This window comes from Pedobacter nototheniae (assembly GCF_032678625.1).
GTDB lineage: Bacteria > Bacteroidota > Bacteroidia > Sphingobacteriales > Sphingobacteriaceae > Pedobacter > Pedobacter nototheniae_A.
In genome coordinates, this window is record NZ_JAVTSO010000002.1 from 922,744 (window position 1) to 980,414 (window position 57,671).

The window sequence follows — 57,671 nt, forward strand, 5'->3', positions numbered from 1 at the left end:
CCCCGAAAGCTATGAAAAATTAATGCTATGGCAGGTCTTCTGACTTACTCCCGGGTTTCCGGCCTTCCCATTCCTATAATTGGAACAGTGGCAGATTGATTGGAAATTCCGTTAAGGAGCTTACAGCTGCGGGACAGTTACAGATTTACACTGTATTCCCTTTTAATTCTGCGGTTAAGCAAAAACCAAAAGCGCCGCAAATGTAACAAAAAAAGGACTGCTTGTATATTAAGCAGTCCTTTTAACCTTTAATACTTTTATTTACTGATGAAATACTGGGATGGCAGGGAAATGATAACCATCATAAGCTACTGTATTTTTTAAGGCTGCATTTGCCGGATCATAAAAATATAAATGGTTAATGGCATAATTTGCGCCATAGCCAGATTGTACAGTTGTTATAACCAGCTGATTTAATTTTGAATCGAAGCCTAAACCTTTACCATAAAAAACCTGTTTATCGGGCATAGTAACAAAAGGTGCATCCAAAGAAGATTTGTTTCCTTCAACGTATTTATACACATCGCTGCCGTTACTTCCCCAGGTTAAGTTTTTAAGAACGTATACCGCATTTTCTTTAGTAGATGCTGCCATTGAACCTGAATGCCATGCACCCCAGGTTGAATAAGGTGTAAAATTAAGTGCAACACTATCTTTAGCCAGTGTTTGAGGGTCAGTATTATACAGATATTTACCTGCTGTATACCAAACTTTACCATTCGGTGTTTGAGCAAAGCCAACTGTCATTCCTTTAATTTTTTTATTTAAGCTAAAATCAGAAAGGTTATAAATCAATAAACCATCGGTAGCACTATGCATAAAAATATAGTTTCCGGCTTTTAGCATATCCCCGATTTGTCCGTCGGCTCCAACCAGTTTTGCATAAGCCGTTAAATTTTTAAGGTTAACTAAGTAAACGCCACTGCCACTGCTTAAAAGCCCGGTATTTTCGTCAATTCCTAAAAAAGCTCTCCAGTCGTTACCGCCTTTAGCTGCAATACGCCCTTTTTCTTTTAAGGTATACGCATCAGCAACCACCACCGGGCCACCTACTTTACTCACCAGGTAAAGATTGCCTTTAAAAATGGTTCCAAATTGTAATGTAGAGGTTGCCGGGTTTAAGTTTTTATCCGGATTTTCTCTTTTAAAGGTACTGTCTGTTAATTTTCCGGTACCGTAATCAAAAAAGTTTACTTCTCCGGTTCCATGTCCAAACCAACCTTCGTTAACGATAAAAAATCCATTCTCAAATTTACCTTTTGCTACCGGCTGTATTTCTGGTTTAATTTCAACATCATCCTTTTTACATGATGCTGCAAATAATACAATCAGAATTGCAGGTAATAATTGTTTAATGCGTACTTGTTTCATTATATATGTGTGTTTATTTAATTCCTAAATCGGCTGCACCTTTAACTTCAGTTGATATTTCGCCCAGAAGTGTATTGCCTTTTTCTCTTTGCCCGGTGTAAACTTTTACAAAATCAATGGTTTTTAAGTTTACTTTTTTGCCTGCGCCATCAACAGCCCAATCAATATCAAAACTGTTGTAACGTTTGGTTGCATAGTCGTCATCAATAGACCAGCTATCTGTATAACCCCATGCAAAAGCGCTATTAATAAAGATGCTTCCATTTTTGCCCCAGGTTGATGGAAGAAGTGTTCCCTTAAAAGTTATTTTTTCCTGGTTAGCCGCAAATTCCGGGTAATAATTATGTTTGTGAAAATTATTTACATCATACGTTCCGTTGCCTCCCTGGTTATCGGTCCAGTTTACATTAGCAAAGGCTTTTGGATTGCTGTAGGTGATTTCATAATTTTTAATGGTTAATGGATTGTTGTATTCGCTACCGGCAAGTTCATACCATTCATCATCGGGTTTACCGTTTCCGTTTACATCCTGGCTTACCATTACGATTCCCGGCTCGGCCCAAGGTGTTGTACCCCCGATTGGATTACCGTAAATGGCTAAGTCGGCCCCGGTATTATTGCTTACAGAATGGTCGAAACCAAAAATAATGTAACCACCAAAACCACCTAAGCTAATTAAACTTGTGCTGTTTACATCACCAATAATCTTCTGTGCACCAGCAAGGCTGCCTAAACTTTCATTTATAAATTGCCCGGGAGCTGGTAAATATTCAAACACTTTTGTAATGTACTTACTGCTGCCGGCAGTTGTTTCAACAACCGGAACGGGTACCGTAACGGTGTATTTGTGCATAAATGCCCCAGTGTTGTTGCTTGCTGTATATTCAATAATATATGTACCAGCTTTTAACGGTATAAAATCGTAATTGTAAACCTGGCTTACTACAACACCATCCAGTTTCCATTGATGGCTAAAGTTTTTTCCATTATTTGTACCAGCCGTAAAGGCGCTTTTTACATTAACTTTTGCGGTAACAGCGTCGCCTTTTACAAGCAGGTTTACATCAGGTACTGATTCTGTTTCTTTATCTTTTTTACAGCCGTAAACGAGTATAAATGCAGAGAGCATTAAAATTAGGTAAGTCTTTTTCATCTATGTGATATGTTAAATTATTTTTTTTGCTTGTATAACCTGATGTCGATGGCACCCGCTATTTCAGTAGAAATTTCGCCTAAAAATCTTGATCTCGAATTTGAGGTATCCGGATCGTATGGATTGCCGTTGCTATTTTGTGCAGTGTATACTTTTACAAAATCAATTTTAGACAGGCTTACCTTATTTCCATTTTTATCTACCGCCCAATCGATATCGAAAGTGTTGTAACCCCTGCCTTTTTCGTCTTGTATACTGATGTACTCTGCCGAACCATTGTCACTATAACCAAAAGTAAAAGGCTTATTACTGATTATGCCACCATCTGTTAAGGTGCTTTTTAATAAAGTACCTTCAAAAGAAACACTGGCTCCAGTAACATTTGCCGGAAAGTAATTTTGAGCATGGAAACTATTTTTTAAAACAAAGCCGCTTTTGCCTTGATTATCGGTCCATTTGATGTCTTCACTTATGGCAGAAGGCTTATAATAAGTAATTTTGTAGTTCTTAATTGTTTCCGGTTTGCTGTATTCACTTCCGGCAAGTTCGTACCATTCTCCATCATCCGGCAGGCCATTTCCATTTTTATCCTGCATTACACTAACAATTCCTGGCTCAGACCATTCCATTCCTACACCGGTTAATGGATTTCCGAAAAACCCAAGGTCATGGCCATTTTCGTTGGTTATAGCATGGTCGAAACCAAAAATGATATAACCACCATAACCACCTAAAGAAAGTAAACCGTTATCGGTTGTGCCAATTAAATCATTTGCCTTTTCTGTAGTGCCGTAACTTGCATCGTTAATAAATTGCCCCGGCGCAGGTGCATATTCAAATATCTTTTTGATATATGGACTATAATTTGTTGTGGCAGGTACTTCTTCTTGCGCGGATTCCTTTTTGCAGGACGAAAAAGATCCGGCAAAAAAAACAACAAGGGAAAAAGCTATAAGTTGTATTTTTGGTTGATTATTCATATTTATAATTATATACAAACACGGCATGCTGTGGCAGCCCTGCGGTTTTAAAACTGTGTTTTTTCTTTCCATCCGTACCAAAAATATAAGCCATACCCTGAGATGGGCTATAATTTTCGGCATCGGCAACCACTACAGTTCCATCAAAAGGATTTGCAGTTAAGCCATAAATGGTATTTATTTGTGTATCGTCGGTTATTAAATTATTTCCAACTTTACCGGTAGAAAGGTCTAAGGCTTTAATTGCAGGATCAGAATAAATATCTTTTGATACCCAACCCACATTTTTACCAATGCTAATGGCACCTAAATCATATTTTTCAGTTTGCACAACGGCATCTGTTGTACTGCTAATTCTCACTAATGTAGCCTCATTGCCTACATTATAATCCATCCAGGTAATCGTGTATAAATCACCGTTTGGTGCCGCTGCAATCCTAACTGGGTTGTGTCCAACTTCAATATCTTTGGTTTTGGTAAAAGTAGCAAGATCAATTACGGTTACCTTGCTTAACAAACCATTGGGATAATAAGGATGGCTGGAGTTGGTTACATAAAGTTTACCATTGGCAACCGCCAGGCCTTCTAAACCCTCCGCTTTTTTTGTTCCGTTCATTAATTGCAATTCAGCATCAACTGCTAAAGTTGTGGTATCAATCCGGCTAATTTTACCATCATAACGCGATACATAAGCCTTGTTTTTATAAAAGGTTACATATCTTGGCATAAAACCATCATTATTAGAATTAAGCGGGATACTTTTTAACGATTTACCCGTTGCGATGTCAATAATTTCTATAAAGGATTGTGGCTTGCCCTGAACACCGCTAACCACACAATACATTTTGCTTCCGTATGCTTCAAGGTCGTTTGCGGTTTCGCCCAATGTTCTTCCATTAACCTTTTGAAAATAATCCTGTACCGTTGTTTTGGTTTCTATATCGTAATAGCTAATGGCGCTGTTATTTCCGTTCATTAAACCTTCGCAAAGCACGTAAACACCTTTTGTTGCAGTAATTACCTGTTTTTTCTCCGCTGTTACAACTATAACACCTCTATCTTTTCTACAGGATGAAATAAATATTGTGCCAAGCAACAGGATTAATAAACCTGTTGTACTGAAATTTTTGTAGTTTTTCCTCATCGTATATTTTATTTAGTTACAAAAGCAATGTGAGCCGGAATGTCTCCGGTCGTTACAGTCCATTTTAGTCGGCCAGCGGCATTATAGCAATGCAACCTTCCGGGAGTTACATAATCCTTAGCATCGGTTATGTACACATCTTTATTTTGTGGATTTACGGCAATCCCGTATGGAATTTTAATGTTCTTTTCGGTACCGTCGGTAATAAATTTTGTGCTTAAAAGTGTTTCATCCTTAATATTAATCATATTATAACCTATAGTATTCATCCCTTGTATATAACTCCATTCTGTACTATAGATGTAGGCGATGTCTTCATCAATGGTTAAATTGCTGGCCGCTATATCGAATACTTTTTTAATTCGATCGGTATGGGTATCTATTACAAAGAGTTTAGATGGAATGGTATAATAATCCCCTCTTGAGGTTACATAAAGGTCGCCATACCGATCTGCTTTAACCCGGTCGAGATTGATGGCCACTTCTATTCGCTTTACTTCCTTGAAAGTGGGTAAATCAATAACAGATAGTGTGCTTTCATAATTTGGCGGACTGTATCCTCCTGAATTGGCAATGTATAATTTTGAGCCAATTATGGCCATTTCTTCAGGCTGACGGCCAACTTCAACAGTTCTGTTTATTTTTAATGTTGTGGTATCTATTTCGGCAATTATACCATTAGGTGCTTTTGGATCGCCCACTTTCCCTAAATATGCACTTACATAAGCTTTACCTTCATTAAAGGTTACATACCGGCAGTTTGTAATGTTAATCTGTCCAAGTTTTCTCGCTGTTTTTACATCTAAAACTTCAACCTTGTTCGATATATTAACAACCACATAAACTTTGGATCCATAAATGGCAATGTCATTTCCTACATCTCCAAGTCCTTTAGTTACTTCGGGGTTTACCTGATTATATAAATTACGTGTGTATAGTCCATTTACGAGGTCCATGTAATCCAAAGAGGCCTTATTCATATTCATGTTGCCTTCATTAACCAGATAAAAACCTTTAATTGCGGATAGCGGATCGGGTTCTATTTTGCTAATTTCAGACGGTAGCGGTTGCGGATCTTTTCGGCAGGAGAAAAATATAAAAGTGATGCAAAAACCATAAATCAGGTGCTTTATTGTTTTCATATGCTATAAGATAAGGTGAAACGATAGTTACGCACCGGCAATGGAAAATTCGGGATCAACTCATAATACTGGTTAAGCAGGTTATTTACCTCCGCGTTGGCATTTAATATTCCTTTTTTTAATTTAAACGCATATCCGGCAGCAACATCATGGGTATACCAGGGTTGCATATAGTTATAAATAATATTGGCTTTTTGGTTATATCTAAACCCTGTATAAATAAAACTGTAGTTAAAATGCCAGTCTTTATAATCCAGCTTAGCCAAAAAAGAACCACTGTTTTTTGGAATATATGGGATTTGGTTTTTGTAGCTGTCGTCTTTAGGATCGGTTACATCTACTGCTTTTTGAAAGGTATAATTTAAACCCGTATTTAAAGTAAGGGCGGGCGCAAGTTGAAATGCAGCCTTTGCATTAAATTCCAGTCCCCGGATATCAACCCTGCCAATGTTATACATAATCCAGCGGATAAGGTTAGCACCAGGTTGGGCTATAATTTTATCCTTTACGTTGTTGTAGTAAGCATCGGCCTGAATATCGATAAATAATGTCCGGGCATTTTTAAAAGATTTAAAATAGGTTAGTCCAAGGTCGTATTGTTTGGTATACTCTGGTTTAAGTAACGTATTTCCAATAAAAGTATAATATAAATCGTTAAAGGTTGGCATCCTAAAAATGTCTTTATAAAAACCCCGAACCCTCAGCTGCTCATTGTTAAATAATTGCCATGAAAACAAAACAGTAGGACTAAATACCTGTTTATTTCCACCTGAGCTATATTCTTTTACTAAATCTGATACACTTGTACTTAAAATATTGGCTTGCAGATTAAAACGTTCGAGGTTTAATGATGAACTTAATACATTTAAAAAGGTATTTCTTGTGGGGTAAGCGAACCGGTAAATATTGGCATCAAGCGTTTGATATTGATAATCTGAAGCCAGGGCAACGTCTAAAATTTTGCTGAGTTTATATTTTGCTGAAACTGACATATAGGCTTCTTGCTCCTCAAATCTATTTTGAAGAAAACCATCCAGTGTAACGTATTCCGGATCAACAAAACGCATATAATCATAGGCATATTTACCGCTTACCAGGATGGATAACCTGTTGTTTAAATGCTGCTCCAAACTGCCCTGAACAAAAGTGTTTCGGTCCCACATGCGTTGGGGATAATCAAACCTGTTGGATAAAGTAGCGCCTGGCAAGCCCTGCTCCGAAATAAAAGTATAGGCCTGTGCCCGCCATGCTCCATTTTTAAGTTTACCAAACAAAGCCGCCTGAAACCTGAAACGTTCTACATCGCCATTGCTCCTCACTGCGGTGGTATCATAAACGCCGTTAGTGGATCTGAATTTATATTTTCCGTTGGCGTTTAAAAATTCGGTATTAAAGCTGGCACTTAAATTTTTATTTATCCTATACTGATATTGAACCACGGGATTAATCAATCCAAAAGAGCCCCCTTTTAAGCTGAAGGTAGCTGCCTGGTTCTGCCCTTCTGAAAAGCTTGGCACCTTTGTTTTTAAATAAACGGAGCTGGCTGATGCATAACTCCTGGCGGGCAGAAGCAATTCGGGTTTTTGGCCGCTGTATAAAGAAATTTCTTCTAAATTATCCAGTGAGAATTTTCCAAGGTCTACTTGTCCGTTTTGTGCATTACTAAACTGAATGCCATCATAGAAAACAGCTGTATGGTTACTGCCCATACTTCGAACATTAATGGTTTTTAATCCACCAATACCTCCGTAATCTTTTAATTGCACACCAGAGAAATAACGAATTGCATCGGCCACGGATAAACTGTTCATCCTTTTCAAATCATTACCAGAAAGGGTTTGGACAGGTGTTGGCGATTTGCTTTGTTCAGTTAAACGATATTCGCGAACCTGAACCTCTTTGAGTTGATTTATTTTCTGGGTGCTATCTGTTTGTGCTTTGGAAATAAAAGGCAATGAAATGCCTGTCCATAAAATGGCTAACCAAATAAAAAACCGCATGTTGCCAGAAGCGGCAAAATGTTTTCTAATCATTTTTTTTTGTTGTGAGTTAAATTACCCACAGCAAACAGATTATGAAGGAAATGAAAATACGAAATATAAAAAGTACCTCACTCCTAAGCTTCAATCCCCGAAAGCTATGAAATATGTGCTAAGGCAGGTCTTCTGACTTACTCCCGGGTTTCCGGCCTTCCCATTCCTATAATTGGAACAGTGGCAGATTGATTGGAAATCCGTTAAGGAGCTTACAGCTGCGGGACAGTTACAGATTTACACTGTATTCCCTTTTAATTCCGGGTGTAACACCGAAAACCAAAAGCGATGCAAAGGTATGTAAATAATGTGTAATGTAAAATGGTAGATGGGCATCCAAATTTTAGGTTGTAAAACGTTAACTTTAAACATCAAACCTACATCATGAAATTTATACTCTTTTCTTTGTTTTCTATATTGAGTGTATCCGCTTCGGCACAAAAAGTTGATACTGTTTTTCTCCAGAAATTAATGCAGGCAAAACCTGGGTTATTTGGAGATATATTAAGCAAAACAGATAAAAACCAGGTACAAATAGTATATACACAGATTAACCGCGATGCCTCAAATAAACCTCATTTTAAAACTTTTAGCTATAATTTAGATTCGCATCACTATTTCTATCCCGCCAGTACGGTTAAATTAGCGGCCGTTATTTTTGCACTGGAAAAGGTAAACCGTTTAAAAAACACCGGACTTGATGCGCAAAGTACCATGATAACCGACAGTGCTTACACCGGACAAACTAAAGTTTTTAAGGATGAAAGTGCCGAAAATGCTTTACCTTCTATTGAGCATTATATTAAAAAAATCTTATTAACGAGTGATAATGATGCTTTTAACAGACTTTTTGAGTTTATTGGTCGTGCAGAAATTAACCAGAAGCTTAAAAAAAATGGTTTAACAAACAGCCGGATTTTAAATCGGTTAGCCATTGGAGATTCAGGAGAACCCGCAAAACATACCAACCCCATTCGCTTCTATAATGGTGATCAATTGGTTTATGTTCAACCGGCACAATACGACCCAAAAGAATATGAACTTAAATTAACGCATACTTCAATGGGAAAAGGTTACCTGGATAGTACAGACCAACTGGTTAATAAACCTTTTAATTTAGTCAATAAAAATGCCTTTCCAATTAGTGACCAGCAAAAGTTAATGCAAAAACTCATCTTCCCGGAAGCTTTCTCTAAAAGTGAGCGGTATAATTTAACCCCGCAAGACTATAAATTAATTTATACTTACATGAGTAAATACCCTACTGAAAGTAATTATCCTAAGTACGATTCAAAAGAGTTTTGGCCAACCTATGCTAAAATGCTTTATTATGGCAGGGAAAAAGATATAACCCTTGATCCAGCAATTAGGATATTTAATAAATACGGTGATAGTTATGGTTTTATAATCGATAATGCTTATTTCGTAGATTTTAAAAATGGAATTGAATACTTTTTAACTGCCGTGGTACAAAGCAATGAAGATGGTATTTACAACGATAATAAATACGAATATGAAACTGTTTGTTACCCGTTTATGAAAAACATAGGGCAAACCATTTACGAATTTGAAAAGAGCAGGCAGAAAAAAGTAAAGCCTGTTTTAGATAAATTTAAAATGAACTATAAATAACATCATAATACATAAATAATTCGGCATCAGGTAATAATTACTTAATATTTTGATTATTGCACTAAATTTTCTCCATTGATTTATATGGTTATTTGTATAGCGAGCTAAAAGTTTACTTAGTTAAACAATTAATAAACAGACCGCTTATTATAACAACCAAATATTATGAGAAAAAAGATCTGCTTATTGTTTTGTTGCATACTGGTTGCAGCTTCATCGGTTTTTGCACAAAAAAGAATCGGAAATGAAACACCCGAGGCAAAAAAGAAACGCATGGAATGGTGGACAGATAGTCGTTTTGGAATGTTTATTCACTGGGGACTTTACGCCTTGCCCGCCCGGCATGAGTGGGTAAAGAACATGGAAAGAATGACTAATGAGGACTATGAAAAATACTTTAAAAACTTTAACCCAGACTTGTTTCAACCTAAATTATGGGCTAAAGAAGCCAAGGCAGCAGGAATGAAGTATGCTGTAATGACTTCTAAACACCATGAGGGATTTACTTTATTTGATAGCCAGTTTACCGATTATAAAGCCACTAACACACCTGCCAAAAGAGATTTGGTGAAAGAATATATTGATGCATTTAGAGCTGAAGGCTTAAAGGTTGGTCTTTACTATTCGTTAATCGACTGGCATCACCCTGATTTTACCATTGACGACATGCATCCGCAAAGGGCCTTAAAAAAGGATGATGCAGCTTATTATGAGAAGGTAAATAAGGGAAAAGATATGGCTAAATATAGAACCTACCTATACAATCAGGTAAAAGAAATTTTAACTAAATATGGTAAAATAGATATTTTATGGCTCGATTTCTCTTACCCTGGTAAATTTGGAAAGGGTAAAGATGACTGGGGTTCAGTAGAATTACTTAAAATGATACGCAAACTTCAACCTGGCATCATTGTAAACAATCGATTGGATTTAAATGATTACGAAGATGGTGTCGACTTTGAAACACCTGAGCAGGTAAGTACGAAAGAACTTGAAAAATATAAAGGCAAAGTTTGGGAAACTTGTCAGACTTTTTCGGGTTCATGGGGTTATTACCGCGATGAAGATACCTGGAAAACGAACAGAAAGCTATTGGATTTACTAATTACATCTGTAGCAAATGGTGGTAATATTTTGTTAAACGTTGGCCCTACAGCCCGGGGAGAATTTGATGATCGGGCAAATTTAGCTTTAGATAGTCTTGGTAAATGGATGAGCCACAACAGTAAATCTATTTACAATTGCAGCTACGCTCCTGCCGATTTTAAAGTTATAGACGGCACAAAACTTACTTATAACGCAAATGCTAAAAGATTGTATGTACATTTATTTGATTATCCTTCCAATGGCAGCATCACTTTAAAAGGCTACAGAAGTAAAGTAGATTATGCCCAGTTTTTACACGACAATTCTGAGCTTGTAATTGATAAAGAAAAATCCAATACAGATGATTTAGTCTTAAAATTACCTAAGAAAAAACCAAATTTTGAAATTCCGGTGATTGAGTTGATTTTAAAATAACAGATTTAAAAGTTCTAGTGATTATTTACCTCATCCTGTCCATATTAATTTTGTTCTTCTTTTAGAAGTGAGGAAGTTTTATACAAACAGGATGAGGTATTTTTATACTTAAAGAAGTAATCTTGTTCGATTAATAACTGCTAACATAACATTAATCGAACTGGCTATATTACTGAATACCCAAAATCGTTTTTGCCAGATCAATGGTTAATTGGTCTCCGGTATGTTTGCCCTCTTCGTCAGATAACTTAACAACCTCTATCCATTCGTCGTCTTTAGGAAGGGCCTGTGTCATTTTGATCACAATATTCATGGGTTCAGAACCTACATCGTTGGTTAAATTGGTACCAATGCCAAACGACATGCCTATTTTTCCTTTACAATAATTTACAATGTGTTCTACTTTATTATAATTAAGCGCATCAGAAAAAATGATGGTTTTACTCAGCGGATCAATGCCCATGCTTTTATAATGCTCGATTACTTTATCTGCAAAAATCAGGGGATCTCCGCTGTCGTGCCTAACACCATCAAATAGTTTAGAAAACATTTTATCAAACTGCCTGAAAAATACATCTGTGGTGTAAGTATCAGATAAGGCAATGCCTAAATCTCCGCGATAAACCTCCACCCAGTGTTGAAGGCCTGTAGCATTGGCCATTTTAAATCCATAACGCGCCGCGTGAAACATAAACCATTCGTGTGCATGTGTTCCAATGGGTTTTGTTTTATGCAACATCGCCAGATGCACATTGCTGGTACCAATAAAAGAGCCTGTACCGTATTTCATTAACGATTCCATTACCAAACGATGTACCTGGTAAGAATATCTTCTCCGGGTTCCGAATTCTGCTACCGTTACGCCGAGCTTGCGGTAATTTTCAATTTTATTACGCGTTTTTTCGATAATTTCATCATCGCTAACCCGATTTAAACCTTTTAGAACATAATACAATTCACTAATCAACGCCATTAAAGGCACTTCCCATAAAATCGTTCTGTACCATGATCCTTCTATCTTAACCTCAATTTGATCGCCGTTTTGGCTAATCAGCACTTCTTCTGGATTGTAAGTATAACCTTCCAAAAAATCGAGATAAACAGGATCTAAATAAGGACAGGTTAGCTGTAAAAATTTCTTTTCGGCTTTGGTTAATTTTAAATGGGCCATTTGATTTACAGCTGCGCGTAAGGCTTGATCAAAACCTTCAGGAAAAGAATGGTTGCCTCTGTTTATAAACTTATACTTCGCCTTTGCCCACGGAAATAACCTAACCACGCCCTGTTGCATGGTAAACTTGTAAAAATCATTGTCTAATATAGAAACTAATGAAGTTTCGGCTTTTAATGTCATTCGTACTTTGCTCTATAAAGATTAAACTTTAAGAATTGTTTTAATGGATGCAAATGTTAAAAAAAATAGGTCTGTTTCAGAAACGCAAAATCACAGAAATTAGTGAATATACAGCAAGTGATTAAACTACTCACTAATTAAGCTCTCTTTGCTTAATTGTAATTTTGCCGCTTCCTCCTCTGCCAGTACAGGAAATTTTAAATTCAGACTTTTTAATTTATCTGCAATAATTTCACTGATTGCCAAACGGGCAAACCACTTTTTATCTGCTGGTATTACATGCCAGGGATTTTTTTCAGTACTGGTTTCGTTTATGGCCTCTTCATAGGCTTTCATATAATCATCCCACATGGCGCGTTCTTTAATGTCGCCTGATGAAAATTTCCAATTTTTGGTAGGATCATCTATCCGATCTAAAAACCGTATTTTCTGTTCAGCCTTACTTACATTCAAAAAGAATTTTAAAATAACTGTTCCATTAGAACTTAAATGCTCTTCAAAGTTGCGAATGCTTTCATAACGCTGTTTCCAAAATGCTTTATCGATTTTTTTCACATTGCTGTAATCCGGAATACTTTCACTTAAAATATATTCTGGATGTACTTTGCAAACCAATACATTTTCATAGTGCGATCGGTTGTGAATGCCAATCCTACCTCTTTCTGGTAAAGCCTTGTAATGTCTCCATAAAAAATCGTGTTCATATTCTTCAGAAGTTGGAACTTTAAAACTAAATACCTGGCAGCCTTGCGGGTTTAAACCGCTCATTACGTGCTCAATTGCACTGTCTTTTCCTGCTGCATCCATCGCCTGGAAAATAATTAAAAGCGAATGTGAATTGGCTGCATATAGTTTTTCCTGCAAGTGGTTAATTTCAATTTTAGCATTTACAAGTGCATCTTTTGCTTTTTCCTTATTATACCCGCCGGTGTAATCTGTTTTAGCATTTTTTATAGAAAATTTCTTATCGCCCTGTACAATAAGTCCCTTAAATTCGTTCTTCATACTTTATAAATTCATGTAATTAATTCCGTAGATCAATAATTTAAATATAGAATTAAAAAATAAGTAAACTAAATAAGTTAATTTACCTATAGAGTTTTTTATATTTAACGCCAAAGCATTAACCAACAGATCATCACAACCCATATGTTTAAAGAGATAAAAAACAAGTACTTACGTTATCCTGTAATTGGTATTTTTTTTATAATAATTTTCTTCTGTGCCCTTCAACTTAACTTTTTATGGCTATTTGGCTATTCTCCAAGTTATCACGATATAAAAGCACCCAGTCAGCGAGTGGGTTCTGAATTATACACTGCCGACGGAAAACTGATTGGCAGATACTTTAAGGAAAACAGAACACCGGTAAGTTATAATGAAATTGCACCCAGCGTTATACATGCCTTGGTTGCAACAGAAGATGTTCGTTTTTACAAACACTGGGGCGTTGATATGCAGGCTGTTGCGCGTGCTGTAGTGGGTATGGGTAAAGATGGTGGCGCAAGTACGATTACCCAGCAGCTGGCTAAAAACTTATACCGGACAAGGTATAATAAATCATCTGGTGTTTTATCCAAATTACCTGTATTAAGAACCTTAATCCCTAAATTAAAAGAGTGGATGACGGCAGTAAAGCTTGAGTCTAACTATTCCAAGCAGGATATTATTACCATGTACCTCAATACCGTATCATTTGGCAACAATACTTATGGAATAAAAACAGCAAGCCGTATTTATTTTGATAAAGATGCAAAAGAACTGGCCACTAACGATGCCGCTTTATTGGTTGGTATGTTAAAAGGAACAACGCTTTATAATCCGACAAAAAACCCAGAGAAGGCTTTAGAACGTAGAAATACGGTTTTAAATCAAATGAACAAATACAAATTTTTAAGTAAAGACAGCTTAACTGAACTGCTTAAACTGCCCATTAAACTTAAAGAAGGTAAAATGGAAGATGGTAGCGATGGTGATTCCTATTTAAGAGCAGCTGTTTCTAAATACCTTGAAAAATGGGCAAACGACAATGGTTATGATTTATATGAAGATGGTTTAAAAATTTATACGACTATTGACTCCAAGTTACAGAAATATGCTGAAGAAGCCGTTCAGGAGCAAATGAAAACGCTGCAAAGAAGGTTTTATAGTGTTTGGGGTAACGAAGATCCATGGTACGATTCGGAAAAGCAAAAAGTGGATTATCCTGCACGTGCAATGAAAAATTTACCGATTTACAGCTTACTGCAAAAGAAATTTCCAAACCAGCCAGATTCTGTAACTGCCTATTTTAATAAAAAGAAAAGGATGCAGATTTTTACTTATAAAGGCGATAGGGATACTTTATTTTCGACAATGGATTCAATCCGTTACTATGGTAAAATATTAAATACGGGAATGATGACCATGGAGCCAGCCAGCGGAAAAATTAAAGTTTGGGTTGGTGGTATAGACCATAAATTCTTTAAATACGACCATGTGAACCAATCAAAACGCCAGGCAGGGTCTACTTTTAAACCATTTGCATATTTAACAGCATTAGAGCAAGGGATGAGTCCTTGCGATAAATTTACAGATAAACCGGTAAAAATAGCTTATCAGGATAAAGGCGAAACCAAATATTGGGAGCCTAAAAATGCCGATTACAGTGTGAGCTATCGTGAAATGAGTTTACGTTGGGCAATGGCAAAATCAGTAAATACCATTACAGCGCAGGTAACTGAAAAAGTGGGCTGGGATAATGTGGTTAAATGGGCGCACGAATGCGGAATTGACAGTCACCTGGAATCTGTACCTTCAGTGAGTTTGGGTTCTAACGATGTAACCGTTTACGAAATGGTTAAGGCTTATAGCACTTTCTTAAACAAAGGTGTTAAAACCGACCCTATCCTGGTTGAAAAAATTACAGATTTAGACGACAACCTAATTGAAGATTTTAAACCTAAAACAAAAAGGGTTTTAACAGAGGAAATTGCCTGGTTAATGACTTATATGTTTAGAGGAGGAATGGAAGAACCAGGTGGTACGTCTCAGGCATTGTGGGAATGGCCAAATCTGTTTAAGAAAAACAATCAGATAGGTGGCAAAACCGGTACTTCATCTGATTATGTAGATGCCTGGTACATGGGAATGACCAAAGATTTGGTGACCGGTGTTTGGGTAGGTTGCGATGAGCGAACTGCTCACTTTAAAAATGGAGAACAAGGCGAAGGATCAAGAACCGCCCTTCCAATTTTTGCCAAGTTTATGGAAAAAGTATATTTAGATCCTTCAAGTGGTTATACTTACGGTGCTTTTCCTAAAGCAACTGTTCCGATTACCAGGACCATAAATTGCCCGAGCCCAAGAATTGTAGCAGATACCGCCACTACAGATAGTGTACTGGTTGATTCTACAGCTACCGACGTTCCTGTGGTGATAGAAGAACCTGTTACACCAGTAACAGGTAAAGAACCCGAAATTAAAAAGGAAGAAAAGAAAACCGAACCGGTTCAAAACCAGCCCGAAGCTACAGTTCCTTTAACCAGGAAAGAAGAACGTGAGCTAAAAAGAAAAAAACGCCAGGAAGAAAGAGAAAAAAAGGCAAAAGAAAACAACTAAATCTTTTACTTACTCTTCCTTTGTCATTCTGAATTTATTTAAGATCCTATTTAAAATAAATCCAGAATGACATTTTTTCAGGTCAAATATTTTTTCTTAATTGTTAAAATCCGCTGTAACATTTAAACAATTATTACTTTTATCTTAATTTTTCTCAAAATACCATTATAAAATCTTTAACAAACCATTTTCTATGAAGATAAGCTCTACTTTTATCAGGCAATATGTTCCGGTTTTGCTTCTGCTTATTGTTTCTTTCTCTGCTCAGGCTCAATATTTTGGACAAAACAAAGTCAGATATAAGAAACTTGATTTCAAAGTTTTACAAACGCCGCATTTTGAAATTTACTATTACATTAAAAATGAAAATCTATTAAAAAGATTCTCGCAAGATGCAGAAACCTGGTATAAAATGCACCAGGAAGTATTTCGTGATACCTTTTTAAAAAAGAACCCGATCATACTTTACAACAATCATCCTGATTTTCAACAAACTACCGCTCTCCAAGGTGAGATTGGCATCGGAACCGGTGGCGTTACTGAAGCCCTTAAAAACAGGGTGATTATGCCTGTTATGGAGTTAAACAGCCAAACCAGGCACGTTTTGGGCCATGAGTTGGTGCACGCTTTCCAGTATCATGTGTTACTGGAGAAAGATTCAATCAGTTTAGAAAATATCGGCCAAACCCCTTTATGGATGGTAGAAGGTATGGCCGAATACCTTTCTATTGGAAAACGGGATGCATTTACCTCCATGTGGATGCGCGATGCGATGTTGAACCGGGATATTCCATCACTAAAAGACCTGACCAATTCCAATAAATACTTCCCTTATCGTTATGGGCAGGCATTTTGGACTTACATTGGTTCGCAATATGGTGATACCACAATCGTTCCTTTATTTAAGAATACAGCCAAATATGGATACGAAAATGCCATAAAATATACTTTTGGCTATGACGATAAAACATTATCCGGCTTATGGAAAAATGCCATCGACGCGCATTATAAGCCCATGTTAAAGGCTGATAGCTCGCAAATTAAAATTACAGGAACTAAAATTATTGACAATAAAAATGCAGGCAATATGAACGTTGCGCCGGCCCTTAGTCCCGATGGAAAATACTTGGCTTTCATGTCTGAGAAAGATCTTTTTGGAATCGATTTGTTTCTTGCTGATGCCAAAACCGGGCAGATTATCCGAAAGTTAAGTAGCCAGATTTCCAATGAGCATATCGATGATTTTAACTTTATTGAGTCTGCCGGGGCATGGTCCCCTGATAGCAAGCAGTTTGCATTCAGTATTTTTAGTAAAGGCAGAAATCAAATGATGATTATTAATGTTGCCAACGGAAATACCATTTCTCAAACCGCAATGGATCAGGTTCAGCAATTTGGCAACCTAACCTGGTCGCCTAACGGAAAAGATATTGCTTTTTCAGGTATGGTAGAAGGCCAGAGCGATATATTCTCTTATAACCTTGATACCAAACAGGTAACACAAATTACCAGCGACGTGTATTCTGATTATGCTCCAAGTTATTCTCCTGATGGAAAAAAATTGGTTTTCTCATCAGACCGTGCGGCCATTCAAAATAAAAATATTCAGGCCGTTAACCCAATAAATTTAGCCGTTTATGATATTACCGCTAAAACAGTAAGCAATCTTGATGTTTTTCCAGGCGCCAATAACCTCAATGCACAATTTTCGGCAAATAGTCAAAACATCTATTTTCTTTCAAACAGAGACGGTTTTAGAAACTTGTACAAATATAATTTTGCAGATAACACGGTTGATCAGTTAACCGATTATTTTACCGGCATTAGCGGAATAACGGAATTCTCCCCTGCTATTTCTGTTTCGCAAACCGATGAGCTGGTTTACAGCTATTACCGTTACCAGCGCTACACTTTATACAATGCGAAATTAAGCAGCTTTAAGACGAAAAGAATTGGTAATCAGGAAGAAAATTTTGATGCAGCTGTTCTTCCGCCTATGGAAAATATTGGGGTAAACATTATCAATTCAAACCTTTCTAATTTCGACCGGTTTGAAAAATTAACAGCAGACTCGATGAAAACAGTGCCATACAGGCCTAAATTCAGACTTGATTACCTAGCAAACAGTGGCGGTATAGGTGTATCCACAAGTCGTTTCGGAACCGGTGTTCAAGGTGGAATTATGGGCATGTTTAGTGATATCCTGGGTACCAATCAAATTATAGCCAACCTATCTATTAACGGAGAAATTTATGATTTTGGTGGTTTGGTAGGTTATGTAAACCAAAAAAGCAGAATTAACTGGGGGGCAGCCGTCTCACACATTCCTTATATATCTGGTTTAAGTTCGTATAAGATAGAAAATGTGCCCCTAAATGATGGTACAACAACACAGGCAGAAAACTACAGAACAGATATTATCAGAACATTTGAAGATCAGTTCCAGTTATTTGGGGCCTACCCTTTTAATAAAAAGCACAGGTTTGAACTTGGTGGTGCATTTTCACACTACAGTTACAGAATTGATCGTTACAATAAGTACTACAGCACCACAACCGGTAATTACATTGGGTCAGAAAAAGTAAGAGTTTCTAACGATGTGGCCAGTGATGAACTGGGTATTCCATTTAATTCTTTTACCCTTTATCAATTAAATGCAACCTTTGTCGGAGACAATTCGATTTTCGGACTTGCAGCTCCACTTGATGGCTTTAGATACCGCATTGGTGGCGAAAAATATTTTGGAACCTATAATTTCTCCGGTGTTAATGTTGATGTAAGAAAATACTGGAGAATTAAGCCGATCACGATTGCCGCAAGAAGTTATAACAGTCTTCGTATCGGTAAAGACGCTGACCGTTTATATCCAATGTATGTAGGTTATCCATATTTAATCAGGGGTTATGAAGCCAACTCCATTTATAAAAACACAACAGAAAGTTCTTCAAGCACATTTGATATTAACCAGTTAACAGGAAGTAAAATAGCTGTGTTTAATTTTGAAGTTAGATTACCTTTTACCGGACCTAAAAAATTAGCGGCTATTCCTTCTAAATTATTATTTACAGATTTGAACTTATTCTTTGATGCAGGTTTAGCCTGGACAAATGATACCAAGGTTGTATTTAAAAGTTCGCCAACTTATGTAGACAATATATCTTTAGACAAAAACGGCAATCCGGTTTTAAAAGACGGAAAACCTGTAACGTACCAAACCACCACAGAGCGTGTACCTCAAATGAGTGTTGGATTATCGTTAAGGGTTAATGTTTTTGGATACTTTGTTTTAGAACCTTATTATGCAATTCCTTTTCAACGTAAAGATGTTAAAGGCGGTATATTTGGTTTAACCTTTGCACCAGGCTGGTAATTACGAATTTGAATATAAATATGAAAAAAATTATTGTACTGGTTTTATTGTCTTTCAGGATGTTGGTTTTTGCTCAAACAGTGAAAGAACCTGTTAACAATCCAAAAGAATGGACTCAAACAACTGAACCTTTTAGAATTGCAGGTAATCTTTATTATGTGGGTACTTATGACTTAGCATCTTATTTAATTGTAACGGACAAAGGACATATTTTAATAAACACAGGTTTAGCCAATTCACTTCCTATAATAAAAGAAAATATAAAAACTTTAGGTTTTGATTATAAATCAATCAAAATCCTGCTCTTAACACAAGCACATTTCGATCATACGGGCGCACTGGCAGATCTTAAAAAAGAAACTGGTGCGAAATTGTATGTTGATGAAAAAGATGCAGATGTGCTTAAAACCGGAGGTAAATCTGATTATGAACTTGGAAAATATGGGGTAACGTTTAAACCTGTAAACCCTGATTTTCTTTTAAGAAATAATGATAAAATCAATTTGGGCAGCACTACTTTAACGATGCTTCATCACCCTGGCCATACCAAAGGATCATGTAGTTTTATATTTAATACAAAAGATAAAAATTCAACTTACAAAGTTTTGATTGCCAATATGCCTTCTATAATTGTTGACAAGAAATTTTCAGAAGTAACCTCTTATCAAAATATTCAAAAGGATTATGCAGAAACTTTTAAATCAATGAAAAAACTTGATTTTGACATTTGGGTTTCTTCGCATGCAAGTCAATTTGATCTCCATAAAAAACATAAACCAGGAGATGCTTATAATCCAAAAGTGTTTATGGACAAAAATAAATTTTTCGAAGACCTTCAAGAATTGGAAAATATTTTCCTGAAGAAAATAAAAAATTGATTGAATTTTATTCTTTAAAAACAATTGAAGCATACCCTATTGCTTTATTTTATAGTTTATCTTAACCCTCATGCTTTAAAAAAGCAGGGATTAAGATAAACTGGTAAATGCAAGTTTAACCTGGTTTACGGGCCTGTGCAAAAGAATATTTTCGAAATCCAATCCAATAGTTAAATCTATCCAATCGGGATTACAAGATCTTACCAGGCGTTCTTTCTGCATGCGGGTAAAACGGCTGATTAATTTAAACCGTGATAAAGCCTGTGCTTCGGTTTTAAACTCCTCAAAGTAAACTAAACGGGTTAATTGTTGTGCATTATCAAAAAACAGGTTTGGCATTTTCTTGTAGAAATCTAATGTTTTAATTAAATCAGAACTCATGCCTACGTGCATGCTGGTACGGTTTCGGTCGGTAACGATGTAAACAAACTTTTTCATAACTTCTCTGTAATTTCTAATTGTTACTGAATTTTGCATTTATATCATGCAGTTTCGGATAACGGTGTTAAATTTTCCAACTAAACTAATTAGTATATACTCTTGCAATTCAAAATAATATTACTAACTTTATTGGCATAAAATTACTAACTATTTTAGTAATTCCAAATTTATTTTAAAATTTATTTTTATGTCGAATATTTCAAATAATTTAAAGTACCTCAGAAAGAAAAAGAGCCATACACAGCAGCAATTTGCTGATATTATGGAAATTAAAAGATCCCTGATCGGAGCGTACGAAGAAGACCGTGCAGAGCCAAAATATGATTTGCTAAAAAAAATAGCAGAATATTTCGACCTCACTATCGACGAATTTATTAACGAAAAGATATCTGACGCATGGAAACCGAAGCCAAAAAGTTCGGGCTCCAACTTAAGGGTACTAAGTATTTCTGTAGATCAGAACGACAATGAAAATATAGAATTGGTTCCGGTTAAAGCCAGTGCGGGTTATTTAAACGGTTTTTCAGATCCTCAATACATTAGTGATCTACCTAAATTTCAATTACCCATCCCTGCATTACGCCAGGGTACTTTCCGTGCATTTGAAATTATGGGCGATAGCATGTTGCCTGTGCAGCCTGGTAGTTTAATTATTGGCGAATACCTGGATAACTGGAACGAAGTTAAAACTGGTGAAACTTATATTGTGATTAGTAAAAACGAAGGTGTTGTTTATAAAAGAGCAGGCAACCGTTTTAAAGAAAATAAGGATTTAAAATTAATTTCAGACAATAAGGTTTACGATCCTTACACCATTGCTGCCGATGATATATTGGAGATATGGAGAGCAAAGGCATACATTTCGACCTCTTTGCCTGAGCCTACCCCTGATCCAACAATAGAAACATTAACACAAATGATGTCGCAAATGCAGAAGTCAATTTCTCAGCTAAACAGAAATTAACAAAATTTAACATTTGCCAATTAAACCGTCTTGCTTTTTTTTGCTCTATCAGTGTAAACAAAAACACATAGGAAAATGAAAAAAACAATTTTAACAATAGCAATAGCAGTGATGGGATTTACTGCTGCTTTTGCGCAAGACACCACAAGAAGGCACCATATGCCAATGTCTAAAATGTCTAAATTAACTGCTGAACAACGTGCAGATAAAGCAACTGCGGCAATGGATAAAAAATTAAGCCTTACCGCTGATCAGAAAACGAAGGTTTATGCAGTAGAGTTGGATAGAGCTAAAAAAATGGATACATGGCGCAATGCCGACAAAGATGCGATGAAAGGTAAAATGAAAGACCGCAAAGCAGATATGGATGCATCAAAAGCACAATTAGATCAGATTTTAACTGCCGACCAGAAAACAAAACTGGATGCTTTTAGAGCAGAGGCAAAAGAAAAGATGAAAAACATGAAACCAAGAGATGGTAAAGGTAGAAAACCAAAACCACCTGTAGTTTCTGCTCCACCAGCACAAGGTTAATTAATTCATATACTTAAAAAGCGATTCCCTAAAAGAATCGCTTTTTTTATACAATAGTTTTCTGCTGCTTTCTTTATTTTTGGGCGATGAATAAAATCGAGCAGTTTTTAAATTTTAAGCTTCAGCAAAGAATTGAAGATCATTCCATCAGATGCCTAAAAACATCTTTCCCACCAGTAGATTTTTGTTCTAATGACTACATTGGTTTTGCACAATCCGCCCTGTTAAAGGAGTATATAAATAAAGAACTTTTAAAGTTAACTACTTATCCTAATGGTTCGGGCGGCTCTCGCCTGCTCAGTGGCAACACGCTTTATATTGAAGAAACTGAACAACATATCGCTGATTTTCATCAGGCTGAAAGTGGCTTAATCTTTAATTCCGGTTATGATGCCAATGTAGGGCTTTTATCAAGTGTACCACAACGTGGTGATACCATTATTACAGATGAACTCATTCACGCCAGTATTATTGATGGTTGCCGATTAACACATGCCACCCGTTATAAATTTACCCACAACGATTTAAATGACCTTGAAGATAAAATAAGATTATCTAAAGGAAACATTTTTGTGGTTGTAGAAAGTGTTTATTCTATGGATGGTGATGTTCCGCCTTTAGCAGAAATTGCTGCGCTTTGCAATAAATATGAAGCCAATTTAATTGTTGACGAGGCTCATGCCACTGGCATTTTTGGCCCGCAAGGAAAAGGCTTAATAAATGAACTTAACCTTACCGAACAAGTTTTTGCCAGGATTGTAACTTTCGGAAAAGCCATGGGCACGCACGGAGCCATTGTTTTAGGAAGCCAAAATTTAAGAAATTACCTCATTAACTTTGCGCGTTCTTTTATTTACACTACGGCTGCCCCCATCCATTCGGCTGTGGCTATAAAATGTGCTTATCAATTGTTAAAACAAAACGACCAGCAGCTAATACACCGTAAAATTAATTTCTTTAGAGCCCAGCTGGCGCAAAAAAATATTGTTTCAATGAACAGCATCAGTCCTATTCAAGGGGTGATTTTTTCATCAAATGAAGAAACTAAGGTAGCCGCCTTAAAATTACAACAACATCATTTTGATGTGCGCGCAATTCTTAGTCCAACCGTACCAAAAGGTAAAGAACGATTGAGGATCTGCTTACATACTTTTAACAGCGACCAGGAAATTATCGACTTAACAGATTATTTAAAAAGCATTAATGACTAAATATTTTATTACCGGAATTGGAACCGGAATTGGCAAAACTTTAATCAGTGCCATTTTAACAGAGAAATTAAAAGCAGATTACTGGAAACCTATACAATCAGGCGATTTGGAAAGCAGCGACAGCTTAACCGTGAAAAGTTTAATCAGCAACACCAAAACGATAATTCATCCGGAAAGCTATCAGTTAACCCAGCCTTTGTCGCCGCATCTATCTGCAGCACTTGATGATGTAAAAATAGACCTGGAAAATATAACCGCCCCACACACAGAAAATAATTTAATTATTGAAGGTGCCGGAGGTTTAATGGTTCCTTTAAATGAAGATAAGCTGATCGTAGATTTAATTAAGCACTTGAATGTGGAAGTTATCCTGGTTTCTCAAAATTACCTGGGAAGCATCAATCATACATTATTATCTATAAACTTGCTTAACCAGTATGGAATTAAAATTAGGGGTATTATTTTCAATGGAGATGAAAACCCTGAAAACCAAAGATATATCCTTCAGTATTCTAAATTAAAAAGCCTTGGCTATGTACCGAGGCTTGATGTGATTAACCAGAATAATGTAGCAAACGCAGGCGCTTATATCGAACTTTAAGCTTGCTCATATGGTTGGCGTTATCTCCATACTACCCTGTATACGTAGCTAATCCACATTATACAGGATTGGTGATAATACCAACCTTAAGCTTAAATCCACATTATTCAGGATTGGTGATAACACCAGCCTTAAGCTTAATAATTGCTCATGTGGTTGGTGTTATCACCATACCACCTCGTACGCGTAGCTAATCCACATTATACAGGATTGGAGATAATACCAACCTTAAGCTTAATAATTAAAGTAAAGTGTTATTTTTTATTTTAAATAGCCTCCATCTTGTAAAATCTTAGCCCAAACTTCGTATCCGGCCGGAATGAGGTGCAAACCATCTTTTGTAAGTTCAGCTTTAAGGTGTTTATCCTGGTCTAAAAAGTGAGGATAAAGATCTATAATGATTACATTTTTGGCTTCTAATTTTCTAATTTCACTGTTGAGCCATAAAATATGTTCATCTTTTCCATAATGATTTTTGAATTTATCAAAAGAAGCATTTACAGGTAAAAGGGTGTTAAAATAAATCCTTGTCTTTTTTGATCCTGCCCTGATTCTGGCAATCATGGTTTTATAATTCCGCAAAATAACGCTATCCGGTATATTCCTTGAAACATCATTAATACCGATCAGAATAAAGATTTTAGAAGGTTTACCGTCGATTACATTTTGCAGACGTTCTAAAACGCCAAAAGTAATATCACCAGAAATGCCCCTGTTTTTAGCCAGTGGTAAGTTTAAAAGTTTCGCCCAATCTGTGCCGGCCGTAATGCTGTTGCCTAAAAAAATAATGTCTTTTTTTGATTTTACTTCTGCCTGGAATTTGGCAACCAGTTCGGCATATTTATTCGGACGATACGTACTATCCCATTGAACAGTTTGTGCATTTGAATAACCGGAAGCTAAATAAAAAACTAAACTAAAAACAAGTGCAATTTTTATTACAAAAGATTTCATTACAAAGAATTTGATTTATTGCAAGTTCATAAATTATTTGGATTGAACCAAAAGATCAGGATAATCAGAAATGATTCCGTCTACCTTTAAGCTTCTTAAGTTTTTCATGTCTTCAATCGTGTTTGGTGTCCATGGAAGAACTTTTACACCATCGGCATGTGCCTTTTCTATAAGTTCTGCATTAACCATATGCCACTCCGGACTTAAAATAAACGGTTTATAACCTAAATCGGCAATATTTTCTTCATAAGTTTTTTTATTGGCAACTAAAAATGAGGTTCTAACATTCGGATATTTTTCGTGGATTAACTGAATGGTGCGTTTATCAAAAGATTGAATAATCACGTAAGGTAAAATCTTCTTTTTTTCCAAAACCGCCATTAGTAATTTAACAAAAACTGCAGGTTCAGGATTCGTAATCCCATCCCCCTGTGGTGCACATTTAGTTTCGATGTTATAAAAGAATTGTTTCCTTTTATTTACCTTAATATCTTGCTGAACAGCATCAATTAAATCAGCCAAAAGCGGAATATTGCTTTTTGTCTTCTGCTGCTTTGGAAAGCCGGCAAGTGGCTTTGTTCCTAAATCAAATTGTTTAAGGTTAGCATAATCCATCTGAAAAACAGGATATTTCTTCGCATCACTTACGGGAATTTCTTTTCCATCTGGCGTAAGCATAAATCCCGGACTTAAATAATCATCATGGGTAACCACTACTTTACCATCTTTGGTAATGTGGGTATCCATCTCTAAAGTGGTAATTCCTTCAATCTTCATGGCATTTTGCATGGCCTGAATTGTGTTTTCGGGCATTAAACCCCTGCCGCCACGATGTGCCTCAGCACTAAAAGCCGGAAATTGTGCCTGACTAAATGTTTGCATAGAACATAAAGATGCAGAAATGAATAATAAAACGGATACACTTAACTTCATAATTGTATTTTTTAATTGTTTTTTATCAAGATTTAATTACTGTTTACTTCTGATTCAAATTTTTCTCCAAAACGGTCTGTGGCTACAACCTTCACTTTTTTAACCGAAGGCTCAAAATGTGCTATAAACAAATGGTCGGTTGATCTTGGCTCTACAAACGCGCGTGGTTGGGGCAATTTATCTCCCTTATAAAGCTTTACTGCCAAAGGATCGAAACCTTCTTGCTGCAACATCGCTCCCATCGGCTTTCCATCTAAAAAATATTCAACCTTCCATTCGGGATCATAATTCCAAACATTTGCTATTAAACGCTTTTGATTAGTCAAGGTATCCACATAAATGTCTAATTGTGCTTTTCGATCTCTGCCGGTAGATTTGTAATACCACTTTAATTCAGTTCCATTTACCTCATAAACCCCATATCCTCTTGGCGTGCCATCTTCACAAATCGGACCTGTCCACCAGCCACCACAAACAGTGCCATGGTTATGTTCGTAAATATTTTCACTGATCATGTTTTTGTTATAATGGGTATGACCAGACATTATGTGTATGTTTTTGAAATCTTTAAGAACCGCATAAAAATCTTCCTTATTTTTTACCTGGTTGTGTACAGGAATATGAAGGCAAATAATTAATAATGCATCTTTTGGAACCAGTGTCAAATCTTTTGCAAGCCAGTCTAATTGTGTTTGTGTAATAAAGCCATCATAATCACGCTCTGTACCTAAATAACGAACATCATCCAACACCACATAGTGAGCCTTGCCTCGGTTAAACGAGTAATAAGTTGGTCCGTAATGAGCCTGAAAGGTTCGGTCAGAAGTATCATCTCCCCCTTGTCTGTAATCCTGGTCGTGGTTTCCTAAAGCCTGAAAAAATGGAATTCCGATTTTTGCTATTGCTTCATCATAAGCGGGAAAAAGATCAAAATTATCCCAAACCAAGTCGCCAACACCAATTCCGTGTACTGGTGTATTTCCCATGCCCTGCACCACTTGTAAAGTATCGGGCACTGAAGTTTCCATCATTTGCTGTACATCTTTTTTGTTCTTCACCTGTGGATCGGCCCAAATGATAAAGTTATGTTGATCATCTTTTTGTTTCAAAGGTTTAAGGTCGAAATTAAGTTGACCAGCTGTATCTGGTTTATAATAATGACGGGCAATGCTGCTCTCTGTTTTAAATTCGTAACCTGCAGGCGTACTCATCCAAACAAAACGAGCCAAGTCATTCAGCTCGAGCTGATAATTCCCTTGTTTATCTGTTTGAACCACACTATAACCATCAGAAATAACAACGCCTGCAACAGCCTTGCCTTTGCTGGTTACTTTTCCGGAAACGGTTCCATTTTCCGAAAACAATGCTGCCGGAAATGATTTTAAGCTAATAAACAGGCCTGTGGTTAACAAGCTTGTTTTTTGAATAAAAGATCTTCTGTTCAATTTCTTTAAATATAAAGTGAATGTTTACAATATTAAAAGACTGAAAATGGTTGCCATTTTCAGTCTTTTATTTATTTTATTTAAGTTTTGTTGGTGGAATGGTATCCGTTCTAATGTATTGTCCTGTGGTGGCATTAATTACTTTTACCAGGGTAATATCCTCAATGTCAGCAAGTGTTGATGTTTTAGACAAATCGATATTAGATTGCGACCTGGCTTTAACCCATTTGCCCAAAGTAGGGTTATATACGCCTCCAAGTTTATTCCAAAAACCCTGATCTGCTGGCAACTGATAACTAAAGCTTAAGGTGTTTGTACCCGATCTGTAGAAAGGTTGTGGTGTTAAATCATCCGACACAACGTCTATTTTATCGTAGAAGTCGGTATTGGCAATTTTATATCCGGTTGAAGGTGCACTGTATAAACTACCTGTGGTACCAATAAATACCACATCAATTGGCACGCTGTTTACATCTACATTGGTACCTTCGAAAACGGCAAAGCCTGAAGCATTTCCGCTATTGGCAAATAAACCACTGGTATATAAACCAAAACCATCGCCATTTCCTGCCGGTGCAGAAGCTGGTGTTGCTGTAGTGTAGTTTTTAGACCGGATCCATTTAGAAGAGGCAATTGATGTTGAATTTACACCATTAATTAATTTAGATGATCCACCTACGTAAAAATACTCACCTTTAGAAACCGTGCCCGAGGTAAGATTAAATTTATAGGTTCTGGATACTAAGCCTGCCGGAACAGCTAACGCATCTGCCCCCGTTGCCCAACCTTTAGTTGGAAAAACCAAGGTAGGACTTGATGCACCTGCATTATTGGTTACCACTACCGAATAAGGTGTAGTCGCAAAATTAATATCGCGGGTAGCTAAAAATTGCATGTACTCATAATTACCATCACCACCTTCAGCATCAGCCATATAACCAGAAATAATTACACCTGCTATTTCGGGCTTAGGACTTAAAGGTCTTACATCTTTTAAAGTGCGGATGCGCAACTGTGGGATTAGTTTTCCGCTGTTGCTCATTGTATTAAAAATAACACCATAGTAGTTGGCATTAAAGTTAAGCCCTGTTGCGCTGGCAAAGGTTGCGGACGGATCTGTGTAGAGGTTAAAATTATCAAAACCATCGTTTATAATTTTATTTCCCGAGTAGGTATCTATCGGTTCAGGGATGGGATCAAACCCGGCTTTTACCACAACAACCAATGTACTTTCGTAATTATTTGGATTGGCTAATATCAAATTACTGCCTACCCGGTTTGGAGGAATAATGATGCCAGAAGTTATTTTTCTAACTGCAGTTGAAGCAACCCCTGTAATTTGTAAAGTGCCATCTACTCTTTTTAAGGTTCCACCCGTTACATTTACGGCAACCGAATCGCCGGGTATATATTTAGCTGCATCTGCACCTAATTGTATAGAAATACCTCTGATTAAAGATAAACGGCGTTTATCCTGAATAATCAGCAATCCGGCAGGCATGTTTTTCGATGAATGATCAGAAATAACCACTCCGGTAACACTGTTAGAACCCGACATATTATCCTCACTAAGTGCAACATCGTCTCCTTTATATAAATTCCGTAAATCAAATAATGGTAAGTAATTACCAATTTGTCCGCCTGGATAATTTCCCTTTTTACATCCACCTAATGTACATAGGGCAGAAAGCAAAATCAGACTGTAAAATATTATTTTCTTCATTTTAATAGTTTCTTAATGTTCTTTATTAAGGTTTTTGCCACCATACATTGGTTGATATTACATCAGGTCCCTGGCTGGCTATTGCGGCCTGGTAATTGGTTGGGTTGGCAGATTGTACGTAAACAGGGTAATTCATGCGTGCGGGCATTACACCACCATTTCTTAAACCGGCACCTTTAGGCAATACAGGATGACCTGTTCGACGGTATTCAAACCACTGCTGAAGATCGACCATAAACAAGGCATAGTATTTTTGCACATGAATTTGTTCCATTTTATTTTCAATGCTCGCGGCATCGTTCCAGTCTATATCAGCTTCTTCAATATGTTTTATGGCCATGGCAGCCGTTGGATCGGATGTGAATCCCTGAACCCAGTAATTAATGGCAGCAGTAATACCCGCATTGTAATAATTTTGGGCAGATGAAGCAATCCAACCCTTCGCGGCAGCTTCTGCCAAGATAAACTGAACTTCAGCGTAATTCATTAGTATACCCGTTAATGGATTTTGCTGCAATGATTTTGCACCATATGTTCCACTGCCGAGGGTTTGATCATTGGAATAGAAATAAGACCCTTTTGTAACGCCTGTTCCAATAACATACCCGCTTGGTACACCAGAATAACTGCTTAATCCACCCTGTGCAATTCCCCAGGCATTTGCGCCACCAGTTCCGTAAGGTGCGCTAACATCTAAACGGGGATCTTTCCAGTTCACCAAATGATCAATAAAGAAACTACCAATGGCCGGTGCCCTGAAATCCTGGGCCCTTACCCCATTTACATATGGAGCAGTATAAGCATCGGATGTACTTGTTCCGCCAGTCCATTTAATGGTAGCCGATTCTGCATTATTTGTCATAATTGGATAGGTTGCAGCATTATTTTCAACGATGTCCTTAATTTTTGCAATGCACATGGCCGAAACATCAGATTTTCCAGAAACCCTGATCAGCAACCGCAGGTATAAAGAGTTGCAGAACCTGCGCCATTTAGTAATATCACCTTTAAATACAGGGTCGCTTGAGGCCTGGATTGCTGTACCGCTACTTAAAAGGGTATTGGCTTCTTCCAGCTTTTTAAACAAATCAAGATAAATATCCTTTTGCTTGTCAAATTTAGGTTCAAGCAGGCCATTTGCACCTTGTCCGGCTTCAGTGTAAGGAATGTCGCCATAAACATCACTTAACATGGAGAATATCCACGATTGGCAAACCAGCGAAATACCCTGATAAGATTTGTTTAAGTATTCCGGCTTACCGGCAAGTTTGTAAATGTCTTTAAAGTTGGTAATCTGTACAAACCATTTATTCCATAAATCATCCGAAACTGTACTTCTGTATTCGTATCTGAAAACAGCTCCATCCCCGTCGGTAATGCTCACCGTTACCTGCATCAGCTCGTTATTAAAATTGCGGTTGCGAAACAAGCCTGCGGAGACTGAATTAACCAGGGCCGGTGCTAAAAGTTTACTGGGCGTGGTGGATATAATATTAATCGGATCTGTATTGACCGCAGTAAAGTCCTTTTGGCAGGAAGTTAAGGTAAGGCCAACAATGAACAGAAGAGCGATTTTTGTATGAATATGCTTTCTCATTTTTGAAAAATTAAATACCGATTGATAAGTTAAAACCATAAGTTCGGGTAGATGGGAACTGACCAATTTCAAAGCCTGTTACAATATCAGAACCGCTAAGTGTTCCAAATTCGGGATCGAACATTGGCCATGGCGACCAGATAAAAAGATTACGTCCATACACACCGATTGATGCACTGGATAAACCCATTCGTTTAAGCATTTTTGGTTTAAACTTATAATTGAATGAGGCCTCTCTGAATTTAATAAAATCAGTGCTAAAAGTACTTCCTTCAGCATTATCTGAGCCCATAACAGATTGGTAATAACCATCAACGTCGTAAGAAATAACATCGTTCCTGCGGTAAGTACCATCCGCATTTTGCACCACACCATTGCCTACGATACCGTTGTACCTGCCCGGAAGCGTAGAAGTTAACTTACCCTGCTCAACCATTTTATAGTTTAATAAAGAGTGTGCCACTGCGCCTACCTGTGCATCGAACAATACATTTAAGCTAAACTGTTTGTAGTTAAAAGTATTTCCAATACTAAATTTATATTTAGGCATTGTATTACCTAAGTAAACCACATCATTGGTTATTTTAGCAAAACCTGTAGTTGCATCAAATACCACATTACCATCAGGATCTCGAACATAGCCACGGCCATATAAATCGCCCATGCTTCCACCAACTTTGGCCACAATTTGCCCACCGCCGATTGGCCCGGTTCTTAAAATAATAGAACTATCAGATAAGGCTTTTATTTTGTTTCTGTTGGCTGCAAAAGTTGCATTAATTGTCCAGTTAAATCCATTTTTATTGGCTATTGGACTTGCATTTAACGCAACCTCAATACCGGTGTTATTTACCTGACCTGCATTTATAATCGCCTGGTTATATCCGGAAGAACGATCGACAATACGGGTTAAAATCTGATTTTTAGTATTACCGGCATACAGGGCCACATCAAAACCAAGTCTGTTTTTAAATAACCTAACCTCTGTACCAATTTCATAGGTTGTCGTTTTTAAAGGCTTAAGGTTTTCATTAGGTAATATTGTTGGGTTCTGTAAAGCGCTATCCGGATAAATTCCGTTTGAAGCCAGCGAATAAGTATAAGCTGTACGGTAAGGCGTTGTACCACCGCTACCAACCTGCGATACGGAAGCTCTGAACTTTGCATAACTAATTGCTTTAGGTAGCTTAAAGAAATCTGAAAGTATAAAACTTGCACTGGCCGACGGATAGAAAAAGCCAACATTATCTGTCCTCGTTAAGGTGGCTAACACACTGCTCCAATCCTTACGCCCGGTAATATCAAGGTATAAATAGTTTTTATAACTGGTAGATAAAATTCCGTAAAAGCTATTAATTCTGTACCTGCTGGTATCTGGAATAGACGTAAGCGGATATAAATTGTTTGTTAACTCATATAACCCCGGGGTTTTTAAACCATCAGCCCGAAGATCAGATTTATCGTACCGGTTTCTTAACTGGCTTCCACCTACAGAAAGATTCATCTGAATATCTTTATTAATCTTTTTATCGTAATGGACTAAGAAATCAAAGTTTGTTTCCTGCGAATAAATATCCTGCGTGCGGTAAGAACCCTGAGTTAACCTGGTACCGGCATCGTAAGGACGTTCCTGGGCCCGTTTTTCTGAGGATAAATCGATGCTCGAACGCAATTGCAAACTCAATTCTTTAGTAAACTGATAACTGGCCTGTGCATTGGCGGTAATGTTATTGCGTCGGGTTTTATTAATAAACTCATTTACAACCGCATAAGGATTTTCAGGATATGAACTGTAAGGATATTTAATTTTAAGATTTTCCTGACCGTTAGTCCAGTAATTCTTAATCCAATCCAGGTTTGCGCTTGGCTGCCAAAAAATAAACCAGTACATTAAAGATTGATTACCGTATCCTGCACCCGGCAAATTATCGCTAAACCTGTTTCCGTAATTTATTTTGGTTGTAAACTTTAGCTTTTTAGTAATATCGGTACTGGTAGATAAAGATACTGTTGTACGCTCTACACCTGTTTCAGGAATAATCCAGGTATTATTTTGATTAGTAATGGAAACACGTGCTGTAGTGGTGTTTAACACTCCATCCAAACTTAATGAATTGGTTAAGTTTTGTCCGGTATCAAAAAAATCCCTGATTTGATTTTTGTAAGGTACCCAAGGTGTTCTCACTTTACTTTGTGTTTGCGTAACCGGATCATACTGAAAAAACATTTGCCCTTCAAACTTAGGGCCGTATGCAGAACTGGTACCACTGGTGCTTGCGCCATCGGCACTTGCTCCATACGAATAATAATTTGCGCCATCAGTTCCCTGCCCATATTCATATTGCATATCCGGCCAGCGGTTAACAGATTCTAATGATCCGTTTGAAGTAAACTTAATGTTTACATGTTTTCTTTTTGAATTACCGGATTTAGTTGTAATAATAATGGCTCCATTTGCACCGCGTTGCCCGTAAAGCGCCGCTGCCCCCGGACCTTTAAGCACCGTAACACTTTCTATATCGTCAGGATTAATATCGTTAATGGTACTTCCATAATCAGCAGGCATATTGTCGCTACCTGTACCATACACACCATCAGAACCGTTGGCTGTACGGCGCCCGCCACTGTTATTAATAACCACGCCATCTACTACTATTAAGGCTTCATTATCGCCTGTGAGGTTGTTTTCCCCCCGTAAAATAATTTTATTAGAACCTGCAGGCCCGCTGTTTGATCTAATCAGGTTTAAACCCGCAACCTTGCCCGAAAGTGCATCAGTCCAATTGGTAGATACCGCATCTGTTAATTGCGTACTATCTATCTTGGTTACGGCATAACCCAGTGCACGCTCTTCACGTTTTATACCTAAGGCTGTAACGACAACCTCGTTAAGCGAATTTTCGGCAGGCTTAATCTGCATGTTTAATTTGGTAGTACCGCCGTTTGTAATTTTTACCTGCTGTATTTTTGTAGTTTCATAAGAAATATAACGAGCTTCAACGGTATACACTCCAGCTTCGGCTGCCACTGCATAATTACCTTCGTTATCACTTTGTGCCAGTTTATTAAGTTCTACAATCTTAATGGTAGCAGCAGGAACGGCCTCGTTATTTTCATCTACAATTTTTCCAGTCAGCCGGCCAGTAGCAGAGTTTTTGGCTGTTATTAAAATGCTTGTCCCGGTAATTTTATAATTAAAGGGCAAATCTTTCAAAATCAATGTAAAAATCTCTTCTAAACTGCGCAAACCACGCGCTATATATACTTTTTTCTGATCATTAAGCTGTGTATTGTTATAATTAATGCTTTTTCCACTAAGCTTTTCAATATTTTCAAAAGCTTTTTTAAAGCTGATTCCATCTGCTTCAAATAAAATCTTTTTATCTGTTTGTGCTTCAGCAGGTTTCGAGATTAAAAGCAATTGCACCATCATAACCGTAATTAAAACCATAATTTTTGACGGGTACTGATGGATAATCTTTATCCATCGGGTATTAATTTTCATATCTTTACTAAGTTTTACTTTTTTCAAATGAGTTTAAACAGTTTTTCCAGGCTTGGAATGTGTCCAGCATTTCAAGCCATTTTCTTTTTTTAGTAATTTTATATCATATCTATTTCTTTAAATTGCTTGTTAATAAATGATTACTTTATTTTCATAGATTGTATATTTTGCGCCAGAAAGCTTGGATATCATTTCCATAATTTGCAGTACAGAACATTTATCAAACCTGGCGGTAAGTTTTACTTTCTTTAGTTTTTCAGTTTTAACCTGGATATCTAAATCATATTCCCGTCCAATGGTTTGGGCAATTTCTTCGAGGGTTTTATCATAAAAAGCCATTTTATATTCACGCCAGTTATTAAACTCCAATGCATCAACAGTTTGCTTTTCTACGGTTTTACCATCAACCGAAATGCTCAATTGTTCATTTGGCAGAAGGAAGTAAACCTGATTTGCTTTGGTTTGATTTTTAACCACAACCCCAACCTTTCCGGTTTGAACGGTTACCGTAATGTTTTTTAAGGATTTGTATGCATTAACATTAAATGAAGTACCCAAAACCGTAGTACTCACTTTGCCGGTACGGACTACAAAAGGCTGCTTTACCCGGTGTTGAACATCAAAAAAAGCTTCGCCTTCCAGGTAAACAATTCGTTTACCTGTGTTAAAATTTTGGGTGTAGCGAATTTTGGTATCGCCATTTAAATAGATATTAGAACCATCAGGCATGGTTACCAAACGTTTTTGGCCTTTTGGATTATAAATTTCGTTATACGCAATTTCTATAGGTTGCTTTTTACGCTGGTTATAAAAATATAAAAGTGGTACTGTAGCCAATACAACAACTGCAGCAGCAACTTTAATCCACTTCTGCCACCTTATTTTTAATGCAGGAACCGCTTTCTTTGGCTCTTGACTTATATGCTGCTGAATGGAAAGCCAGCCATTTTGTTGGTTTAAAGGTTTACTTAAATAATATTCCGCAGTTTCAAAGGCTTGCAGTACTTCCCTGAAAGCTTGTTGGTTTTCGCCACTTTCACCTACCCATACCATTAAGTCTGAGAGGTTTTCGTTGCTTATGTTTTTTTTACTGTAATCTTCTATTAACTTGTAATAATGCTGATCCATTTAATAATCTGTTCTGATGGTAAGACAGGATTATTGGCTTAGATACGTAGCAGAAAAGATTAAGTAATTATTAAGAAAATGTAAAGTGTGGTTGTTTTATTAAAGAAGATTTGTTGTAACCGTTAAAGATTTTCTACCCGGTTAAGTTTTCGATCGTTGATTGGTGTTTGAAACCAATAACCTAAAATTTTTAACCGCCTGGTATAACAAGGTTTCAACCGTTCTTACAGATATACCTAAAATTCCGGCGATATTATTTTTTTCAAGAAGATCTACCCTGCTCATTAAAAGTACTTCACGCTGGCGCCCCGGAAGTTGGTTAATCAACGCTAAAATTTCTTTGTATGATTCCCGGCTGGCAAGCAAATCATGTGGATTCAAATGGGTATCAGGCAACATAAAAGATTCATCCTGATCATTTAAACTAAAAATATTTATTTTTGCTCTTTGTATTTCATTTAAAGCCAGGTTTCGGGCAGATACGAAAAGATATTGTTTAAGGGATTTAATTTGCAGCATACTTTTTTTATCCCACAACTTCATAAACAAATCAGCTATAAGTTCCTCTGCTTTGCTATAATCTTTTATGTAAATGGACGTAAATTTGCACAATGCAGGGTAATAACGGTTAAAAAGTGTTTCAAGCGCAAGGCTATCTCCACTGCCCAGCACAGCCATTAGGTCTTCATCACTTTTACTTAAATATCCATCCCTCATTTGCTGGCTAAATTAGCCTGCCAACATTAGGATAATGTTAAATTAACTTTGCATTTAGATTATCTAAGTATTAATTCGGTTAGGTTCTAAATCCAATACATACTTTTTGTACAAACTGCTTAAAGCAAATAAACGTTCTAAGATAATTAAAGTGATCACAGGAATAATCACCAACCCGAAAATGTCAAAACTATAAAATACATATCCAAAAATTAAGATTAACCTTAAACATTCCAGGTAGTAAATCCATTTTCGCTGCTCCAAAAGAGCACCAATATTAATTAACGTAATCAATGTAAATACAAGAACAGCCCATTTAGATAAATCATCTATGTTGTTGTATAACATAGTCGTAAAAGTTAAAATTGCAACAACTAAAATAAGCTGAGCATTTAAATAGGCCTTAAACTTAAATTTAGAGCCATCGTTTTCTTTACTTTGGAAATAACGATCCTCTAAAACCGGACGTATATTTTGATCCATATAAGCCGGACTACCAAATAACGCTTTCCATTTTGCCTTAAAACCATCAGCTCTTCTATAAGCTTCGGCAATTTCCAGATAGTAATGAAAATGCTGCCATAAAAAACTATAGCTTTTTATTGGATGCGTTAAGCCGTATTTTGGGGCTTCTTCTTCTGTTTGAAAAGTTCCGAAAATTTTATCCCAAAAAACAAATACATCTCCATAGTTTTTATCTAAGTATTTTTCGTCTGATGCATGATGAACACCATGTAAAGATGGCGTAATGAATATATTTTCGAGCCAGCCAATTTTACCGATTAATTGTGTATGTGTAAAAAATGAGTAAGCACCATGAACTAACAAAATACTTATAATCATATTGGGATGAAAGCCAATTAAAGGCAGTACACACCAGAATACATTTCTGAAAATAGCTTGTATGGTTGTAATCCGGGCAGCAGCCGATAAATTAAATTCCTCACTTTGGTGATGAACAATATGTGCAGCCCACAAAAAATTAATTTCGTGCCCCAACCTGTGGTACCAGTACCAAACTAAATCGGTGGCCAGCAATAATAAAATCCATATATACCATTTATTGGGGATATCAAAAATAGCGTAATTGCTGTACACCCATTGATAAACCTGGTAAAAACTGGCCGCAATAAAAAGATTTAGCAAACGCTCTGCAATGCCTACACTAAAATTGGCAACCGTACTTTCATACTTAAAAACATCAGTTCTTTTCCTGTACCCGGCAATCTTATATTCAATATAAACAAACAAAAAGAACGCCGGGATGGCAAAAGCTAAATAGTTTACGTTATGCATTTTTTAACGGTTGAATAAACAAATAAGGTATCGCAAACATAACAATAATCTACTAATTACATGGATTTAATAGATTATTATTTATAATTTTATTTACATTCTATTCGTTTAATCTTTTTTGTTTTAATTAATTTGTAAACTACATATTATAAAACACAATAAAATGGCTACTAAGAAAAAGGCTGAAAATACAAACATATTATCAATTGATATTGGCGGAACGAGTATAAAAACGGTATTGTTAGACGAAGATGGCAATATGCTTTCGGAATATATGAAGAGCAAAACGCCTGATGGTGCTACGCCAAAAGATATTGTAACGGGTATTGAAGACTTGATTAAGCCCATTCCTTTAACCTACGACCGTGTTTCGATTGGTTTTCCGGGTTATATAAAAAACGGAATTGTTAAAACCGCTCCTAACCTGGCCAAAGGCAAATGGGATGATGTAGATTTGGCCCAACGTGTTGCCGATGCATTAAATAAACCGGTTAGATTGGTAAATGATGCCGACCAGCAAGGCTTAGGCATTGTAGAAGGTAAAGGCTTCGAAATTGTATTTACTGTAGGTACAGGTTTTGGAACTGCTTTACTTTTTGATGGAGAACTCCTTCCCCATTTAGAACTGGCCCATTTCCCGATTAATAAAGAGGAAGATTATGATGATTATATCGGAAATAAAACCTTTGAAAAAATCGGAACTGAAAGATGGAATAAACGCTTAAAAAAGGTAATTGAAACCTATAAAACTGTTTTTAACTACGATGCTTTATACATTGGTGGCGGTAACTCAAAACAAATAGATTTTAAACTGGAAGATAATATCAAAATTGTAACCAACAGAGATGGTATTAAAGGTGGTGCCAAACTCTGGAAACTGGCGGATAAATATAATATTGTTACCGTGAAACCTCAATCAAAATAATACCTCTTTTATTACAATCATTTAACATCAATATCTTCAATATTAAATTGTAAACCCTAATTTTGGGTACATAATAAATTAAAAATGGCAAGTAACGAATCAAAACAATATAAATTAGGAATGATAGGTTTAGGCACAATGGGCCGTAATCTATTGTTAAATATGGCTGATAAAGGTTTTTCTGTAACAGGTTATGATAAAGATCATAAAATGATCGCCAAACTTGAAGAAGAAGGAAAAGCCCATCAACTGGAAGGATTTGACAATATAGAAGATTTTATCAGTCACCTGCAAACGCCGCGTACTTTAGTTTTATTGGTTCCGGCTGGTCCTATTGTAGACAGTGTAATTGCAGAATTAAAACCACTTTTAAGCAAAGGCGATATTATTATTGATAGCGGGAACTCACACTTTACCGATACCAACCGTCGTGTTGATGAACTTGAAAAAGATGGTTTACACTTCTTTGGTATGGGTATTTCAGGTGGCGAAGAAGGCGCACGTTTTGGTCCGAGTATGATGCCAGGCGGAGATAAGGAAGCCTACAACGTTGTAAAAGATGTTTTTGACGCCATTGCGGCAAAAGTAAATGGCGATCCTTGTGTTACTTACATTGGCCCGGGCGCATCTGGCCATTTTGTTAAAATGGTACACAATGGGATTGAATATGCCATTATGGAACTGATTGCCGAAGTTTATGGTATTCTTAAAAATGGCTTAGGTTACTCCAACCAGCAAATTTATGATGTATTTAAAAAATGGAATGAAGGCAGACTTCAATCTTTTTTATTAGAAATTACGGCCGAAATTTTTGTTTTTAAAGATACTGAAACTCAAAACGATCTGTTGGATCAGATTAAAGATGAAGCCCGTTCTAAAGGTACAGGCAAATGGACATCAGAAGTTTCAATGGAATTACAATTGCCTATTCCAACAATTAACGAAGCTGTTTCTAACCGCGACCTTTCTAAATTTAAAGATTTAAGGGTTTCTTTAGAAAATGCTTTCGGTAAAAAAGATGGCAAAATCGACGTTACCGTTGATGAACTTGAAGATGCATTTTATTTTTCTATGATTAGTGCCTACGCACAGGGAATGCACCTTTTGGTTCAGGCATCTAAAGAATATCAATACGATCTAAAATTACAAGAAATTGCAAAAATCTGGAGGGGCGGCTGTATTATCAGAGCTAAATTCTTAGAGGATATTTACCAGGCTTACGAGAAAAACAATAGCTTAGAACATTTATTCGGAGATTCAGGCATTCAGGAAATTATAAAAAGTACTTTAGCGGGTACTCGTAAAACCGTTTCGGCCTGTGTAAATGCAGGCATTGGTATTCCTGCTTTCGCTTCTACCCTAACTTATTTCGATACGATTACAACAGGCAGAATGCCTTCTAATTTAATCCAGGCACAACGCGATTTCTTTGGCGCACACACTTTTGAACGTATTGATCAACCGGGTGTTTTTCATGCAGACTGGAATAAATTATCCTAAAATTAGACTCACAATCCGAAAAATAAAATGAAAACCAAAACCGCGTTAAACCCAACAATATTTGTAATATTTGGTGGTACAGGTGATTTAAATAAAAGAAAGTTAGCCCCGGCTTTATACAACTTATTTATAGAAGGCTACATGCCCGAAAAATTTGCTGTTATTGGTACCGGAAGAACAGAATTTACCGACGAGAGTTATAAAGGCGCTCTTGAAGACGCCGTTAATGAGTTTTCCCGTACTGGAAAAGTTAAAAAAGATAAGTGGGAACAATTTGGCAATACCATTCATTACTGCCCTACCGATTTTGCACAGCCAAAAACTTTTGAAAACCTGAAAGGTGCTGTAGAAAAATATCAAAAAGAATACGGGCCAGAAACACAAGTGATTTTCTATCTTGCTGTTGCCCCTAATTTCTTTCCGGTAATTGCAGAATGTCTTCAAAAATATAAATTAACCCAGAATGAAGATAATAGCCGTATTGTAATTGAGAAACCTTTTGGGCATGATTTAGAATCCGCAAAAGAACTTAATGCTTTATTGAGCAACATCTTTACCGAAAAACAAATTTATCGTATTGATCATTATCTGGGTAAAGAAACTGTTCAGAATATGATGGCTTTCCGTTTTGCAAATGCTTTATTTGAACCGTTATGGAACAGATCGTACATCGATCACGTTCAGATTTCGGTTACAGAACAATTAGGTGTTGCAGATCGTGGCGGTTATTATGAAGGTGCTGGTGCATTAAGGGATATGATTCAAAATCACCTTTTACAATTGCTTTGTTTAATTGGAATGGAAGCACCGATTAATTTTGATGCTGATGAAATTCGCAACCGCAAAGTTGAAGTTTTAAAAGCAATGCGTCCTTTTTCTCCTGAAGACATTCGTTTCAATACTGTTCGCGGTCAATACAGCAAAGGCTGGGTTGAAGGGAAAGAAGTACCGGGTTACCGCCAGGAAAACAGTGTTGATCCACATTCAAATACTGAAACTTTTGCTGCTGTTAAATTTCATATCGATAATTGGAGATGGCAGGGAATTCCGTTTTACTTAAGAACCGGAAAACGTTTAAATCAAACTTCTTCTTTAATTACTATTCAATTTAGAGACGTACCGCACCAGATTTTTTCTTCGGGCGTAACTGAAAACTGGCAGCAAAACCGTTTGGTAATCAGTATTCAGCCAGAAATGAGTATCCGTATGCAGGTACAAGCTAAAAGACCAGGCTTAGATATGGTTTTAAACCCTGTTGATATGGTGTTTGACTATAAAGGCACCTATGATAGCGACACGCCTGAAGCCTACGAAACCTTATTACTGGATGCCATGATGGGCGATCAGACTTTATTTATGCGTGGCGATCAGGTTGAAGCCGCCTGGGAATTGGTAATGCCAATTTTAAATACCTGGGAAAGCAAAAAATCAATCAACTTCCCTAATTACCCTGCCGATAGCTGGGGACCTGAAGAAGCAGAGGCATTAATTGCCAGGGATGGTTTCCATTGGTTTAATTTACCATTGAAGAACAAAGATTAAGATTACATAATGATTTTGCGTTTAAGTTCATCGTCATTACGAGGCACGCAACAATCAATCATGCATTAGAAGAAATCAAAAAAATGAATTTACTTATTTATAAAACATTAGAAGAACTCAATCAGGATTTAGCAGATTACGTAATTAAAATTGCTGAAATGTCTATTGAAGAAAACGATCGCTTTAATTTTGTATTAACCGGCGGAAACTCTCCAAAAGCACTTTACAACCTTTTAGCCACTGAATGTAAAGACAGAATTGACTGGGAAAAAGTATATTTCTTTTTTGGCGATGAGCGTAATGTACCCGCTGATGATCAAAACTACAACGGTTTAATGGCGAAAAAAGCTTTATTTGAAGGCTTAGGAACAGCTGAAGACCATATCTTTTATATCGATACGACTTTAGCACCAGAAAAAGCTGCTATAGAGTATAAAAAAGCGTTAGATAAACACTTTGATGGCAGCGATATTGTATTCGATCTTATCCTTTTAGGAATGGGTGATGACGCCCACACGGCTTCAATTTTCCCGCATACCGGTTTAGTTAAAGATGAGGAAGCAACGGTAGCAGCTGTATTTGTAGAAAAACTAAATACCTACAGAATAAGTTTAACTGCACCTTTAATTAATAAAGCCGATAATGTGGCTTTCCTTGTATTTGGCGAAGGTAAGGCAGAGGCTTTAAAACATGTAATTGGCGATGAGGAAAAAGATGTAGATACTTACCCATCGCAATTAATCGATCCTATTGATGGTAAATTAACCTGGTTTGTTGATGAAGCAGCTACCAAATTATTAGAAAACTAATAACATTAATATGTCTGAGCCATTTCAATTATCAGGCATATTAAACGGAAAAACGGAATATGCTTTATCGCTATTCCGTTTTTTTATGGATGAATATGAAAAAATCGGTAAAATTAACTTACGCCCAACCAAAACTATGATCGCTATTGAAGGCGAGTATAAAATGGCTTATTTAACGCAAGTGGGCAAAAACTTCATTCATATCGTTTTTCAGTTTGATAAACCATATGAAGATAATTTATGCTTTATAAAAATTGGACAAGTTCCAAATTCCAATCAGTTTAACCACCATTTAAGAATCTATTTTAAAGAAGATATTAATGATGAAGTTAAAAATTTCATGAAACTGGCTTACCATTATAAAAAAGATTAAATGTTAGTCCAGGTTACCTAAATTTTCTTCAATCAGTAATTTAATAATTCCATCGGCCATACCTACTTTAGGTACGTAAATCTGTTTAATTCCAGTCCATTTCATTAAGGTTAAATAAATTTCGCAGGCCGGAATAATTACATCTGCACGATCGGGATTCAAACCTAAATCGTTAATACGCTCTTTTAACGAATAACCTGTTAAACGGTTATACATGGCATTTAACTTTTGAAGCGAAAGTGGTGCATTTTCTTTTTCGTCAGACATGCGGAAAAGTTTATTAATATTTCCACCTGTTCCAATGCCTGCAAGCTGTTTATAAGCTTTAGTATTCTCTTTTACCCAAACTTTCATTTCTTCCCAGGTTTCTTCTTTATCCTGGTTATCGAGCATACGAATGGTACCAATATTAAACGACCTTGAAGCCTCCGGCGCGCCTTTTACAAACACAGAAAGTTCGGTACTACCTCCACCCACATCAATGTATAAATAAGTTTTATTTTCGTCCAGCTCTTCTTCAATATGATTGGCATAAATAATATTAGCTTCACGTTGCCCTTCAATAATTTCGAGTGTAAGGTCAGTTTCTGCCTTAATAAGTTTAACAATTTCAGCACCATTTTTGGCCTCACGCATGGCAGAAGTGGCGCAGGCTAAATATTCTGATACATTATAAACATCCATCAGGTTTTTAAAAGCCATCATTGTTTTTACCAGTTCGGATGATTTTCTGGCAGAAATATTTTGATTTAAAAAAGCATCATCGCCTAAGCGTAATGGCACCCGTATTAATGTATTTTTTTTGTATTTATATTTTCCGTCTTGTTTGCTGATATCGGCAATGAGTAACCTCACGGCGTTCGAACCGATATCTATAGCAGCGTATCGTAACATATTATTGATGCTTGGTTTTTAGGTAGTTATAAATATCAATTTGTGCCCGTATTTTTTTACTCAACCTGTTTTTATGATATTTATTATTGTTTAATGAATTAATTTGGCGCGATTTGGTATTGTCTTGTAATTGCAAATCAATAATATCCTGGATTTCCTGTTTAACATCAGGATCAAGTACCGGAAACCCTACTTCTACGCGATGTTCAAAATTCCGGCTCATTAAATCGGCAGAAGAAAGATACATGTCGTTTTTACCATTATTGCTAAAAATATAAACCCTTGCATGTTCTAAAAACTTATCAATTATACTAATGGCGGTAATGTTTTCGCTAAAACCCTTTATACCGGGTACTAAACAACAAATTCCCCTTACAATTAACTGAATTTTTACGCCTGCGTTGCTGGCTTCATAAAGCTTTGTAATAAGGCCTTCATCCGCTAAACTATTTACTTTTAATAAAATATAGGCTAATTTCCCTTGTTTAGCATTGCGGATTTCGCGATTTATAAAATTAACCAGCTTTGACCTGCTTTCTAAAGGAGAAACAATTAAATGTTTAAAGCCTTTTGTAACTGTACGTTTATTCAACGCATCAAAAAGTTTAACCAAATCGTTGGTTATTTCTTTCTTCGAGGTAAAAATGCTATGATCGCAATATAAACCTGCCGTTTTCTCGTTAAAGTTACCTGTTGCCAGGTTTGCGTAATAAACTGGTTTATCTTTTTCCATCCGTTTAACCAAACAGATTTTCGAATGGACTTTGTAATCTGTTAAACCGTAATTTACCTTAACACCCTCTTCCATTAAACGGCTTGTCCAGAAAATATTTGCCTGCTCATCAAAACGTGCTTTTAACTCTAATAAAACAGAAACACTTTTGCCGTTTTTAGCGGCGTTGATAAGTGCATTAATTACTTTAGAATTTTCGGCCAGACGGTATAAGGTGATTTGAATTTCAGTAACTTTTGGATCTATCGCAGCCTCACGAAGGAAAAGAATAATGTAATCGTAAGATTGGTAAGGTAAATTCACCAGGTAATCCCGGTGCGCAATTTTATTAAAAATACTTTCCGTTCTATGCAAGCCATGAACCTTTAAAGGCAAATTTGGTGCATACTCCAACTCTTTACCGCCAACATTTGGAAAGGCAATAAAATCGCCAAATTTATGGTATCTGTTACCCGGAATTAAACTTTCTGCTTCCAGTTTAAGTTTATTCACCAAAACAGTAAGCATATTTAAAGGCATCGCAGAATCGTAAAGCAAACGCATAGGTTTACCTTTTTTTCGTTTTTCTAAACTGCTTTTTAAGTCCTCTATAAATTTATCATTAATATTTTTATCAATATCCAGTTCCGCATCTCGGGTTAGCTGAATGGAGTAGGCTTCCAGGTTATCGTAAGTAAACACATAAAAAATATCATCTAAACAATAGCGGATAATATCTTCTGCTAAAATGATAAACTTCAACCCATTGGTTTCAGGCAGCACCAAAAACCGGGGTAAACTGGGTGGAATTTCAATAAGTGCATACTTTTCTTTTATCTTATTATCCTTGCGGGATAATTTCACAAAAAAGTACAGGTAACGATCTTTAAGCTCTGGAAAAGGCTTATCCATGTCCAGCATAATTGGCACCAGATTGGATAAAATTTTATCCCTGAAATGGTTTCTTACAAATTCGCCCCTGCTTACATTAAGCTGGGTATCGTTTAAAATAAAAATCCGGTTTTGCGCAAGTTCGTTTATTAACGTAGCCTGAAAAAGCTGATCAAACCTCCGCTCCTGCTTTACAACAATGTTTTTTATTTCATTGAGAATTTTTTTCGGATTAAAACCAAGTAAAGCTTTTGCCTTTTCGTTAAGGTTTGTTAAGCGGGTCATGGTGGCTACCCGCACCCGGTAAAACTCTTCCAGGTTGGAAGAAAATATAGAAAGAAACTTTATTCGTTCAATTAGCGGCACACTTTCATCTGCTGCTTCCTGCAGTACACGTTCATTAAAATATAACCAACTGATTTCGCGATTAAAAAATGGTATCCTCTTTTTGCTCATTTAAAAAAATAAAAATCCCCGTATAAACAGGGATGTTCAAAGCTGCACATTAATTTGTTAAATCGATGTTAATTCATCGATACGTTAATATTAACAAATCTATTTTTTATCCGCTGTTTTAACCACCTTTTTTATTGTTGCAGCAGCTTTTACAACCGGTTTAGCAGCTGTTGCCGCTTTTGTTGCAACAGTTTTAGTTACCGCAGGTTTTGCAGGTTGAGTTACTGCTTTAACCACAGCTTTTTTTACCGGTGCTGCTTTGGCAACTACACTATCCGTTGTTTTTTTTACTGCCGCTGTTGCTTTGGCCAAAGGCTTAGTTAACACTTCTTCAGCTTTCTTCTCCGTAGCAATAGCCTTTACCTTAACACTTTGAACTACAGGCTTAGCTTTAGACACTGCTTTTTTTACCACTTTTTCGGCAGTTTTTTCGGCCTTGGTTAATGTTTTCTTGGCCTTACTTACCGTTTTATCAGCTACTTTTTTAATTTCTTTTTTTTCTTTTTTAACAACAGGTTTTAATTCATCTATTTTATCTCCAACCGCATCTTTAACCGAACTAAACTTTTTGGATAATTTTCTGGCAACGCGCTTACTTGCTTTAGCTACTTCAGTACTAATGTCAGAAACATCATGTCCTAAACTCTTTATAACATCTAAAAACTGACTCGTTATGGATTGCTCTAATTCCTTTTTTACAGCTTTTTTTCCTGGTTTTTTTTGAGACTTGGTTTTAGTGGTTTTCATAATATTTTTCGTTTTTTTGTGAGGTGGATTTAAATTCTCTTAAATCTACTTATTTTTTTACTTTAAAGCTAAAACCATGCCTTCTTTTGATATTGTAAGTAAAGTTGATGCCCAAACCCTTGATAACGCAATTAACAATGCTAAAAAGGAAATTTTAAACCGTTTTGATTTTAATGGTTCAAAAAGCACCATCGAGTTGGATAAAAAAACAAACATTGTAACCATCGTTACCGAAGATGATATGCGTTTAAAAGCCATTGAAGGTTCGATCATTTCACGTATGATGAAGCAAAATCTTGACCCTAAAAGTCTTGATTTTGGAGATGAACACCAGGCTTCAGGCAATATGATCCGCAAGGAAATTAGTATAAAAGAAGGTTTGGATAAAGAAGCCGCCAAAAAAGTGGTTGCCAAAATTAAAGCCAGCGGATTAAAAGTACAGCCATCTATTATGGACGACCAGGTGCGGGTAACTGCAAAAAAAATCGATGATTTACAGGCTGTAATTAACCTTTGCCGTACCGAAGACTTCGGACAACCTTTGCAGTATATTAATATGCGTAATTAAAAAAACAAGCAATAAGCCGGGCCAAAATGGAAATAAGTGAAAATGGTTTTGTTTTTTCGGATGATAAAGCGCTTTTAGAGGTAAAAGCCATTCATCACTATTTGAGTAAAGAATCTTACTGGGCTAAAAACATCCCCTTAAAAACGGTTGAAAAATCCATTGAAAACTCACTTTGTTTCGGGGTTTACCGGGATAATAAACAGGTTGGTTTTGCACGTTGGGTAACCGATCGTGCTACTTTTGCCTGGCTTTGTGATGTTTATATAGAAACTGATTACCGCGGTTTAGGCTTATCAAAAAAACTAATGTCGTTCATGATCTTCCACCCGGATTTACAAGGTTTAAGAAGTTACAGATTAGGTACCCTGGATGCCCATGGATTGTACAGTCAGTTTGGTTTTGAACCCATACAAAACCCAGAAAGGCTTATGGCTATTGTGGTTAAAAACCCCTACAGTGCTGAATAATCCAGTAAATTAAGACAAACCTTTTTCGTGATGGCTTGTTGTCAATACACATCAAAACGAAAAACATGAAAAAGATATTTTTACTGGGAACGGCAATTGCTTTTGCCGTAACTTTTCAGGCTTGCCAAAGCGCAGATAAAAAATCATCAACTACAAAAGATAGTGTATCTGGCGATACCACCATGGTAAATGGCGTTCACGTTACAGGTTCGGAAAGTACTGAATCGGGCTTGGATGAAGCCGGTGCAACCTTTTTGAGGAAAGCTGCAGTTGGCGGAATTATGGAAATTGAAGCCGCCAAAATTGCCCAAACCAATGCAAAAAGCCAATCGGTAAAGGATTTCGCCAGTACGATGTTAAAAGATCATACCAAGGCCAACACAGAACTTAAAGCACTTGCGGTGGAGAAAAAAATTATTACACCTGATGCTTTGCCTAAAGAAGAAGAAATGCACCTGGATGAAATGAAAAAAATGAAAGGTGACGCTTTTGATAAACATTATATGGATATGATGGTAACAGACCACGATAAAACCGTAGCCTTGTTTAAAGAAGGTATGCAAAATAAAGATAGTAAACTTAAAGCCTGGGCTACAAGTACATTAGCAGTTATAGAACAACATGCTGTAATGGCTAAAGAAATCACTTCAAAAATGAAGTAACTTCTAAAATAACCCATTCAATCCCGGATGTTTAAATTCATCCGGGATTTTTTGTGCTGATTCATTCTCTTTAACAGAAATAAATCATCATTTTAGATACATTTTCACTATTTAAAAAAATTAAAATTATATTTCGACGTTTAATACAAAAGAACATAAATGAATAAGAATAATTTTTTAAAATCGCTCTTCACAATTGCAGCGATTGGTGCTATGCCCTTCCTGGGAATGGCTCAGCAAAGACCAAACTGGCAAAATCTTGATCTTAAAACCGATACAATTTTTGGTATCAGTACAGATAAAGCATATAAAGAACTTCTTAAAGGTAAAAAATCAACTAAGGTTATTGTTGCAGTAAATGATGGCGGCGTTGATGCCCAACATGAAGACCTGAAAAGAATCATGTGGGTAAATACCAAGGAGATTGCTGGAAATGGAAAAGACGATGACAATAATGGTTATATAGACGACATTAACGGCTGGAATTTTATTGGCGGACCTAAAGAATCAGTTAATTTTGAAACATTAGAATTAACACGCTTAGTTCGTCGTGACCAGGTTAAGTTTGCCAATACAACCGATGCAAATGTTGCCGAAAAAGATAAAAAAGATTTTGAAGTTTTTAAAGCACGCAGGGCTGATTTAGAAAAACAACTGGGCGAGGCAAAAGCTAACCTGGCTGGAATTACAGGCTTTAAAAACGCACTTGATAATCTGGTTAAAAAAATGGGTAAAGAAAACCCGACCGCAGAAGATTTTGCTAATTTTAAACCAAGTACGGAAATTGAGGGCAGACTTCAGTCTGCACTGGCCGAACCACTGAAACAAATGTCTTTTAAAGATTTTTATGAAGATCAGATTAAAGAAGGTTTTGATTACTACAGCAGGCAGGCTAATTATAATTTAAATTTAGATTACGATCCTCGGAGTATAGTTGGTGATAATCCAAATAACGAAAAAGAAAAATTCTACGGAAATAATGATGTAACTGGTCCTGACGCCATGCACGGTACACATGTTGCTGGTATTATTGGAGCAGACAGAACCAATAACTTAGGCATTATGGGTGTTGCAGATAACGTTGCCATTATGGGTGTACGTTGTACGCCAAATGGTGATGAACGCGATAAGGATGTTGCAAATGCCATTCGCTATGCAGTTGATAATGGGGCAAAAGTAATTAACATGAGTTTCGGTAAAGCATATAGCTGGGATAAAGCAATTGTAAATGAAGCCATGAAATATGCGGTTTCAAAAGATGTACTTATTGTTCAGGCGGCCGGAAACGAAAACAAAAATATCGATACGGAAGAAAATTTTCCAAACCATAAAGATTTAGATGCAAAAACCATTGCTTCATGGATTACGGTTGGTGCTTCTGGCCCGAAAGATGATGAAACCTTAAAAGCAAGTTTCTCAAACTTTGGTAAAACGCAGGTTGATGTTTTTGCGCCAGGTGTACAAATTTATTCTACAGTACCAGGTTCTAAATACAAATATTTAGACGGAACAAGTATGGCTTCTCCTGTTGTTGCAGGTTTAGCAGGTTTAATCCGTTCTTATTACCCAAAATTAACAGCTGCGCAGGTAAAAGAAATTATTGTAAAATCAGTTGTAAAAGTAAATCATAACGTTGAATACAAAAAAGGCGAAGGTGATGATGCTGAAAAAGTTTCTGTTCCTTTCTCTGATTTATGTATAAGCGGTGGTATTGTAAATGCTTATAATGCGTTAAAATTAGCGGCTACATACAAGTAATTAACCATTATTATAATTTGTGCGCCGGTTTATTGTCCGGCGCACAAACTAAAACAATGAAGATAAACCCGTTAATATTCATCAAATTATTTCTGATCCTTTTTATATGTGTTGGCTTAGGCTTAACATTTTTTATGATTCGGCAAGAAGTTAAAATTATCGGAGCTTATCTAATTTCAGGACTTTTTGTTTTGGTTCCTTCTTTACTGCTTTTTGATCTTACCTACGGATTTAGCATTTCGGAAAAGAATATTAAGAAACAAGCTGAAAGACAAAGCAGTGTAGCCTTTGATCAGGAAGGCATTATTTATAAAATGCCTCTATTTGATACAACCCTTTTAATTTACTGGGATTCTATTAAGACCGTAATTTTCAGAAACTACAATAGCGATGAAAATGCACAATTTATTTTCTATTTAACAAAATTACCTCTTCAAACTTTGTCAGAAAACCCGTGGTGGCTGAACAGAATTTTTCCTAATGCTATAAAGAACAAAAACGTAATCGTAATAAAAGACGACTGTAAAGGTTTTCGGGAAATACCTAAAATGATAGAAACTTATTTAGGGAAAGTGAAAGCCTTCGATCCATCAGAAGACCATAGAAAAGGTACTTTGTTAAGTTCTAAAACAACCATTAAGCAAAATGCGGTACAAACTGAAGAGCATTGGAAACCAATTAATAATTACGAACCTGAAAAGGTAATATTTGATCAATTTGATAGAAATATCGACGAAATAAATAGGCAGAACTTAAGTTAAGAAAAACATACGCTTAATCAAATTCGGCAATAAATTAAAAAGCCCATCTCTGAAGCTAAATATAAAAGGCGAACCAAATAATTGGTTCGCCTTTTATATTTATAAGTTTAATCTCCGTTAAACGGTAGCCATGTCAATTACAAAACGATATTTAACATCACTGCCTAAAACTCTTTCATAAGCCTCATTTACGTAGTTAATGTTGATTACTTCAACTTCAGAAACAATGCCATGCGCTGCGCAATAATCCAACATTTCCTGTGTTTCCTCAATACCACCAATACTTGATGCCGTTAAAGCCCTGTTGCCGCTCATTAAAGCCGAACCTGGAAACTGAATAGGTACCGGCGGAATACCTACACAAATGTGAACACCGTTTACATTTAATAATTTGAAATACATTTCATAATCATGTGGTGCCGAAACCGAATCTAAAATATAATCGAAATATTTAGCATATTTCTTCAGTTCGTCAGGATTTTTAGTTACTACAAAATTATGCGCACCTAATTTTTTTGCATCTTGTTCTTTTGATGGCGAAGTACTTAAAACAGTAACTTCAGCCCCAAATGCTACAGCAAATTTAACGGCCATGTGCCCTAAACCACCTAAACCCAATACAGCAACTTTATGTCCTTCTTTTATCCCCCATCTTTTAATTGGAGAATAAGTCGTAATACCTGCACATAACAAAGGTGCAACACCACTTAAAGGCAATTTATCCGAAACTTTTACAACAAACTCTTCTGTACAAACAATTTTGTTCGAATAACCTCCATAAGTTGGTGTAACTTTATCACGTTCAACACTGTTATAAGTCCAAACGGTTTCACCTTTTTCGCAGAATTGCTCCTGACCACCCTGGCAGGTAGGGCATTCTTTACAACTATCAACCATACAGCCAATACCTGCAAGATCGCCAACTTTAAATTTAGAAACTTCTGATCCAACTTCAGTAATCCGGCCTACAATTTCGTGTCCCGGCACCATTGGATATTTAGCTGGACCCCACTCACTTCTTACCTGGTGAATATCAGAGTGGCAAATTCCGCTAAATAAAATTTCAATTAATACATCTTTAGGTCCAACGTTTCTTCTTTCGAAATTCCATGGAGCCAATTTATCAGTTTGGCTGTGAACAGCGTATCCTTTTGCAGCAATCATATTTCTTTCTTTTGTTTTGACAAAGCTATGCAAACACCTCCTTAATGAAAAATGAAGCTGGCTTTAATAGGTTTATATAATGTAAAAAATGGTGTTTTTGTTTTAGTATTCATTATTAAATTTAAAAACCTTTAGGGCTTTTAAATGTAAAATGATTTATTATTTAAAAATAATTTTTATAATGTGCTTTCAATGTATATTTTTAGCAAATGGAGCAAGCAAAACCACTACCGGAACTTTCAGCAGAAGAACAACGTATTTTAGGATCATTAATTGAAAAAAGCAGAACTACACCAGATTATTATCCAATGACACTGAATGGATTAACCGCTGCGTGTAACCAAAAAAGCTCAAGATATCCTGTTGTAAACTACGATGAAGAAACCGTTACGTTAACCTTAAATCAGCTCAAAATAAAGGGGTTAATTTCTACGGCGACCGGTGGTTCGAGCAGGGCTACAAAATATAAACACAATTTAGCCATTGTTTATCCTTTACTTCCATCTGAGCTTGCTATAATTTGCCTGTTACTTTTAAGGGGACCACTAACGCCTGGCGAAATTAACAGCAATTCGGGAAGACTATACGAATTTGAAAGTATTGAAGAGGTTTTGGAGCAATTGCAAAAATTAGCAGATGATGAGACGCCTTTTGTTAAACAGCTGGCTAAAAAACCGGGGCAAAAAGAAGCACGTTTTGTGCATTTACTTGGCGATTTTGTAGAAAATGAATCAAGTGAGGTTACAAATCAGCAACCTGCATTAGTTTTTCAACCTGATGAAGCGCTTGAAAACCGTTTAAGTAATTTGGAAAAAGAAGTTGAAGAATTAAAAGAACTTGTAAATCTGTTAATGGATAAATAAAATTATTAAGTAAGCAATTGCTTTTGTAATGATTACCGGCAATAAGCACACAATTTTATACTAACTTCATTTACCGTAGTGGAGAAATCTTTGAACCGTTCTATATAGATTTCTCCATTTCATTGCACTCCAGTCGAAAGGACGATAATTCTTAGATAATCACTAATTGGATTAAGCACACGATTTTACAACAACGTCATTTCGACCGTAGCGAAGAAATCTTTGAACCGTTCAATATAGATTTCTCCATTCCGTTGCACTCCAGTCGAAAGGACGTTGCTAAATTTATTCTTATTTTAAGCTTCGTATTTCTTAAAAATTGTACTTGCCGTATGTCCGCCGAAACCAAATGTATTATTTAAAACATAATTGATTTCCTGCTGAACTGATTCACCCAAAATAATATTTAAACCTGCAGGGATTTTTTCATCCAGGTTTTTAGTATTAATTACACCCGGAATTATACCATCACGGATGGCAAGAATGCTGATAATACTTTCCACAGCACCAGCCGCACCAAGTAAATGGCCAGTTTGTGATTTAGAAGCACCAATTGCAACCGGTAAGCCTTTAAAAATAGTATCTATTGCTGTTAACTCACTTAAATCTCCTAAACCGGTAGAAGTAGCATGTGCATTAACGTAATCAATTTTATCTGCTGTTATTCCAGCATCACTTAAAGCTTTTTTCATGCCCAATACAGCCCCTATTCCATCAGGTGGCGTTCCGGTTAAGTGATAAGCATCACCAGCCATTCCACCCCCGATAATTTCGGCATATATGGTTGCTCCACGTTGTAAAGCATGTTCCAGATCTTCCAAAACCAAGGCACCCGCCCCTTCACCCATAACAAATCCATCTCTTTCTGCATCAAATGGTCTTGAAGCAGTTTTAGGATCATCATTTCTTTTTGATAACGCCTGAGCAGCATTAAAACCACCCACCGAAGATTTGGTTAAAGCCGCTTCAGAACCACCAGCAATCATAATATTTGCTTTACCTAACCGAATGGTATCAAAAGCACTGATTATTGCGGTATTAGATGAAGCACAGGCAGAAACCGTGCAATAGTTTGGTCCACGTAATTTATGGCGGATTGATATAGCGCCTGCAGCAATATCAACAATCATTTTTGGAATAAAAAACGGACTAAATCTTGGCGTGCCATCCCCTGCATGGAATTCTTCCAGCTGAGCCTCAAAAGTAGTTATTCCACCATTTCCCGTAGCCCAGATTACCCCTACTTCTGCAAGATCGTCATCGCTCATTGATGTAAAATCAAGTTGCGCATCTTTAATCGCCTGGTCGGTGGAAGCAATGGCATATTGTGTAAATAAATCGAACTTTTTCAGTTCTTTTCTATCCATATATTCTTCCGCATTAAAACCTTTAACCTCGCAGGCAAATGTTGTTTTAAATTTATCGGTATCAAATTTTGTGATTGGGCCTACGCCATTTTTTCCGGCAATAATATTTTGCCAAAAATCGTTAACACTATTTCCCAATGGCGTTATTGCACCCAGCCCGGTAATGACTACTCGTTTCATTTTAATTTTTTTTCAGGTCGTTATTTTCAAATAAATAATCGACCAATTTTTGAATTTTAGGACTAATAATAAGTATAACAGGAATTACGATAAGGTAAGCTATTGCCCAAGACCTCAACCATATTTTAATGAATCCATTAATAAAGCCAAAGTTTGCAGCAACTACCGAACCTGTTATAATTCCGGTGGTAAAAATACCCATAATTAAGGCAAAGGCTAATTTTTTCTTCATATTCCTGTTATATTTAGAATTGATTACTGAGCAGACTCAATCCATTCTGCCCGGTTTGCATTCATAACATTCAGTGCGTCAACCGGTGACGAGCGGAATAGGTTATAAATTGTTTCAGTATCGCCTACCCTGATTTCGTATTCATTATTCTCCAAAGCTTTAACCAAATCATCAGCAACTACAGATGGGTGAATGCCGTTATGGCCACCTATTTCTTTAGAAAGTGCTGTATTAACCAATGGAGGCATTAATTCAAAAACTTTAACAGTTGTATTTTCTAAACTTAACCTTAAAGAAATGCTGTAAGAGTGCAAAGCTGCTTTACTGGCCGCATAAGTAGGCAAATTAATTCCAGGAACAAATGCTACTATAGACGATACATTTACAATGGCGGCTTCTTTCTGCTGCTTTAAGAGGAGTAAAAGTTTTTGATTTAACTTAATCACAGCAAGATAATTGGTTAACATTTCTTCCTCTGCAATAACAGAAGCATCCTGATTTTGATTACCAAGATTATGCAGGATGGCTCTGCCTGCATTATTAATTACAATATTTAACTGTGGAAATTCATTTTTAATGCGTTCTATCAATTGATCAATATCTGTACTTTTACTCACATCAAATGGAATTGCAGTAACATTACTCAATCCTGCAGCTGCAGCCGTTAAGCGCTGTTCATCTCGGCCGGTAATAATTACATGGTTGCCCAATGCAGACAGTTGTTTTGCAATTTCAAGACCAATTCCGGCGCTTCCGCCAGTAATTAAAACTGTATTTTGTGTTGTTTTCATGATTATATTATTTTTAAAATTTTAAGATTAAACAAGTACTTACCGCGTGTGCATAAACTGTATGGTCAGCATCTACCAGCTGTGCTTCTACCAGCGCTGTTCTTCCGCCCAGGTTAATTACTTTACCTATGGTTTTTAATTCACCGGTTTTAATGGTTATCGCCTTTAAAAAATTAACCTTTAACTCGAGTGTGGTATAGCCCTTTCCGGCAGGTAAAAGAGAGTGCAGCGAGCAACCCATAGCCGAATCTAAAATGGCCGATATTACACCTCCATGTACGGTGCCGATTGGATTGTAATGAAATTCCTGCGGTGTAAACCTAAACTCAACTTCGCCCGCCTTTATTTCGGTAACACTGAAATCTAAAGTGTATAACAAAGGTGGTAAAGGTAATTTGCCATCTGCCATGGCCTGCAGATATTCCATTCCGCTTAATTGTAAAGCCTCTTTTGCGCCCTCCATTGGGTCTTTCCAGGTAATTGATCTATTTCTTTCCATTATTAAATACCGATCGGTATATTTTAGTTTAAAAATTTTTAGCTAATGCTTGTGACGTATTTTTTTAAGGAACCCATAATTAAGTTCCAGTAATCCATTTTTTCAGTTAAACGGGTAATCATAATGGCACCTTCAATCATTGCAATAATGGTTAAAGCAATCTGCTCTGGATTTTCCGTTTCCTTTATTTCTTTTGTACTTATTCCCTTTTCAACTATTTTAATAATGCCATTTTTCCATGCCATTACTGCTTTTAATGCTTTCTCTCTTAATAATGGATGTGTATCGTCAGCATCAACCGCAGTATTTAAAATCGGGCAGCCACCATTTGTGAAATTGCCAGTTAAAAATTGTTGATACATTTCAGCATAAACCATCAGTTTATCCTGTGTATTTGCCTTTTTGTTAATTTCGGCACCTATTTTTGAAACCACATTAGCTAAATTGTACTCAAACGCCGCTATTGCAACCTCATCTTTATTCAAAAAATTACCGTAAATACTTCCTTTTGTTAAACCGGTGGCAATTGTCAAGTCGTGCATAGATGTACCGGCATACCCTTTCATATTAAAAATCGGTGCTGTCTTTTCTACTATAAACTGTCTTGTTTTTTCGGCCTTAGTCATATTTCTTAAATAACAACACAAATATATACCAATCGGTATTATTTACAGCAATTATTTTATCATAAAAAAATCACATTCTGTTTATAGTTTGAATTTTGTAACTTTGAATTATGAGTTCAACCGAAACCCTTGAAGATTTTTATCAAAGAAAGTTCAGTTTTCTTCCGGATAACCTACAAAAAGATGTAGGTCATTTTAATGTATTCAGACTTGAAGATTGTGTTGGCGAAAATAAAACTCCAATTAAATACAGCAGGAGAGATTTTTATAAAATCGCTATGGTTAGAGGGCATAACATTTATCATTATGCCGATAAAAGCATTGAGATTACCGGAACTGCCTTAATATTTTTTAACCCGCTCGTCCCCTACACCTGGGAACCCGCATCAGGAAAACCTGAAGAAGCTACTGGGTTCTTCTGTATTTTTACGGAATCTTTTTTCACGGAAAAAATCCGCGGCAATATTAACGATTTGCCTATGTTTTCTCCAGCTGGAAAACCAACCTACATCCTGGATGCCAGTCAGGATAAGTATGTTGTGGGTATTTTTGAGAAAATGATTGAAGAGATTAACACAGATTACATTTATAAATATGATTTGCTCCGCAATTATGTAACTGAAATGACCCATTTTGCGTTAAAAACAGAACCATCAGAAGTTTTATACAAACATACGGATGCAAACAGCAGAATTACTGCGGTGTTTACAGAATTGCTGGAGCGCCAGTTTCCGATTGAAACAACTTCACAGCGATTTACACTGCGCTCGGCCAAAGATTTTGCCAGCCAGCTTTCCATCCATGTAAACCATTTAAATCGCGCTATAAAAGAAACTACTGGCAAAACCACCACACATTACATTACCGAACGTTTGCTGAGTGAGGCCAAAGCCTTACTTAAACATACAGACTGGAATATTTCTGAAATCGGTTACTGCCTGGGTTTTGAAGAACCCACACATTTTAACAACTTTTTCAAGAAACTTACCAAAGATACACCGGGCGCTTATAGAATTGTTTGAATTTTGTAACCATTGGTTTGATTAGCGTAATAAGTTAACGCCATTTCTGTATTAATTTTGTCTTAACAAAAAAGATAAAATATGTACGCAAAAAAAGTTTGGTTTATAACAGGCGCTTCAAAAGGTTTAGGACTGAGCTTAGTTAAGCAATTACTGGAAGCCGGACAAAATGTTGCAGCAACTTCCAGAAATGTTAATGAACTTAAAAAAGCTGTAGATTTCAGCTCAGTTAAGTTCCTGCCTATTTCAGTAGATCTAAAAGACGAAAACAGTGTTGACCTTGCTGTAAAAGCTACAGTAGAAAAATTTGGAAAAATTGATGTTGTTATTAACAATGCCGGCTATGGTATTGGTGGCAGTATTGAGGAGCTATCTGAAGAAGAAACCCGAAGCAACTTCGATGTTAATGTTTTTGGTACCTTAAACGTAATCCGAAAGGTAATGCCTTTTCTCCGGGCTCAACGTTCAGGACACATCATTAATATATCTTCAATTGCGGGTATTGCAGGCGCCACAGGCTGGGCAGTTTATGCAGCATCTAAATTTGCCGTAATTGGCTTATCAGAAGTATTGGCTGAAGATGTTAAAGACTTTGGAATTAAGGTAACTGTAGTAGCTCCAGGGGCATTCAGAAC

General features: G+C 36.5%; 49 protein-coding genes and 2 riboswitches (1 of these 51 running past the window's edge). Of the genes, 22 read left to right on the top strand and 27 right to left on the bottom strand.

Features of this window, described 5'->3' with window-relative positions; all coding sequences use genetic code 11:
* Positions 1–11 precede the first annotated feature (11 nt).
* A riboswitch (cobalamin riboswitch) is annotated at positions 12–205 on the bottom strand.
* Positions 206–261: 56 nt separating this feature from the next.
* From R2Q77_RS09735 to R2Q77_RS09760, 6 genes are read right to left on the bottom strand one after another with little or no spacing between them, the layout of a single operon-like run.
* Complete coding sequence (locus tag R2Q77_RS09735) at positions 262–1,371, bottom strand: DUF5074 domain-containing protein (RefSeq protein ID WP_316803531.1); 1,110 nt, start codon at positions 1,369–1,371, stop codon at positions 262–264.
* A 13-nt stretch (positions 1,372–1,384) separates the two neighbouring features.
* Positions 1,385–2,524 (bottom strand): PKD domain-containing protein, encoded by a 1,140-nt coding sequence (locus R2Q77_RS09740; RefSeq protein ID WP_316803532.1) that lies wholly within the window; start codon positions 2,522–2,524, stop codon positions 1,385–1,387.
* A gap of 17 nt (positions 2,525–2,541) precedes the next feature.
* Positions 2,542–3,504: a PKD domain-containing protein gene (locus R2Q77_RS09745; protein WP_316803533.1), complete on the bottom strand. Its 963-nt coding sequence runs from the start codon at positions 3,502–3,504 to the stop codon at positions 2,542–2,544.
* The gene (locus R2Q77_RS09750) at positions 3,497–4,648 is read right to left on the bottom strand and encodes a YncE family protein (protein WP_316803534.1); all 1,152 of its coding nucleotides are present in this window, start codon (positions 4,646–4,648) and stop codon (positions 3,497–3,499) included. The genes R2Q77_RS09745 and R2Q77_RS09750 overlap by 8 nt, the downstream gene beginning before the upstream one ends.
* A gap of 8 nt (positions 4,649–4,656) precedes the next feature.
* On the bottom strand, positions 4,657–5,790 hold the full coding sequence (locus R2Q77_RS09755; protein ID WP_316803535.1) for a DUF5074 domain-containing protein: 1,134 nt from the start codon (positions 5,788–5,790) through the stop codon (positions 4,657–4,659).
* On the bottom strand, positions 5,787–7,823 hold the full coding sequence (locus R2Q77_RS09760; RefSeq protein WP_316803536.1) for a TonB-dependent receptor: 2,037 nt from the start codon (positions 7,821–7,823) through the stop codon (positions 5,787–5,789). Before R2Q77_RS09760 ends, R2Q77_RS09755 begins: the two co-directional genes overlap by 4 nt.
* Before the next feature lie 104 nt (positions 7,824–7,927).
* Positions 7,928–8,122, bottom strand: a riboswitch (cobalamin riboswitch).
* Positions 8,123–8,207: 85 nt separating this feature from the next.
* On the opposite strand from R2Q77_RS09760, the gene R2Q77_RS09765 reads away from it, so the two are divergent.
* Both R2Q77_RS09765 and R2Q77_RS09770 read left to right on the top strand, forming a co-directional pair.
* Complete coding sequence (locus R2Q77_RS09765; protein ID WP_316803537.1) at positions 8,208–9,455, top strand: serine hydrolase; 1,248 nt, start codon at positions 8,208–8,210, stop codon at positions 9,453–9,455.
* Between the two features lie 165 nt (positions 9,456–9,620).
* Positions 9,621–10,976 (top strand): alpha-L-fucosidase, encoded by a 1,356-nt coding sequence (locus R2Q77_RS09770; RefSeq protein ID WP_316803538.1) that lies wholly within the window; start codon positions 9,621–9,623, stop codon positions 10,974–10,976.
* Positions 10,977–11,145: 169 nt separating this feature from the next.
* On the opposite strand, the gene pncB is transcribed toward R2Q77_RS09770, so the two are convergent.
* Both pncB and R2Q77_RS09780 read right to left on the bottom strand, forming a co-directional pair.
* Entirely contained in the window at positions 11,146–12,330 is a 1,185-nt protein-coding gene (gene pncB, locus R2Q77_RS09775; protein ID WP_316803539.1) for a nicotinate phosphoribosyltransferase, read from the bottom strand.
* A gap of 126 nt (positions 12,331–12,456) precedes the next feature.
* A complete protein-coding gene (locus tag R2Q77_RS09780) occupies positions 12,457–13,335 on the bottom strand; it encodes a polyphosphate kinase 2 family protein (protein ID WP_316803540.1) in 879 nt (292 codons plus the stop codon).
* Positions 13,336–13,479: 144 nt separating this feature from the next.
* Here R2Q77_RS09780 and R2Q77_RS09785 point away from each other — a divergent pair, with 144 nt between their 5' ends.
* From R2Q77_RS09785 to blaB3PEDO, 3 genes are all read left to right on the top strand, one after another.
* Positions 13,480–15,930, top strand: a complete 2,451-nt coding sequence (locus R2Q77_RS09785; protein ID WP_316803541.1) for a transglycosylase domain-containing protein — start codon at positions 13,480–13,482, stop codon at positions 15,928–15,930.
* A gap of 193 nt (positions 15,931–16,123) precedes the next feature.
* Positions 16,124–19,300 (top strand): peptidase MA family metallohydrolase, encoded by a 3,177-nt coding sequence (locus R2Q77_RS09790; protein WP_316803542.1) that lies wholly within the window; start codon positions 16,124–16,126, stop codon positions 19,298–19,300.
* Positions 19,301–19,320: 20 nt separating this feature from the next.
* On the top strand, positions 19,321–20,178 hold the full coding sequence (gene blaB3PEDO, locus R2Q77_RS09795; RefSeq protein WP_316803543.1) for a PEDO-2 family subclass B3 metallo-beta-lactamase: 858 nt from the start codon (positions 19,321–19,323) through the stop codon (positions 20,176–20,178).
* A gap of 90 nt (positions 20,179–20,268) precedes the next feature.
* On the opposite strand, the gene R2Q77_RS09800 is transcribed toward blaB3PEDO, so the two are convergent.
* Positions 20,269–20,616 carry a GIY-YIG nuclease family protein gene (locus R2Q77_RS09800; protein ID WP_131537944.1) on the bottom strand — a complete coding sequence of 116 codons (348 nt, stop codon included), beginning with the start codon at positions 20,614–20,616 and terminating at the stop codon, positions 20,269–20,271.
* Between the two features lie 190 nt (positions 20,617–20,806).
* On the opposite strand from R2Q77_RS09800, the gene R2Q77_RS09805 reads away from it, so the two are divergent.
* From R2Q77_RS09805 to bioD, 4 genes are all read left to right on the top strand, one after another.
* Positions 20,807–21,583 carry a LexA family transcriptional regulator gene (locus tag R2Q77_RS09805; protein WP_316803544.1) on the top strand — a complete coding sequence of 259 codons (777 nt, stop codon included), beginning with the start codon at positions 20,807–20,809 and terminating at the stop codon, positions 21,581–21,583.
* A gap of 75 nt (positions 21,584–21,658) precedes the next feature.
* The gene (locus R2Q77_RS09810) at positions 21,659–22,117 is read left to right on the top strand and encodes a hypothetical protein (RefSeq protein WP_316803545.1); all 459 of its coding nucleotides are present in this window, start codon (positions 21,659–21,661) and stop codon (positions 22,115–22,117) included.
* A gap of 86 nt (positions 22,118–22,203) precedes the next feature.
* Positions 22,204–23,328 carry an 8-amino-7-oxononanoate synthase gene (locus R2Q77_RS09815; RefSeq protein WP_316803546.1) on the top strand — a complete coding sequence of 375 codons (1,125 nt, stop codon included), beginning with the start codon at positions 22,204–22,206 and terminating at the stop codon, positions 23,326–23,328.
* Positions 23,321–23,929 (top strand): dethiobiotin synthase, encoded by a 609-nt coding sequence (bioD, locus tag R2Q77_RS09820; protein WP_316803547.1) that lies wholly within the window; start codon positions 23,321–23,323, stop codon positions 23,927–23,929. The genes R2Q77_RS09815 and bioD overlap by 8 nt, the downstream gene beginning before the upstream one ends.
* Positions 23,930–24,190: 261 nt before the next feature.
* On the opposite strand, the gene R2Q77_RS09825 is transcribed toward bioD, so the two are convergent.
* The 9 genes from R2Q77_RS09825 to R2Q77_RS09865 form a co-directional block, all read right to left on the bottom strand.
* On the bottom strand, positions 24,191–24,883 hold the full coding sequence (locus R2Q77_RS09825) for a GDSL-type esterase/lipase family protein (RefSeq protein ID WP_316803548.1): 693 nt from the start codon (positions 24,881–24,883) through the stop codon (positions 24,191–24,193).
* A gap of 33 nt (positions 24,884–24,916) precedes the next feature.
* Positions 24,917–25,816 (bottom strand): glycerophosphodiester phosphodiesterase family protein, encoded by a 900-nt coding sequence (locus R2Q77_RS09830; RefSeq protein WP_316803549.1) that lies wholly within the window; start codon positions 25,814–25,816, stop codon positions 24,917–24,919.
* 32 nt (positions 25,817–25,848) lie between these two features.
* A complete protein-coding gene (locus tag R2Q77_RS09835) occupies positions 25,849–27,261 on the bottom strand; it encodes a calcineurin-like phosphoesterase family protein (protein WP_316803550.1) in 1,413 nt (470 codons plus the stop codon).
* Between the two features lie 76 nt (positions 27,262–27,337).
* Positions 27,338–28,984, bottom strand: coding sequence for a DUF5689 domain-containing protein (locus R2Q77_RS09840; RefSeq protein ID WP_316803551.1), 1,647 nt, complete (start codon positions 28,982–28,984; stop codon positions 27,338–27,340).
* Positions 28,985–29,009: 25 nt separating this feature from the next.
* Positions 29,010–30,581 (bottom strand): SusD/RagB family nutrient-binding outer membrane lipoprotein, encoded by a 1,572-nt coding sequence (locus tag R2Q77_RS09845; protein ID WP_316803552.1) that lies wholly within the window; start codon positions 30,579–30,581, stop codon positions 29,010–29,012.
* A 10-nt stretch (positions 30,582–30,591) separates the two neighbouring features.
* Positions 30,592–34,086, bottom strand: a complete 3,495-nt coding sequence (locus tag R2Q77_RS09850; RefSeq protein WP_316803553.1) for a SusC/RagA family TonB-linked outer membrane protein — start codon at positions 34,084–34,086, stop codon at positions 30,592–30,594.
* Positions 34,087–34,215: 129 nt separating this feature from the next.
* Positions 34,216–35,214, bottom strand: a complete 999-nt coding sequence (locus R2Q77_RS09855) for a FecR family protein (RefSeq protein WP_316803554.1) — start codon at positions 35,212–35,214, stop codon at positions 34,216–34,218.
* A gap of 141 nt (positions 35,215–35,355) precedes the next feature.
* The gene (locus R2Q77_RS09860) at positions 35,356–35,931 is read right to left on the bottom strand and encodes an RNA polymerase sigma factor (protein WP_316803555.1); all 576 of its coding nucleotides are present in this window, start codon (positions 35,929–35,931) and stop codon (positions 35,356–35,358) included.
* Between the two features lie 63 nt (positions 35,932–35,994).
* Positions 35,995–37,227, bottom strand: a complete 1,233-nt coding sequence (locus tag R2Q77_RS09865; RefSeq protein WP_316803556.1) for a sterol desaturase family protein — start codon at positions 37,225–37,227, stop codon at positions 35,995–35,997.
* Positions 37,228–37,390: 163 nt separating this feature from the next.
* Between R2Q77_RS09865 and R2Q77_RS09870 the strand changes: the two genes are divergently transcribed.
* The 5 genes from R2Q77_RS09870 to R2Q77_RS09890 all read left to right on the top strand — a co-directional run bounded on the left by R2Q77_RS09870 (position 37,391) and on the right by R2Q77_RS09890 (position 42,376).
* Complete coding sequence (locus R2Q77_RS09870) at positions 37,391–38,152, top strand: ROK family protein (protein ID WP_316803557.1); 762 nt, start codon at positions 37,391–37,393, stop codon at positions 38,150–38,152.
* An 84-nt stretch (positions 38,153–38,236) separates the two neighbouring features.
* Complete coding sequence (gene gndA / locus R2Q77_RS09875) at positions 38,237–39,652, top strand: NADP-dependent phosphogluconate dehydrogenase (protein ID WP_316803558.1); 1,416 nt, start codon at positions 38,237–38,239, stop codon at positions 39,650–39,652.
* A 27-nt stretch (positions 39,653–39,679) separates the two neighbouring features.
* Entirely contained in the window at positions 39,680–41,194 is a 1,515-nt protein-coding gene (zwf, locus tag R2Q77_RS09880; protein WP_316803559.1) for a glucose-6-phosphate dehydrogenase, read from the top strand.
* A gap of 83 nt (positions 41,195–41,277) precedes the next feature.
* Positions 41,278–42,003 carry a 6-phosphogluconolactonase gene (pgl, locus tag R2Q77_RS09885; protein ID WP_316803560.1) on the top strand — a complete coding sequence of 242 codons (726 nt, stop codon included), beginning with the start codon at positions 41,278–41,280 and terminating at the stop codon, positions 42,001–42,003.
* Positions 42,004–42,013: 10 nt separating this feature from the next.
* Positions 42,014–42,376: a DUF5655 domain-containing protein gene (locus tag R2Q77_RS09890; RefSeq protein WP_316803561.1), complete on the top strand. Its 363-nt coding sequence runs from the start codon at positions 42,014–42,016 to the stop codon at positions 42,374–42,376.
* A gap of 3 nt (positions 42,377–42,379) precedes the next feature.
* Here R2Q77_RS09890 and R2Q77_RS09895 read toward each other — a convergent pair whose 3' ends face one another.
* The 3 genes from R2Q77_RS09895 to R2Q77_RS09905 all read right to left on the bottom strand — a co-directional run bounded on the left by R2Q77_RS09895 (position 42,380) and on the right by R2Q77_RS09905 (position 46,076).
* The gene (locus tag R2Q77_RS09895; protein ID WP_316803562.1) at positions 42,380–43,270 is read right to left on the bottom strand and encodes an exopolyphosphatase; all 891 of its coding nucleotides are present in this window, start codon (positions 43,268–43,270) and stop codon (positions 42,380–42,382) included.
* A gap of 1 nt (position 43,271) precedes the next feature.
* Positions 43,272–45,329, bottom strand: coding sequence for a polyphosphate kinase 1 (gene ppk1 / locus R2Q77_RS09900; RefSeq protein ID WP_316803563.1), 2,058 nt, complete (start codon positions 45,327–45,329; stop codon positions 43,272–43,274).
* 99 nt (positions 45,330–45,428) lie between these two features.
* Positions 45,429–46,076, bottom strand: coding sequence for a hypothetical protein (locus tag R2Q77_RS09905; RefSeq protein WP_316803564.1), 648 nt, complete (start codon positions 46,074–46,076; stop codon positions 45,429–45,431).
* 76 nt (positions 46,077–46,152) lie between these two features.
* Here R2Q77_RS09905 and R2Q77_RS09910 point away from each other — a divergent pair, with 76 nt between their 5' ends.
* The 5 genes from R2Q77_RS09910 to R2Q77_RS09930 all read left to right on the top strand — a co-directional run bounded on the left by R2Q77_RS09910 (position 46,153) and on the right by R2Q77_RS09930 (position 50,292).
* Positions 46,153–46,644 carry a YajQ family cyclic di-GMP-binding protein gene (locus R2Q77_RS09910; protein ID WP_131537922.1) on the top strand — a complete coding sequence of 164 codons (492 nt, stop codon included), beginning with the start codon at positions 46,153–46,155 and terminating at the stop codon, positions 46,642–46,644.
* Between the two features lie 26 nt (positions 46,645–46,670).
* Positions 46,671–47,111 carry a GNAT family N-acetyltransferase gene (locus R2Q77_RS09915; protein WP_316803565.1) on the top strand — a complete coding sequence of 147 codons (441 nt, stop codon included), beginning with the start codon at positions 46,671–46,673 and terminating at the stop codon, positions 47,109–47,111.
* Positions 47,112–47,176: 65 nt separating this feature from the next.
* Positions 47,177–47,773, top strand: a complete 597-nt coding sequence (locus tag R2Q77_RS09920; RefSeq protein ID WP_316803566.1) for a DUF4142 domain-containing protein — start codon at positions 47,177–47,179, stop codon at positions 47,771–47,773.
* A 159-nt stretch (positions 47,774–47,932) separates the two neighbouring features.
* Positions 47,933–49,531: a S8 family peptidase gene (locus R2Q77_RS09925; protein WP_316803567.1), complete on the top strand. Its 1,599-nt coding sequence runs from the start codon at positions 47,933–47,935 to the stop codon at positions 49,529–49,531.
* A 134-nt stretch (positions 49,532–49,665) separates the two neighbouring features.
* Positions 49,666–50,292: a hypothetical protein gene (locus R2Q77_RS09930; protein ID WP_316803568.1), complete on the top strand. Its 627-nt coding sequence runs from the start codon at positions 49,666–49,668 to the stop codon at positions 50,290–50,292.
* Positions 50,293–50,409: 117 nt separating this feature from the next.
* On the opposite strand, the gene R2Q77_RS09935 is transcribed toward R2Q77_RS09930, so the two are convergent.
* A complete protein-coding gene (locus R2Q77_RS09935) occupies positions 50,410–51,456 on the bottom strand; it encodes an NAD(P)-dependent alcohol dehydrogenase (protein ID WP_316803569.1) in 1,047 nt (348 codons plus the stop codon).
* A gap of 209 nt (positions 51,457–51,665) precedes the next feature.
* Here R2Q77_RS09935 and R2Q77_RS09940 point away from each other — a divergent pair, with 209 nt between their 5' ends.
* A complete protein-coding gene (locus R2Q77_RS09940) occupies positions 51,666–52,319 on the top strand; it encodes a YceH family protein (RefSeq protein ID WP_316803570.1) in 654 nt (217 codons plus the stop codon).
* A 296-nt stretch (positions 52,320–52,615) separates the two neighbouring features.
* Here R2Q77_RS09940 and fabF read toward each other — a convergent pair whose 3' ends face one another.
* From fabF to R2Q77_RS09965, 5 genes are read right to left on the bottom strand one after another with little or no spacing between them, the layout of a single operon-like run.
* Complete coding sequence (fabF, locus tag R2Q77_RS09945) at positions 52,616–53,866, bottom strand: beta-ketoacyl-ACP synthase II (RefSeq protein ID WP_316803572.1); 1,251 nt, start codon at positions 53,864–53,866, stop codon at positions 52,616–52,618.
* A 1-nt stretch (position 53,867) separates the two neighbouring features.
* Positions 53,868–54,098 carry a DUF2798 domain-containing protein gene (locus tag R2Q77_RS09950; RefSeq protein WP_316803573.1) on the bottom strand — a complete coding sequence of 77 codons (231 nt, stop codon included), beginning with the start codon at positions 54,096–54,098 and terminating at the stop codon, positions 53,868–53,870.
* Positions 54,099–54,121: 23 nt separating this feature from the next.
* Entirely contained in the window at positions 54,122–54,889 is a 768-nt protein-coding gene (locus R2Q77_RS09955) for an SDR family oxidoreductase (protein ID WP_316803574.1), read from the bottom strand.
* A gap of 13 nt (positions 54,890–54,902) precedes the next feature.
* Complete coding sequence (locus tag R2Q77_RS09960) at positions 54,903–55,388, bottom strand: PaaI family thioesterase (protein WP_316803575.1); 486 nt, start codon at positions 55,386–55,388, stop codon at positions 54,903–54,905.
* 38 nt (positions 55,389–55,426) lie between these two features.
* On the bottom strand, positions 55,427–56,014 hold the full coding sequence (locus tag R2Q77_RS09965) for a TetR/AcrR family transcriptional regulator (RefSeq protein ID WP_316803576.1): 588 nt from the start codon (positions 56,012–56,014) through the stop codon (positions 55,427–55,429).
* A gap of 110 nt (positions 56,015–56,124) precedes the next feature.
* Between R2Q77_RS09965 and R2Q77_RS09970 the strand changes: the two genes are divergently transcribed.
* Entirely contained in the window at positions 56,125–57,036 is a 912-nt protein-coding gene (locus tag R2Q77_RS09970; protein ID WP_316803577.1) for a helix-turn-helix transcriptional regulator, read from the top strand.
* Positions 57,037–57,117: 81 nt separating this feature from the next.
* A protein-coding gene (locus tag R2Q77_RS09975) for an oxidoreductase (RefSeq protein ID WP_316803578.1) crosses the window boundary here: on the top strand, positions 57,118–57,671 show its 5' portion. 283 nt of this gene lie beyond the right edge of the window; the window shows 554 of its 837 coding nt (coding positions 1–554); its start codon is at positions 57,118–57,120; the stop codon falls past the right edge of the window.

Bases quoted from the DNA above. Each gene is read 5' to 3' on its own strand.
- R2Q77_RS09960 (WP_316803575.1), bottom strand. From the start codon at position 55,388: ATGGAAAGAAATAGATCAATTACCTGGAAAGACCCAATGGAGGGCGCA.
- R2Q77_RS09920 (WP_316803566.1), top strand. From the start codon at position 47,177: ATGAAAAAGATATTTTTACTGGGAACGGCAATTGCTTTTGCCGTAACT.
- R2Q77_RS09905 (WP_316803564.1), bottom strand. From the start codon at position 46,076: ATGAAAACCACTAAAACCAAGTCTCAAAAAAAACCAGGAAAAAAAGCT.
- R2Q77_RS09790 (WP_316803542.1), top strand. From the start codon at position 16,124: ATGAAGATAAGCTCTACTTTTATCAGGCAATATGTTCCGGTTTTGCTT.
- R2Q77_RS09785 (WP_316803541.1), top strand. From the start codon at position 13,480: ATGTTTAAAGAGATAAAAAACAAGTACTTACGTTATCCTGTAATTGGT.
- R2Q77_RS09760 (WP_316803536.1), bottom strand. From the start codon at position 7,823: ATGATTAGAAAACATTTTGCCGCTTCTGGCAACATGCGGTTTTTTATT.
- fabF (WP_316803572.1), bottom strand. From the start codon at position 53,866: ATGAAACGAGTAGTCATTACCGGGCTGGGTGCAATAACGCCATTGGGA.
- R2Q77_RS09815 (WP_316803546.1), top strand. From the start codon at position 22,204: ATGAATAAAATCGAGCAGTTTTTAAATTTTAAGCTTCAGCAAAGAATT.
- R2Q77_RS09940 (WP_316803570.1), top strand. From the start codon at position 51,666: ATGGAGCAAGCAAAACCACTACCGGAACTTTCAGCAGAAGAACAACGT.
- R2Q77_RS09810 (WP_316803545.1), top strand. From the start codon at position 21,659: ATGAAAAAAACAATTTTAACAATAGCAATAGCAGTGATGGGATTTACT.
- R2Q77_RS09930 (WP_316803568.1), top strand. From the start codon at position 49,666: ATGATTCGGCAAGAAGTTAAAATTATCGGAGCTTATCTAATTTCAGGA.
- R2Q77_RS09745 (WP_316803533.1), bottom strand. From the start codon at position 3,504: ATGAATAATCAACCAAAAATACAACTTATAGCTTTTTCCCTTGTTGTT.
- R2Q77_RS09770 (WP_316803538.1), top strand. From the start codon at position 9,621: ATGAGAAAAAAGATCTGCTTATTGTTTTGTTGCATACTGGTTGCAGCT.
- R2Q77_RS09735 (WP_316803531.1), bottom strand. From the start codon at position 1,371: ATGAAACAAGTACGCATTAAACAATTATTACCTGCAATTCTGATTGTA.
- R2Q77_RS09780 (WP_316803540.1), bottom strand. From the start codon at position 13,335: ATGAAGAACGAATTTAAGGGACTTATTGTACAGGGCGATAAGAAATTT.
- R2Q77_RS09925 (WP_316803567.1), top strand. From the start codon at position 47,933: ATGAATAAGAATAATTTTTTAAAATCGCTCTTCACAATTGCAGCGATT.
- R2Q77_RS09845 (WP_316803552.1), bottom strand. From the start codon at position 30,581: ATGAGAAAGCATATTCATACAAAAATCGCTCTTCTGTTCATTGTTGGC.
- R2Q77_RS09825 (WP_316803548.1), bottom strand. From the start codon at position 24,883: ATGAAATCTTTTGTAATAAAAATTGCACTTGTTTTTAGTTTAGTTTTT.
- R2Q77_RS09890 (WP_316803561.1), top strand. From the start codon at position 42,014: ATGTCTGAGCCATTTCAATTATCAGGCATATTAAACGGAAAAACGGAA.
- gndA (WP_316803558.1), top strand. From the start codon at position 38,237: ATGGCAAGTAACGAATCAAAACAATATAAATTAGGAATGATAGGTTTA.
- bioD (WP_316803547.1), top strand. From the start codon at position 23,321: ATGACTAAATATTTTATTACCGGAATTGGAACCGGAATTGGCAAAACT.
- R2Q77_RS09955 (WP_316803574.1), bottom strand. From the start codon at position 54,889: ATGAAAACAACACAAAATACAGTTTTAATTACTGGCGGAAGCGCCGGA.
- zwf (WP_316803559.1), top strand. From the start codon at position 39,680: ATGAAAACCAAAACCGCGTTAAACCCAACAATATTTGTAATATTTGGT.
- R2Q77_RS09970 (WP_316803577.1), top strand. From the start codon at position 56,125: ATGAGTTCAACCGAAACCCTTGAAGATTTTTATCAAAGAAAGTTCAGT.
- R2Q77_RS09865 (WP_316803556.1), bottom strand. From the start codon at position 37,227: ATGCATAACGTAAACTATTTAGCTTTTGCCATCCCGGCGTTCTTTTTG.
- R2Q77_RS09855 (WP_316803554.1), bottom strand. From the start codon at position 35,214: ATGGATCAGCATTATTACAAGTTAATAGAAGATTACAGTAAAAAAAAC.
- blaB3PEDO (WP_316803543.1), top strand. From the start codon at position 19,321: ATGAAAAAAATTATTGTACTGGTTTTATTGTCTTTCAGGATGTTGGTT.
- R2Q77_RS09860 (WP_316803555.1), bottom strand. From the start codon at position 35,931: ATGAGGGATGGATATTTAAGTAAAAGTGATGAAGACCTAATGGCTGTG.
- R2Q77_RS09840 (WP_316803551.1), bottom strand. From the start codon at position 28,984: ATGAAGAAAATAATATTTTACAGTCTGATTTTGCTTTCTGCCCTATGT.
- R2Q77_RS09910 (WP_131537922.1), top strand. From the start codon at position 46,153: ATGCCTTCTTTTGATATTGTAAGTAAAGTTGATGCCCAAACCCTTGAT.
- R2Q77_RS09750 (WP_316803534.1), bottom strand. From the start codon at position 4,648: ATGAGGAAAAACTACAAAAATTTCAGTACAACAGGTTTATTAATCCTG.
- R2Q77_RS09870 (WP_316803557.1), top strand. From the start codon at position 37,391: ATGGCTACTAAGAAAAAGGCTGAAAATACAAACATATTATCAATTGAT.
- R2Q77_RS09850 (WP_316803553.1), bottom strand. From the start codon at position 34,086: ATGAAAATTAATACCCGATGGATAAAGATTATCCATCAGTACCCGTCA.
- ppk1 (WP_316803563.1), bottom strand. From the start codon at position 45,329: ATGAGCAAAAAGAGGATACCATTTTTTAATCGCGAAATCAGTTGGTTA.
- R2Q77_RS09950 (WP_316803573.1), bottom strand. From the start codon at position 54,098: ATGAAGAAAAAATTAGCCTTTGCCTTAATTATGGGTATTTTTACCACC.
- R2Q77_RS09755 (WP_316803535.1), bottom strand. From the start codon at position 5,790: ATGAAAACAATAAAGCACCTGATTTATGGTTTTTGCATCACTTTTATA.
- pncB (WP_316803539.1), bottom strand. From the start codon at position 12,330: ATGACATTAAAAGCCGAAACTTCATTAGTTTCTATATTAGACAATGAT.
- R2Q77_RS09830 (WP_316803549.1), bottom strand. From the start codon at position 25,816: ATGAAGTTAAGTGTATCCGTTTTATTATTCATTTCTGCATCTTTATGT.
- R2Q77_RS09765 (WP_316803537.1), top strand. From the start codon at position 8,208: ATGAAATTTATACTCTTTTCTTTGTTTTCTATATTGAGTGTATCCGCT.
- R2Q77_RS09895 (WP_316803562.1), bottom strand. From the start codon at position 43,270: ATGTTACGATACGCTGCTATAGATATCGGTTCGAACGCCGTGAGGTTA.
- R2Q77_RS09805 (WP_316803544.1), top strand. From the start codon at position 20,807: ATGTCGAATATTTCAAATAATTTAAAGTACCTCAGAAAGAAAAAGAGC.
- R2Q77_RS09800 (WP_131537944.1), bottom strand. From the start codon at position 20,616: ATGAAAAAGTTTGTTTACATCGTTACCGACCGAAACCGTACCAGCATG.
- R2Q77_RS09740 (WP_316803532.1), bottom strand. From the start codon at position 2,524: ATGAAAAAGACTTACCTAATTTTAATGCTCTCTGCATTTATACTCGTT.
- R2Q77_RS09915 (WP_316803565.1), top strand. From the start codon at position 46,671: ATGGAAATAAGTGAAAATGGTTTTGTTTTTTCGGATGATAAAGCGCTT.
- pgl (WP_316803560.1), top strand. From the start codon at position 41,278: ATGAATTTACTTATTTATAAAACATTAGAAGAACTCAATCAGGATTTA.
- R2Q77_RS09935 (WP_316803569.1), bottom strand. From the start codon at position 51,456: ATGATTGCTGCAAAAGGATACGCTGTTCACAGCCAAACTGATAAATTG.
- R2Q77_RS09965 (WP_316803576.1), bottom strand. From the start codon at position 56,014: ATGACTAAGGCCGAAAAAACAAGACAGTTTATAGTAGAAAAGACAGCA.